50 protein-coding genes (2 of these 50 only partly in view) are annotated in these 57671 nt (G+C 50.5%); 21 read left to right on the forward strand and 29 right to left on the reverse strand.

The window, feature by feature from the left end; genetic code table 11:
• On the reverse strand, positions 1–38 hold the beginning of the coding sequence (uvrB, locus tag LVQ77_RS06600) for an excinuclease ABC subunit UvrB (protein WP_232904009.1). It extends 1978 nt beyond the left edge of the window; only the first 38 of its 2016 coding nucleotides appear in the window; its start codon is at positions 36–38; the stop codon falls past the left edge of the window.
• 814 nt (positions 39–852) lie between these two features.
• Between uvrB and LVQ77_RS06605 the strand changes: the two genes are divergently transcribed.
• The gene (locus LVQ77_RS06605) at positions 853–1563 is read left to right on the forward strand and encodes an ABC transporter ATP-binding protein (protein ID WP_232865097.1); all 711 of its coding nucleotides are present in this window, start codon (positions 853–855) and stop codon (positions 1561–1563) included.
• Positions 1564–1607: 44 nt separating this feature from the next.
• Here the strand turns inward: LVQ77_RS06605 and LVQ77_RS06610 are convergent, their stop codons facing one another.
• The 6 genes from LVQ77_RS06610 to bioB all read right to left on the reverse strand — a co-directional run bounded on the left by LVQ77_RS06610 (position 1608) and on the right by bioB (position 6186).
• A complete protein-coding gene (locus LVQ77_RS06610) occupies positions 1608–2126 on the reverse strand; it encodes a helix-turn-helix transcriptional regulator (RefSeq protein WP_232904010.1) in 519 nt (172 codons plus the stop codon).
• A 17-nt stretch (positions 2127–2143) separates the two neighbouring features.
• Positions 2144–2407 carry a hypothetical protein gene (locus LVQ77_RS06615; RefSeq protein ID WP_151992814.1) on the reverse strand — a complete coding sequence of 88 codons (264 nt, stop codon included), beginning with the start codon at positions 2405–2407 and terminating at the stop codon, positions 2144–2146.
• A gap of 172 nt (positions 2408–2579) precedes the next feature.
• On the reverse strand, positions 2580–3263 hold the full coding sequence (gene bioD / locus LVQ77_RS06620; RefSeq protein ID WP_232865099.1) for a dethiobiotin synthase: 684 nt from the start codon (positions 3261–3263) through the stop codon (positions 2580–2582).
• Positions 3256–4014 carry a malonyl-ACP O-methyltransferase BioC gene (gene bioC / locus LVQ77_RS06625; RefSeq protein ID WP_232904011.1) on the reverse strand — a complete coding sequence of 253 codons (759 nt, stop codon included), beginning with the start codon at positions 4012–4014 and terminating at the stop codon, positions 3256–3258. Before bioC ends, bioD begins: the two co-directional genes overlap by 8 nt.
• Positions 3998–5149 carry an 8-amino-7-oxononanoate synthase gene (gene bioF, locus LVQ77_RS06630; protein ID WP_232904012.1) on the reverse strand — a complete coding sequence of 384 codons (1152 nt, stop codon included), beginning with the start codon at positions 5147–5149 and terminating at the stop codon, positions 3998–4000. Before bioF ends, bioC begins: the two co-directional genes overlap by 17 nt.
• Positions 5146–6186, reverse strand: coding sequence for a biotin synthase BioB (gene bioB / locus LVQ77_RS06635; protein ID WP_232904013.1), 1041 nt, complete (start codon positions 6184–6186; stop codon positions 5146–5148). Before bioB ends, bioF begins: the two co-directional genes overlap by 4 nt.
• Positions 6187–6275: 89 nt before the next feature.
• Between bioB and bioA the strand changes: the two genes are divergently transcribed.
• The 4 genes from bioA (at position 6276) to LVQ77_RS06655 (ending at position 10344) form a co-directional block, all read left to right on the forward strand.
• Positions 6276–7565 (forward strand): adenosylmethionine--8-amino-7-oxononanoate transaminase, encoded by a 1290-nt coding sequence (bioA, locus tag LVQ77_RS06640; protein WP_232904014.1) that lies wholly within the window; start codon positions 6276–6278, stop codon positions 7563–7565.
• A 70-nt stretch (positions 7566–7635) separates the two neighbouring features.
• Positions 7636–8316: a type 1 glutamine amidotransferase domain-containing protein gene (locus LVQ77_RS06645; protein WP_232904015.1), complete on the forward strand. Its 681-nt coding sequence runs from the start codon at positions 7636–7638 to the stop codon at positions 8314–8316.
• 15 nt (positions 8317–8331) lie between these two features.
• Positions 8332–8808, forward strand: a complete 477-nt coding sequence (locus LVQ77_RS06650) for a kinase inhibitor (RefSeq protein ID WP_232904016.1) — start codon at positions 8332–8334, stop codon at positions 8806–8808.
• A gap of 237 nt (positions 8809–9045) precedes the next feature.
• Positions 9046–10344 (forward strand): putative acyl-CoA thioester hydrolase, encoded by a 1299-nt coding sequence (locus tag LVQ77_RS06655; protein WP_232904017.1) that lies wholly within the window; start codon positions 9046–9048, stop codon positions 10342–10344.
• A gap of 66 nt (positions 10345–10410) precedes the next feature.
• Here the strand turns inward: LVQ77_RS06655 and pgl are convergent, their stop codons facing one another.
• Positions 10411–11409 carry a 6-phosphogluconolactonase gene (gene pgl / locus LVQ77_RS06660; protein ID WP_232865106.1) on the reverse strand — a complete coding sequence of 333 codons (999 nt, stop codon included), beginning with the start codon at positions 11407–11409 and terminating at the stop codon, positions 10411–10413.
• A 129-nt stretch (positions 11410–11538) separates the two neighbouring features.
• Here pgl and LVQ77_RS06665 point away from each other — a divergent pair, with 129 nt between their 5' ends.
• Entirely contained in the window at positions 11539–12357 is an 819-nt protein-coding gene (locus tag LVQ77_RS06665; RefSeq protein WP_151992824.1) for a pyridoxal phosphatase, read from the forward strand.
• 48 nt (positions 12358–12405) lie between these two features.
• Here LVQ77_RS06665 and modC read toward each other — a convergent pair whose 3' ends face one another.
• The 9 genes from modC to LVQ77_RS06710 all read right to left on the reverse strand — a co-directional run bounded on the left by modC (position 12406) and on the right by LVQ77_RS06710 (position 22425).
• Positions 12406–13464: a molybdenum ABC transporter ATP-binding protein ModC gene (gene modC / locus LVQ77_RS06670; RefSeq protein ID WP_232904018.1), complete on the reverse strand. Its 1059-nt coding sequence runs from the start codon at positions 13462–13464 to the stop codon at positions 12406–12408.
• On the reverse strand, positions 13464–14156 hold the full coding sequence (gene modB, locus LVQ77_RS06675) for a molybdate ABC transporter permease subunit (protein WP_064517172.1): 693 nt from the start codon (positions 14154–14156) through the stop codon (positions 13464–13466). The genes modC and modB overlap by 1 nt, the downstream gene beginning before the upstream one ends.
• Positions 14153–14929: a molybdate ABC transporter substrate-binding protein gene (modA, locus tag LVQ77_RS06680; RefSeq protein ID WP_151992827.1), complete on the reverse strand. Its 777-nt coding sequence runs from the start codon at positions 14927–14929 to the stop codon at positions 14153–14155. Before modA ends, modB begins: the two co-directional genes overlap by 4 nt.
• A gap of 122 nt (positions 14930–15051) precedes the next feature.
• On the reverse strand, positions 15052–16479 hold the full coding sequence (gene mgtE / locus LVQ77_RS06685; protein ID WP_232904019.1) for a magnesium transporter: 1428 nt from the start codon (positions 16477–16479) through the stop codon (positions 15052–15054).
• A 150-nt stretch (positions 16480–16629) separates the two neighbouring features.
• Positions 16630–18276, reverse strand: coding sequence for a multidrug ABC transporter permease/ATP-binding protein (locus LVQ77_RS06690; RefSeq protein WP_232904020.1), 1647 nt, complete (start codon positions 18274–18276; stop codon positions 16630–16632).
• A gap of 83 nt (positions 18277–18359) precedes the next feature.
• Complete coding sequence (gene alkB / locus LVQ77_RS06695) at positions 18360–19001, reverse strand: DNA oxidative demethylase AlkB (RefSeq protein ID WP_232865111.1); 642 nt, start codon at positions 18999–19001, stop codon at positions 18360–18362.
• A complete protein-coding gene (gene ada, locus LVQ77_RS06700) occupies positions 19001–20071 on the reverse strand; it encodes a bifunctional DNA-binding transcriptional regulator/O6-methylguanine-DNA methyltransferase Ada (protein WP_232904021.1) in 1071 nt (356 codons plus the stop codon). The genes alkB and ada overlap by 1 nt, the downstream gene beginning before the upstream one ends.
• A gap of 82 nt (positions 20072–20153) precedes the next feature.
• Positions 20154–21194 (reverse strand): FAD:protein FMN transferase ApbE, encoded by a 1041-nt coding sequence (apbE, locus tag LVQ77_RS06705; protein ID WP_232904022.1) that lies wholly within the window; start codon positions 21192–21194, stop codon positions 20154–20156.
• A 139-nt stretch (positions 21195–21333) separates the two neighbouring features.
• Positions 21334–22425 carry a porin OmpC gene (locus tag LVQ77_RS06710; protein WP_232865114.1) on the reverse strand — a complete coding sequence of 364 codons (1092 nt, stop codon included), beginning with the start codon at positions 22423–22425 and terminating at the stop codon, positions 21334–21336.
• An 880-nt stretch (positions 22426–23305) separates the two neighbouring features.
• Between LVQ77_RS06710 and rcsD the strand changes: the two genes are divergently transcribed.
• Complete coding sequence (rcsD, locus tag LVQ77_RS06715; protein WP_370640053.1) at positions 23306–25945, forward strand: phosphotransferase RcsD; 2640 nt, start codon at positions 23306–23308, stop codon at positions 25943–25945.
• Between the two features lie 16 nt (positions 25946–25961).
• A complete protein-coding gene (gene rcsB, locus LVQ77_RS06720) occupies positions 25962–26612 on the forward strand; it encodes a response regulator transcription factor RcsB (protein ID WP_232865116.1) in 651 nt (216 codons plus the stop codon).
• Between the two features lie 85 nt (positions 26613–26697).
• On the opposite strand, the gene rcsC is transcribed toward rcsB, so the two are convergent.
• Positions 26698–29544 carry a two-component system sensor histidine kinase RcsC gene (gene rcsC, locus LVQ77_RS06725; protein ID WP_232865117.1) on the reverse strand — a complete coding sequence of 949 codons (2847 nt, stop codon included), beginning with the start codon at positions 29542–29544 and terminating at the stop codon, positions 26698–26700.
• A gap of 177 nt (positions 29545–29721) precedes the next feature.
• Here rcsC and atoS point away from each other — a divergent pair, with 177 nt between their 5' ends.
• From atoS to LVQ77_RS06755, 6 genes are all read left to right on the forward strand, one after another.
• Positions 29722–31581, forward strand: a complete 1860-nt coding sequence (atoS, locus tag LVQ77_RS06730; RefSeq protein ID WP_370639848.1) for a two-component system sensor histidine kinase AtoS — start codon at positions 29722–29724, stop codon at positions 31579–31581.
• On the forward strand, positions 31550–32929 hold the full coding sequence (gene atoC, locus LVQ77_RS06735; protein WP_232865119.1) for an acetoacetate metabolism transcriptional regulator AtoC: 1380 nt from the start codon (positions 31550–31552) through the stop codon (positions 32927–32929). Before atoS ends, atoC begins: the two co-directional genes overlap by 32 nt.
• A gap of 203 nt (positions 32930–33132) precedes the next feature.
• Positions 33133–33789 (forward strand): acetate CoA-transferase subunit alpha, encoded by a 657-nt coding sequence (atoD, locus tag LVQ77_RS06740; RefSeq protein ID WP_232904024.1) that lies wholly within the window; start codon positions 33133–33135, stop codon positions 33787–33789.
• A gap of 4 nt (positions 33790–33793) precedes the next feature.
• A complete protein-coding gene (locus LVQ77_RS06745) occupies positions 33794–34459 on the forward strand; it encodes a 3-oxoacid CoA-transferase subunit B (protein WP_232904025.1) in 666 nt (221 codons plus the stop codon).
• Positions 34456–35778, forward strand: coding sequence for a TIGR00366 family protein (locus LVQ77_RS06750; protein ID WP_232904026.1), 1323 nt, complete (start codon positions 34456–34458; stop codon positions 35776–35778). The genes LVQ77_RS06745 and LVQ77_RS06750 overlap by 4 nt, the downstream gene beginning before the upstream one ends.
• A 29-nt stretch (positions 35779–35807) precedes the next feature.
• Positions 35808–36992: an acetyl-CoA C-acetyltransferase gene (locus LVQ77_RS06755; protein WP_232904027.1), complete on the forward strand. Its 1185-nt coding sequence runs from the start codon at positions 35808–35810 to the stop codon at positions 36990–36992.
• 113 nt (positions 36993–37105) lie between these two features.
• Here the strand turns inward: LVQ77_RS06755 and LVQ77_RS06760 are convergent, their stop codons facing one another.
• Both LVQ77_RS06760 and gyrA read right to left on the reverse strand, forming a co-directional pair.
• The gene (locus tag LVQ77_RS06760; RefSeq protein WP_064517149.1) at positions 37106–37492 is read right to left on the reverse strand and encodes an ASCH domain-containing protein; all 387 of its coding nucleotides are present in this window, start codon (positions 37490–37492) and stop codon (positions 37106–37108) included.
• Between the two features lie 109 nt (positions 37493–37601).
• Positions 37602–40250, reverse strand: coding sequence for a DNA topoisomerase (ATP-hydrolyzing) subunit A (gyrA, locus tag LVQ77_RS06765; protein ID WP_151992844.1), 2649 nt, complete (start codon positions 40248–40250; stop codon positions 37602–37604).
• Positions 40251–40409: 159 nt separating this feature from the next.
• On the opposite strand from gyrA, the gene ubiG reads away from it, so the two are divergent.
• The 4 genes from ubiG to yfaE all read left to right on the forward strand — a co-directional run bounded on the left by ubiG (position 40410) and on the right by yfaE (position 45220).
• Positions 40410–41135 (forward strand): bifunctional 2-polyprenyl-6-hydroxyphenol methylase/3-demethylubiquinol 3-O-methyltransferase UbiG, encoded by a 726-nt coding sequence (gene ubiG / locus LVQ77_RS06770; protein WP_232865124.1) that lies wholly within the window; start codon positions 40410–40412, stop codon positions 41133–41135.
• Between the two features lie 351 nt (positions 41136–41486).
• Complete coding sequence (gene nrdA / locus LVQ77_RS06775) at positions 41487–43772, forward strand: class 1a ribonucleoside-diphosphate reductase subunit alpha (protein WP_151992846.1); 2286 nt, start codon at positions 41487–41489, stop codon at positions 43770–43772.
• Positions 43773–43831: 59 nt separating this feature from the next.
• The gene (gene nrdB / locus LVQ77_RS06780; RefSeq protein WP_064517141.1) at positions 43832–44962 is read left to right on the forward strand and encodes a class Ia ribonucleoside-diphosphate reductase subunit beta; all 1131 of its coding nucleotides are present in this window, start codon (positions 43832–43834) and stop codon (positions 44960–44962) included.
• Positions 44963–44965: 3 nt separating this feature from the next.
• Positions 44966–45220 carry a class I ribonucleotide reductase maintenance protein YfaE gene (yfaE, locus tag LVQ77_RS06785; protein WP_134183713.1) on the forward strand — a complete coding sequence of 85 codons (255 nt, stop codon included), beginning with the start codon at positions 44966–44968 and terminating at the stop codon, positions 45218–45220.
• A gap of 30 nt (positions 45221–45250) precedes the next feature.
• Here the strand turns inward: yfaE and glpT are convergent, their stop codons facing one another.
• Positions 45251–46609 (reverse strand): glycerol-3-phosphate transporter, encoded by a 1359-nt coding sequence (glpT, locus tag LVQ77_RS06790; protein WP_232865126.1) that lies wholly within the window; start codon positions 46607–46609, stop codon positions 45251–45253.
• Positions 46610–46848: 239 nt separating this feature from the next.
• On the opposite strand from glpT, the gene glpA reads away from it, so the two are divergent.
• Genes glpA through glpC form a run of 3 tightly spaced genes read left to right on the forward strand, consistent with a single transcriptional unit; the run spans position 46849 to position 50919 of the window.
• A complete protein-coding gene (glpA, locus tag LVQ77_RS06795) occupies positions 46849–48468 on the forward strand; it encodes an anaerobic glycerol-3-phosphate dehydrogenase subunit A (RefSeq protein ID WP_232904028.1) in 1620 nt (539 codons plus the stop codon).
• Complete coding sequence (gene glpB / locus LVQ77_RS06800; protein ID WP_232904029.1) at positions 48465–49733, forward strand: glycerol-3-phosphate dehydrogenase subunit GlpB; 1269 nt, start codon at positions 48465–48467, stop codon at positions 49731–49733. Before glpA ends, glpB begins: the two co-directional genes overlap by 4 nt.
• Positions 49720–50919 (forward strand): anaerobic glycerol-3-phosphate dehydrogenase subunit GlpC, encoded by a 1200-nt coding sequence (gene glpC / locus LVQ77_RS06805; protein ID WP_232904030.1) that lies wholly within the window; start codon positions 49720–49722, stop codon positions 50917–50919. Before glpB ends, glpC begins: the two co-directional genes overlap by 14 nt.
• Positions 50920–50922: 3 nt before the next feature.
• Here the strand turns inward: glpC and LVQ77_RS06810 are convergent, their stop codons facing one another.
• The 8 genes from LVQ77_RS06810 to menD form a co-directional block, all read right to left on the reverse strand.
• Positions 50923–52119 (reverse strand): nicotinamide mononucleotide deamidase-related protein YfaY, encoded by a 1197-nt coding sequence (locus tag LVQ77_RS06810; protein WP_232904031.1) that lies wholly within the window; start codon positions 52117–52119, stop codon positions 50923–50925.
• Between the two features lie 193 nt (positions 52120–52312).
• Positions 52313–52855: a YfaZ family outer membrane protein gene (locus LVQ77_RS06815; protein ID WP_232904032.1), complete on the reverse strand. Its 543-nt coding sequence runs from the start codon at positions 52853–52855 to the stop codon at positions 52313–52315.
• A 273-nt stretch (positions 52856–53128) separates the two neighbouring features.
• Complete coding sequence (locus tag LVQ77_RS06820) at positions 53129–53257, reverse strand: hypothetical protein (protein WP_232904033.1); 129 nt, start codon at positions 53255–53257, stop codon at positions 53129–53131.
• A gap of 364 nt (positions 53258–53621) precedes the next feature.
• Positions 53622–54986, reverse strand: coding sequence for an o-succinylbenzoate--CoA ligase (gene menE, locus LVQ77_RS06825; protein WP_232904034.1), 1365 nt, complete (start codon positions 54984–54986; stop codon positions 53622–53624).
• Positions 54983–55948, reverse strand: a complete 966-nt coding sequence (gene menC / locus LVQ77_RS06830; protein WP_232904035.1) for an o-succinylbenzoate synthase — start codon at positions 55946–55948, stop codon at positions 54983–54985. The genes menE and menC overlap by 4 nt, the downstream gene beginning before the upstream one ends.
• Entirely contained in the window at positions 55948–56805 is an 858-nt protein-coding gene (menB, locus tag LVQ77_RS06835; protein WP_034456650.1) for a 1,4-dihydroxy-2-naphthoyl-CoA synthase, read from the reverse strand. The genes menC and menB overlap by 1 nt, the downstream gene beginning before the upstream one ends.
• Positions 56802–57584, reverse strand: a complete 783-nt coding sequence (menH, locus tag LVQ77_RS06840; RefSeq protein ID WP_232904036.1) for a 2-succinyl-6-hydroxy-2,4-cyclohexadiene-1-carboxylate synthase — start codon at positions 57582–57584, stop codon at positions 56802–56804. Before menH ends, menB begins: the two co-directional genes overlap by 4 nt.
• Positions 57581–57671: the end of a 2-succinyl-5-enolpyruvyl-6-hydroxy-3-cyclohexene-1-carboxylic-acid synthase gene (menD, locus tag LVQ77_RS06845; protein ID WP_232904037.1), read on the reverse strand. 1580 nt of this gene lie beyond the right edge of the window; 91 of the gene's 1671 nt are visible here — the last part of the coding sequence; its start codon lies beyond the right edge, outside the window; the stop codon is at positions 57581–57583. Before menD ends, menH begins: the two co-directional genes overlap by 4 nt.

Consider the following 57671-nt stretch of genomic DNA (forward strand, 5'->3'; position numbering starts at 1 on the left):
GGTTTAAAAGCTGAATTTAATTTGAACGCTTTACTCATGAAGAGGCTACCTGATGAAGAAACGAGCGGGCCGGAGGGTAATTTTACTCGGCACAGAAAATTTTGCCAGAAAATAATACTGGATGAAAAACCAGTTACTCACTACCGCGTTTATGATACTTACCCCCTTTACCGTCTGGTTTGCCGGTAAAATACTCTACTCGCAGATATTTCAGCTGACCAAAATGGTTATCCCCAGATTTTTTTACCTTTTAACATTTGTCAAGCAGTGTCATAAAAGCGTAAGGAACATCTGTGGCACTTTTATTGCAACGATTGATTTTATTCAACTAATTGATTTAAAAAAGTTATTTAAGAAAGTCTGGTTTCGCGCCAATTCATGCGCAACCCGCGCCCGCTCTCGCTTACCGCAAGTTTTCTAACTCTAATGCACATGGTTATCCACAGGAATAGTGGATAACTGCTCTCAGCCCTTTTGCAGCGCACACCGCAAAAAACCATAAATTCTCTGTGCCGGGGCCCAAAAATATTTTTCATCATTATTTTTACCCTTTTTGGACTTACCTGAAGCCAGCCATTTCTTATGATCCTGCTCACGAATTGCGCATTTGTATGGAGCAGTGGTCTGATGTTGCACCAAACACACCAAAGACCAGGCACCGACAAAGTGCATTCTGATTTTCGAGTCGTAGAAGCCTAAGGTTTATTCAACCATTTTCATGAGGCTTTTCTCAAAGTTGCATTGTTCTGGTCTTTAAACGGGTTAATGGCAAGGTAATTGCAAAGTTTGTAACTCTTGCTTCGTGTTGCACAAGCAGCCTGGGTCGTTAACCCTGCCAGAAGGAAAATATCGATGTTGAGCCTGCGTGCTGTTAATCAGTTTTATGGTGAAAGCCATATCCTGTGGAATCTGGATCTTGAGCTGGTGCCTGGAGAGTGTACCTGTGTTCTTGGCGCACCAGGGATGGGGAAAACAACGCTGGTAAACTGTATTACGGGTTACTTGCCAGTACAAAGTGGCAGTATGACCTGGCTTGAAGCAGGCCATCCACCACAGGATCTTCTCACCCAACCTCTAGAAGGCCGAGTCGCTCTGGGAATGAGTTATGTCGCGCAGGACCGGCGAATATTCTCCCAACTAAGCGTTGAGGAAAACCTGCAAATCGCGCTATTGGCTGCCCGCGTGCGTTCCCGTAGCATTCCAGGCATGATCTATGAATTGTTCCCTGAACTGTACAGTTTAAGGCACATGCGCGGTGGTGAGCTATCAAACGATCTTCAGCAGCAACTGGCATTGGCAAGAGCGCTGGTGACAGAACCAAAACTGTTGATTCTTGATGAACCCACTTTTGGCAGCGGACAACGTTTTATCAATGAGCTGGGCAATATTATCCGCCGTCTGAGCCGTGATTTTGGCCTGACAATATTGCTGGTAGAGCAACGCTTATCGTTCATTCGCCGCGTGGCGGACCGTTTCTGCTTGCTACACCGGGGCCGGAATGTTGCTCAGGGAAATGTCGCACTTCTGGATGATAAGCTGGTAGCCAGTTGGATAGATCCATGATGGTGCGTCAAACGACGGCATGAACAGCCTCTCAGGTTCTGCCGTCACAACTTACCAAGTTGCTTCTGCATATTTCTATCGAGACTGGCGAGCTCCCGTTGTAAGTTGCATTGCCGGGTTACAGCAGATAATTCCACCAATGGTAAAGGTACTTTTGAAACACCAGCTTCGCGCATCCAACGCAGCACCGGTTCCAAATGCCAGATAGCGGTTTTACCGTCATGTACTGGTTGCGGAAAAGCCTCGCGGCTTACCATTACTTTGCGAATATACTGCCGGGAAAACCCAAGCAGCTCAGCAATATCTGTTAGCCCGACCAGATCTGGCATCACTTCAACCAACGCAGTACCTGGAATAATGCGTTTTACATCCTGAATCGCTGAAACAACGGCTAGTTTTGCATCCGATGCTTCGCGGATGAAATTCAGTGCAATTCGCCCTGTGACACCCACACCCACCAGCGCGTCATCGCAACCTTGCGCACCCAAAGCTTCAACCCATTGCTCCGGATTCTGGCCATTTTCTGGCAGGGTGAAAATCAACGTGAAGCTAAATTCTGACATATTCTGCTCCTTGAAAATTAATGTCTGATGGCAGGTGGCGAGCCTTGCTGGCTACAGTTATCGACGACACGACGTATCTGCCTTGCATGGTTATAAGCACTGCGCGGTGTGCTCCAGATGCAGCTAATGCAAAACTCACCGCAGCGGCAGGCTTTGTCGTTCCACGGACAATACATTTTCCCCCAACAATGTGCCCCACCCGGCCGCACTTGCCAGCCCTGACATTCGGCATAACTTAATGCTGCTTCAATGTCCTTATTGGGGTGTATACGCCGCTTCATAAAACCTCCTGTCCATACTCGCAAATAAGTTGTCATATGACAACTTGAAATTGAGAAACAATTTACCTGCGAGGTATTTTTCTTCAAGGAGAAGATTTGAAAATTAGCGGTATATCGAAGAGCGCCCGCAAGATTTATCGGGCGTTGCAACAATGAGCAGTGGATTTGCGAATTACTGCGAAAGAAGGGAGATATCCAGGTGACGGCCGAGCGAAGTTTCATCGTCGATATGCGGATAGAATGGGATCTCACCTAACATGGGGGCTTTTAAAACATCACGTAACGTTGCGAGATACTCAGCATGGCGCTTGCCGGTAGGTTGAACGTCATTAGCAATCCAGCCCGCAAGGCGCAGACCCGCATGTTGCACTGCATGCGCAGTTAGCATGGCATGGTTGATACAGCCGAGTTTTACCCCTACGACCAAAATTACAGGCAACTGCTCTTGTATTGCCCAGTCTGCAAAAGTGGTTGTTGCGGACAGTGGTGTAAACCAGCCCCCCGCCCCTTCAACCTGTAACCAGTCGGCCTGAGAAGCAAGTGCTTCAAGGCCTGCTGACATCTGCGAAAACTCGATAGGCTGCAATGCTTCCGCACTAACAATATGCGGCGATGTAGGCTCCAAAAACGCAAACGGGTTGACCTGTGCATAGCTTAATTTGACGTTACTGTAGCGCTGTAAGGCAAGCGCATCACCGTTACGAATACCCTGAGCAGTCATTTCACTACCAGAGGCCACAGGCTTATATCCTGCAGTACGGTAACCCGCATCTCCTGCGGCCTGAAGCAAAGCACAGCTGGCAATGGTTTTACCCACTTCCGTATCCGTTCCGGTTACAAACCATTTTTTAATCACGTTCAATCACTCCACAAACGAGTTGCCAGGTCAGAGGGAATTGCCCCTGTTTCTGTGGCCAGGCGAGACTTAATTTTTGTAATTGTTGGCGGGTCATCAGCGATGCTTTACGCCCATCATGAAGATGTGTCGCACCAATGCCTTTTAGCGATTGCATGGCACTTAATACGCTATCGTAAGACTGGCTGATTTCATGAATTTTTAGAGTGTAGCGCCATCCTTCGCACGCGCCCTGAATCTGCTCAAACGTCATAAATCGGTTGGCATGAGACCTTTCATCCACCACCTGCCAGGCGGTATGCAGTTCGCAAAGTGAATCTGCAGCAAGCGTGGTAAATGCCAGGCAACCGCCAGAGCGAGTGACACGGTAAAGCTCACTTAAGCCACTGCGTAAATCGCTGCACCACTGCACCGCGAGATTACTCCATGCGAGATCCACCTGCTGGTCAGCAAGGTTGATGGCTTCAATATCGCCTTCGAGATAGTTATCAGCTGAACCTTGAAGTGCAGCGTGGTTCAGCATCGCGGGTGAGAGATCCAGTGCCGTAACATGGCAGCCTTTTTCACGCCATGCGCGGCTATACCAACCCGTGCCGCATCCAGCATCCAACACGTTGCTGATTTGACGGCCCTCAAGCATTCCCTCCAGCAAGTCCCCGCTGGTGCGTTGCAATTCGGCGTGGCTGTCGTAGGTGCTTGCCGCACGACCAAATGCTGCGGCAATAGCCGCTTTATCAACGAGTCGCGTCATACAGCGCCTCCAAAAGCTTGTTGATATCTTCGCTGGTGTGGCTTGCAGTAAGCGTCACACGCAACCGCGCCGTACCTGGTGGCACCGTTGGTGGACGAATCGCTGTTAGCCAGAATCCGCGTTCGCGTAAGGTAGCGGCAAGGTTCACCGCAGGCTGATTTTCCCCCACGATCAACGGCTGGATGGCAGTTTGTGAGGCCATTAATTGCAGCGGTAGTTGTGCGGCTCCCGCGCGAAAATGGGCAATATTGGCGTGTAATTGGGCACGCCGGGAATCCTCACGGCGGATAACATTCAACGCTGCCGATAACGCACACGCCTGTGCAGGTGGCATAGAGGTGCTGTAAATAAGATGCCGGGCGGATTGCAGCAGATAATCAGCCATCGATTCACTACACAGAACTGCGGCCCCACTCGCACCAAATGCCTTGCCGAACGTTACGACCAGCAAGGCTGGTTTGACGTGTTGCTGATAGCAGCTACCCCGTCCTTCTTCACCTATCACGCCAATACCATGGGCATCGTCAACCATCAACAATCCCTGTGCTTCCCGGGTAGCCTGCGCAATTTCAGCCAATGGAGCGGCATCTCCGTCCATACTGAAAATACCTTCGGTAATAACCAGTTGTTGACCATCAGTATGCGAGGCCAACAGCGTTTTCAACGATGCGATATTGTTATGGGCAAAACGCCGTAACTGCGCTGGACTGTGCATTGCGGCTTCCAGAAGTGAAGCATGGCTAAGTTTATCGGCAACAATGCGGTCTGATTTTTCAGTCAGTGCAGCGATAAGCGCCTGGTTAGCCGCGAAACCTGAAATAAACAGTAATGCGCGCGGATAACCCAGCCAGTCAGCTAACTGCTGTTCAAATCGCTGATGGGCTTCGTGATACCCGGTGACATGCCCGGAACCACCACTCCCAATACCGTAAATCTCAGCACCCTGCTGCCAGGCATTAACCACTTCAGCATGGTGACTGATTCCCAGATAATCGTTACTGGAAAAATTTAGATAGCGGGTATTGTTTTGAACAAGGTAGCGCCCGCTACCTTGTTGGTTGGCCTGCCTGGTGCGAAAACTGTCGCTTTCCCGCCGCCTGGCAAGCGCGCTATCAATGCGTTGCTGCCAGGTCATACAGCCGCCGCGTTGTAGTAATTCTCCGTATCCGCATTGAGCAATTGATCGGTTAGTTGTTGTTGCTGCTCGTTGTCGCCTGCATGAGTGGTTGTTTGCTGCGGATTAAGCCCAAGCTTGCGGAACAATTGCAGGTCTTTGTCTTCTTCCGGGTTTGGCGTAGTCAGTAGTTTGCAGCCATAGAAAATCGAGTTTGCGCCAGCCATGAAGCACATGGCCTGAGTTTGCTCGCTCATCTGTTCGCGCCCGGCAGAAAGCCGTACGAAAGAGGTCGGCATCATGATACGCGCAACAGCAATAGTGCGAATAAAATCAAACGCATCGACGTCTTCGTTATCTGCCATCGGGGTGCCTTTCACTTTCACCAACATGTTGATTGGCACGCTTTCTGGCGGGGTTGGTAAATTGGCCAGTTGCAGCAATAATCCCGCTCGGTCAGTGACAGTTTCGCCTAAACCAACAATGCCGCCAGAGCAGACTTTAATCCCGGCATCACGCACTTTATCGAGCGTATCAAGACGTTCCTGATAAGTACGCGTAGTGATAATATTGCCGTAGAATTCTGGCGAGGTGTCGAGGTTATGGTTGTAGTAATCAAGCCCTGCTGCCGCCAGGCGATGTGCCTGCGTATCGGTTAAGGTGCCGAGCGTCATACAGGTTTCAAGCCCCATTTCGCACACGCCTTGCACCATTTGTTCAAGGTACGGCATATCGCGATCATTCGGGTTTTTCCAGGCAGCGCCCATGCAGAAACGAGTAGAACCCGCATTTAACGCTTTACGTGCGGAGTCCAACACTTGCTCAACTTCCATCAAGCGCTCGGAAGCCAGCCCGGTTTTGTAGCGCGCACTTTGCGGGCAATATTTGCAGTCTTCCGGGCACGCCCCAGTTTTAATCGACAGCAGCGTACTGACCTGAACGTGGCGGGGATCGAAGTGCTGACGATGCACCGTTTGTGCTTCAAACATCAGTTCGAGGAAAGGTTTTTCAAATAAAGCAGTGACCTGCGACAAAGACCAGCGTGCGTGGTGAGCCATGGGGCATCTCCAAAAAGGGTGTTGTTAGCCATTGATTGACGTTATACTTGTAAACCTAAATCTTTTTCAAATGGTTTACAAGTCACCCTATGACCCCTGCTGATTTAGCGTTCGACCAACAACATATCTGGCACCCTTACACCTCCATGACTAAACCGTTACCGGTTTATCCGGTTGTGGCGGCAACAGGCTGCGAAATACAACTTGCTGATGGTAAAGCCCTTGTTGACGGGATGTCGTCCTGGTGGGCGGCAATTCATGGCTACAATCACCCGCGCTTAAATCAGGCAATGAAAGACCAGATTGACCAGATGTCGCACGTCATGTTTGGCGGGATCACGCACCCACCCGCAGTGGCGCTGTGTCGTAAACTGGTCGCCATGACGCCGGAAAATCTAGAATGCGTATTTCTTGCAGACTCCGGTTCTGTCGCCGTAGAAGTCGCAATGAAAATGGCATTGCAGTACTGGCACGCCAAAGGCGAACCTCGCCAGCGCTTCCTCACTTTCCGCAACGGTTATCACGGCGATACTTTTGGTGCCATGTCGGTGTGCGATCCGGATAATTCAATGCATAGCCTGTGGCAAGGTTACCTGCCTGAACACCTGTTTGCTCCCGCGCCAAATTGCCGTTTTGACGATGAATGGGATGAGATGGACATCGTGCCATTCGCACGTTTAATGGCTGCTCATCGCCAGGAAATTGCAGCAGTGATCCTTGAGCCGATTGTTCAGGGGGCTGGCGGTATGCGGTTCTATCACCCGGAATGGCTAAAGCGTATTCGCCGCATGTGCGACCGCGAAGGGATTTTGCTGATTGCCGATGAGATTGCGACCGGCTTTGGTCGTACAGGCAAGCTGTTTGCCTGTGAACACGCTGAAATTTCACCGGATATTATGTGCCTCGGCAAAGCGCTGACGGGCGGCACAATGACACTTTCTGCAACTCTCACCACTCGCCTGGTCGCAGAAACCATCAGCGATGGTGAGGCCGGATGCTTTATGCATGGCCCAACGTTTATGGGCAACCCGCTGGCGTGTGCTGTTGCGACCGAAAGCCTTGCGTTGCTCGAAGAAGGCCACTGGCAGCAGCAAGTACAGGCGCTGGAGGAGCAGTTGTCGGCAGGACTGAAACCGTTATTGGAATGTGAGCTAGTGGCCGATGTACGCGTGCTTGGCGCAATTGGCGTTGTCGAAACGCACAAGCCGGTGGATATGGCAGCACTTCAGGCGTTCTTTGTCGGGCAAGGTGTCTGGATTCGCCCGTTTGGCCGGCTGATTTACCTGATGCCGCCGTACGTTATCAGCCCTGAGCAACTGGATAAATTGATTCAAGCCGTGGCGTATGCGGTACAAAATCCGGCATTTTTCAGAAGCTGAGAGCCAGCAAGCCTTACGGGTATGCACTACACTTCGAGGATCTTTTCACGTCCCACACAGGGAGATTCAGATGAAAATCCTCATGGTTTTAACCTCGCACAATCAGCTCGGCAACACCGGCAAACCCACAGGCTTTTGGCTTGAGGAGTTTGCCGCGCCGTATTATGTCTTTCACGATGCCGGGTTGAAAATCACGCTCGCGTCACCGAAAGGCGGGCAGCCGCCGCTCGATCCCGTAAGCGACGAGCCGGACGCGCAAACCGACGATACCCGTCGTTTCCGTGGCGATGCTACCGCGCAAAAGTTATTAGCCAATACCGAAAAACTCGAGGGCATCAAGGCCGATGATTTTGACGCGGTGTTTTACCCAGGCGGCCACGGGCCGTTGTGGGATCTCGCGGAAGACACATACTCCATCAAACTGATTGAGCAATTTTGGGCCGCTGGCAAACCAGTTGCTGCGGTGTGCCATGCCCCCGGTGTTTTGCGCAAAGTGACAAAACCCGACGGCTCACCGTTGGTCAAAGGCAAAAGGGTCACCGGCTTTACCAATAGCGAAGAAGAAGGTGTGGGTTTAACCGCAGTGGTGCCCTTCCTGGTAGAAGATGAGCTGAAAAAAGCAGGTGGCTTGTTTGAGCGCACCGATGACTGGGGCGAGTATGCTGTAGTCGACGGGCACTTAGTTACCGGGCAAAACCCGGCATCTTCAGCGATTGCGGCTGAAGAACTGCTGAAGTTACTGAATCTCTAAGCGCGAGGAGTTGAGATGAAACTGGTCAGTCAGGATTTCAAAGATGGGGATAAACTCCCCTGGCGTCAGGTACTTAATGGAATGGGTTACGATGGCGATAATATTTCGCCTCATCTAGCGTGGGATGATGTTCCTACGGGAACCAAAAGCTTTGTCGTGACCAGCTACGATCCTGACGCACCAACTGGTTCTGGTTGGTGGCATTGGGTGGTAATCAATCTGCCAGCCAATACACGCGTCCTGCCGCAAGGTGCAGGTTCAGGCCTGGCTGAACTGCCAGAACCTGCCGTGGAGACACTCACCGACTTTGGTAAACCGGGTTATGGTGGTGCAGCGCCACCGAAAGGTGAAGTACACCGCTATATTTTCACAGTTCACGCGCTTGATGTTGATAAGCTAGATGTGACGGAAAATGCATCCGGGGCAATGGTGGGCTACAACGTCCATTTCCATTCATTAGGCAGCGCTTCAATCACCGCGAAGTTTAATTAACCCTATCTTTTTATACCCAAATAATTCGAGTTGCAGGTGAGCGGCAAGAGAAAGAGTCCCGATGAGCTTACTTGAGTAAGTGATTCGGGCGATTGAGCGTAGCCAACAACCCTGCAACTCGAAGAATGACGGGTATATGAAGCCGATTTGCACAATCGGCTTCCAGTTTCCCCCAACTTAGTATAAAAAAGCAGGCTTTCAGATCCCCTTTTAAATTTGCACTGCAAGGAGCAACCCTTGAACACCTTCTCTGTTTCTCGTCGGGCAGCTGTGCTCGCTTTTGCTGTGGCGCTATCGGCTTGTAGCTCAACACCGCCAGAAGATAAACCGTCCACGCAAGTGGCACCAGGCACCCAATCTCGTCCAGTTTTATCGTCCGATGAAGCCCAGAACTTTGTTCAGGCACGTTACTTCTCATCTAAAAATAAAAATGAAGCCCCTTGGGTGCCATCATCTATTCGTATTCCGCAGCAGCCTGACTTTGTTGTTGGTGCAGCCGGTGGCGAAGGTGTGACCCACACGTCTGTCCAGGCTGCCGTTGATGCAGCCATCATGAAACATAGCAACACCCGTCAATACATCGCTATTCAGCCAGGTGAGTATGTCGGCACCGTTTATATTCCGGCCGCTTCTGGCAGCGTAACGCTGTACGGCACCACTGATAATGCAAGTGATGTGAAAATCACTATGCCATTGGATTCTGAAATCGATGCGAATACCTGGCGTCGTGCAGTTAACCCAGGTGGTAAATATATGCCGGGTAAACCAGCCTGGTACATGTTTGATAGCTGCCAGAACAAGCGTAATGCCACCGTAGGTATTATGTGTTCTGCTGCTGTCTGGTCGCAGAACAGTGGCTTGCAGATGCAAAACCTGACTATCGCTAACACTCTGGGTGACAGCGTAGATGCCGGCAATCATCAGGCTGTAGCACTGCGCACTGATGGCGATAAAGTACAGTTGAACAATGTTCACCTGCTGGGCCGCCAGAATACCTTCTTCGTCACTAACAGCGATGTGCAAAACCGCCTGTTAAATGACCGCCAGACACGCACATTAGTGACTAACAGCTACATTGAAGGTGATGTGGATGTGGTTGCAGGTCGTGGTGCTGTGGTGTTCGAAAATACCGACTTCCGTCTGGTTAACAGCCGCACAAAAGAAGGCACCGTGTTTGCGCCAGCTACACTGCCGAATATTTATTACGGTTTCCTGGCCATCAACAGCCGCTTCACTGCAGCAGGCGATAACGTCGCGCAACTGGGCCGCGCCTGGGATGTTGAAGCAAGTGAAAATGGTTATACCGCAGGCCAGACCTCTAACGGTCAGGTTGTTATCCGTGACAGCGTGATTAACGAAGGTTTTAACAGTGCAAAACCTTGGGGCGATGCCGCTGGTTCTAAGCGTCCATTCGCTGGCAATATCGGTACTAAAGGCGAGAAAGGCGAAATCCAACGCGATTTGAATGATGCGAATGCTAACCGTCTATGGGAGTTCAACAACCGTGGCGTGGGTAGCCCGGTAGTTGCTGAGTAAAATTAAGTATCCGCATAAAACTAAAAACCTCGCCACGGCGAGGTTTTTTTATCACTAAATCAGAAATTACTTAGCGTTTATTACAACCCACATAGGCCCTTGCCCTACTGCATAACGGCCTTTCTCTTCCAGTAAACCTTGTTCACCGGTAATTTGATAAACCGCGATGTGATGCGATTTCTGGCCTGCTGCAATCAGATATTTACCACTGTGATCAACATTGAAGCCACGCGGTTGCGTTTCCGTCGGCTGATAGCCTTCCACTGCAAGAACGCTACCATCTTCAGACACGCTAAATACCGTGATGATGCTGGCAGTACGGTCGCAGGTGTAGAGATGGCGACCATCAGGTGTAATGTGGATATCGGCGCCCCAGCGGGTATCTGAGAAGCCCGGAGGCATCATGTCGAGCGTCTGCACGCATTCAATTTTGCCGTTAGCATTTTTCAGCTCCCAGACATCAACAGAACCATTGAGCTCGTTGACGCAGTAACCGTATTGTTGATTCGGGTGGAACGCCATGTGGCGCGGACCTGCGCCCTCAACGGTGGTGACTTCTGCCGGGGTCTGCGCCACCAGATGGCCATCGTCAGACAGGGTAAACTGACAAATGCGATCTTGCTTCAGTGCCGGAACCCAAAGTGTGCGGTTATCCGGGGTGATATTGGCTGAGTGGCAGCCTTCCAGCCCTTCCACCACATCAACAACCTCACCAGGCAGGCCATCATTGGCAAGACTAACAACGCTTACGCTGCCTGAATTATAAGAAGCGCTGAACAGGTAGCGGCCCTGGTGGTCGGTAGAAATGTGCGTTGGGCTGCCAGGAATGGCAGTGACACCCGCCTCGGTGAGCGAGCCGTCATCTGGCGTAATACGATAGGCGATAACGCGAAACTCAGGGCGCACACCCACATACAGGTAACGTTTGTCAGGGCTGATAACCATTGGCTGAACCTGGCCTGGGACATCAACGACCTGCACAAGCGTAAGCTCACCACCAGGGTTAAGCTGCCAGACGTGAATTTGCTGGCTTTCCGGGCTGGCGGTATAGACTGTTTGTTTCATGAAATCTCTCTCCTCCCAACATATTGAGTTATTGTCACAAGGGTAGTGCGTGTTGCCATTTTGAACAACGCGGCAAGCGGTGTAACATCAACACAGGCCTTATGATTCTGAATTTGACTGGAACCCTAAATGACTTATCGCGTAATCGCCCTTGATCTTGACGGTACATTGCTGACACCGCAAAAAACCATTCTTCCTGAATCACTGACAGCTTTACAACGCGCACGTGACGCTGGCGTGAAAGTTGTCATCGTGACGGGCCGTCATCACGTTGCCATCCATCCTTTTTATCAGGCACTGACCCTGGATACACCTGCAATTTGCTGTAATGGCACTTATTTGTATGATTATCATGCGAAAAAGGTTCTTGAGTCCGATCCTTTACAACCGCAGCAGGCCAATCAGTTAATTGACTTACTGGATGCCCACAACGTTCATGGGCTGATGTATGTTGATGATGCCATGCTGTATCAAGAGCCTACCGGCCACGTTTTACGTGCTGAAAACTGGGCAAAATCTTTACCTGAATCGCAACGTCCTGTGTTCCGCCATGTGAATTCACTGCGTGAAGCGGCTTATGACGTTGATGCAATCTGGAAATTTGCTCTTACCGATGAAGACACGGTGAAACTGCAAAACTTTACCCAGGTTGTTGAGCAACAACTTGGACTGACATGCGAATGGTCATGGCATGATCAAGTCGATGTGGCGCAAAACGGTAACAGTAAAGGCAATCGCCTGGCAAAATGGGTTGAATCACAAGGTTTATCAATGAGTCAGGTGATGGCGTTTGGTGACAACTTTAACGACCTGAGCATGCTGGAAAGCGCAGGTCTGGGTGTGGCGATGGGTAATGCTGATGACGCGATTAAAGCACGCGCGGATTTGGTGATTGGTACTAACCTGGAAACAGGCATTGCCGAGACGATTTATAAGCATTTGATTTAGTTTTATGAAAATGGTGGATGACGCTTTCGCTTATCCACCCGACAAAAATCACGCGGTTATCGAAACACTCTTAATTTGCGCGTACAACCACTGGCCCGGCTTAATCATTAACTCATCCCGCGCCCACGGGCTAATTCGCGCCCAAAGTGTTCTTGAACCCACTTCCAACTGCACTTCAACCTGCCCTTCATCGTCGTAGCACTGTGCAACCCTGGCACGTAACACGTTACGAATACTGCTGTTGACCGGCGGCTGGAGAATCAATGAAACATCTGATGCCTGAATGCGAATACGCAATGTTGACTGCAATGGGCTTTCCAGTTTATTCACCCATAAATGCTGGTCTCCCAGCGCCAGCGCGGTCATCGCGTAATGCGGATGATGTTCTAACACCGTCACTTTCAGCACGCTGCTTTGCTGCTCTTTTGGCAACCATGGGTGCATAACGCTGCTACCCCATACCTCCTCCAGATTGCCAAACGCTTTCACTTCACCGCCATCGAGCACCAGCACTTTATCCGCCAGATGTAGGATCTCTTCCAGCGAGTGGCTGACATATAGCATCGGAATGTTAATTTCACGCGCCAGGCGTTGCAGATACGGCAGCAATTCGCGCTTACGGGGGATATCCAGCGAGGCGAGCGGTTCATCCAACAGCAGCAACTCTGGCGACGTCAGCAGAGCGCGGCCAATAGCTACACGCTGTTTTTCCCCACCAGACAAACTCCAGGGAAAGCGCTCCAGTAAAGGTTCAATACCCAGTAAGGCGACTAACTTATCAAACTGCCCGGCGGCTGATCGCGGCATACCGTATTTTAGATTGCCGCGCACGCGGTAGTGCGGGAACAGGCGTGCATCCTGAAACACATAACCGATACGGCGTTTTTCAGGAGCCAGGAAACGCTTGTTTTCAGCATCGCTCAATACGCGATCGTTCAGTACAATTCGCCCTTGCTGCGGATGCGTCAGGCCACTTATCGCGTTAATTAGCGAGGTTTTCCCCGCGCCTGAAACGCCAAATACCGCAGTAATCCCCTGCCCCGGCAAGGTTTCGTTGATCGCCAGGCGATGGTCGCCCAACGTCTGAACAAAATTTAGCTCCAGCATTAAAGTGCCCCTATCCGTTTACGGCTCTGGCGCGCTAACCATTCGGCCACCAGCAAAGACACTAGCGCCAGCACGATAGAAATCACGCACAATCGCGCGGCTGCATTTTCGCCACCAGGCGTTTGAATCAGGGTATACATCGCAGAAGGAATGGTACGGGTTTCACCTGGAATATTGGAAACGAAGGTAATAGTGGCACCGAATTCACCGAGCGAACGCGCAAAAGCCAGCACCGTTCCGGCAATAATGCCAGGTAAAGTCAGAGGGAGCGTAATGGTGCAGAACACTCGCCAGCGCCCGGCACCTAATGTGCGGGCCGCCTGCTCAAGTTTCATATCGACACCTTCGAGCGCAAGGCGAATCGCTCGCACCATCAGCGGGAACGACATTACCGCCGCGGCAAGCACCGCGCCGCGCCAACTAAACGCGAAGGTGATACCGAAAACATCGTAAATCCAGGCACCAATCACGCCACGTCGACCCATCGCAATCAGTAATAAGTAACCAACGACTACGGGGGGGAGAACTAATGGGAGATGGATAATACTGTCGAGCAAAGCTTTACCCGGGAACCGGCATCGCACCAGCACCCAGGCAAAGAAGATCCCAAAAGGAAGGCTAAATAGCACCGCAAGGGTGGAGACTTTCAGGCTCAGCAGTACCGCCTGCCATTCGGGATCGGTCAATATCATTTGATAGTCGTAAATCCGTAACGTTGGAAGATAGCGCCCGCTTCCGGTCCTTTCAGATAGGTGTAAAACGCGCTAACTGTTGGGTTGTCGTGGCCTTTCACAATGGCAATTGGGTATTCCACTTTCTTGTGGGAATCTTCCGGGAAGGTGCCCACTACTTTCACGCCTTTGCTGGCAACCGCATCGGAACCGTAAACGATACCAAGTGGTGCTTCATCACGTTCAACCAGAGCCAGTGCGCCACGAACATCTTCTGCCGGAGCTAATTTTGGCGATAGGGTATCCCACGCGCCTAACTTTTGCAGCGCTTCTTTAGCGTAAATGCCAGCAGGAACATGGTCAGGATCGCCAACAGCAAGACGGCCACCGTTGAGTAATGAAGCCCAATCGGTTTTCGCATTAATGGCCACATCACCAATTTTACTGGCTTTCGGTGCAACGACCACAAGGCTGTTGCCGAGCAGCGTTTCGCGGGTGTCAGTTTTGATAGCATCTTTGCTTACTGCGTAATCCATCCATTTCTGGTCAGCAGAAATGAATAAATCAGCAGGAGCACCCGCTTCAATCTGGCGCGCAAGCGTTGAAGATGAAGCGAAAGAAGAAGCGATTTCAACAGTCTTGCCTTTCTGGTATTGCGTAGCAATATCCTGCATCGCGTTGGTTAAGGATGCCGCGGCGAAAACGGTAATTTTGCTGTTATCGGCAAATGCCTGCCCTGCCATTGTGACGCTCAATGCGGCACCTAATGCCAGACGTACCCATTGCTTAGCCATTTGTTACTCCACTTGGTTTCGTTATGTAGCGCATAATATAACGATGCTAAGGCGGAATTTACAGATCTTATCGGCAATACGGGCGGAAAGTTTACCCACAGGAGAAGTTCAAGTGGCTGTGGCTACAACAAAAATATGGTCGCCAGCCCCAGGAATATAAAGAAACCACCGGTGTCGGTGATAGCGGTAATCAACACGCTTGAACCGACAGCCGGATCTTTGCCCAGACGCATCATGATCATCGGGATCAGCACGCCCATTAGCGATGCCACCAGCAGATTGAGTACCATCGCAAGCGTCATCACGCCGCCCAACGCCATGTCGTCGTAGAGCAGCCATGTCACGCACCCCATTACACCGCCCCAGATAATCCCGTTAAACAAGGCAACGCCCAGTTCACGCAACACTAAAAAGGAGAAGTTCCCCGGCTGGATATGTTGCAGCGCCAGTGCCCGTACAATCATGGTGATGGTTTGGTTACCGGTATTACCGCCGATACCTGCAACAATCGGCATCAGAGAAGCCAGTGCCACCAGTTGAGAAATAGTGTGTTCAAACAGGCCGATAACGCGTGAGGCGACAAACGCGGTACACAAATTTATTGCCAGCCACGCCCAACGCGCTTTTACCGCTTTACTCACCGGGGCAAACACATCTTCTTCCGCGCTCAGGCCACCCATACGGCGCAAATCGTTGTCGGTTTCTTCGTAAACCACATCAACGATCTCATCAATCGTCAGGCGGCCAATCAGTTTGCCGCTGCTATCGATAACCGCCGCACTGACTAAGTCATCACGTTCAAAGGTACGCGCGGCAACTTCGTCGTTGTCTTCGGGAGCAAAGCAGGTTGGATTGTCATCCATCACGCTCATGACCAACGTCTGCGGAGCATGCAGTAAAATGGTGGTTAACCCCAGCTCTCCAAGCAGCGTTTTATCTCGCGTGGTGACAAAAACTTTATCAGTGTTTTGCGGCACTTTGCCGCGTAAACGCAGGAATCGTTGTACCACTGCAAGCGTGACATCCGCCCGTACGGTGATGACTTCGAAATCCATAATCGCGCCAACACTGTGCTTTTCGTAGTGCAGCACTTGCCTGACACGGGCGCGTTGTTCCTGCGGCATGCTCGCCAGCAAACGCCCCATCAAGTCACGAGGAAGATATTGCGCAAGGTAAATTTGGTCGTCTATATCCAACGGACGAATGATATTGAGCAGCGCTTTATCGCTCATCCCTTCAATCAGGTCATCCCAAACAGTTTCCGAGGCTTCAATTAATATCTTGCCGCGCTGATCGTCTTTGATCAGTCGCCATAACGCATGGCGCTCTTCCGTCGGTAGAGCTTCCAGTACGTCAGCAAGATCCGCCGCGGGCAGTCTTGCCACAAGCGTGGCTACCTCTGAAATATCCTGTTCGGGAGTATGAGCATCAGGTTGTGGCAACCTGCCCAGAATGCCTGTGGCAACAGCTTTATTGGTTAATAGAATTTGGAGGATGCGGGCTCGGTCTTGCGCACGTTGTTTAGTACTGTACTTTGGAGTGACAGACATCTGGCAGTTTTCCCTGAGAACGACGAGCTAAGTTATAGCCTGTCGGGCCGAAGATAACCAGATTTTGTAGGGTGGATAAGCGGCTAGCCTCATCCACCATTGTGGTCGGTAATGTCGGGGGCGCTGCGCTTGCCCGACCTACGAAGAAGATTAGCTTCCGGTTCTGGCGACCGCATCTCTTGAGGCATGCTCACGCTCATGGCCGGTTAACTCACCGAGTTGCCCGTGACGCATTTCCAGTAACCGGTCGGCATGAATAAAGTAGTGATCGTCATGACTGATGGCAAAAATGGTTTTGCCCATTTGCTGCATTAGCGGCAACAAGGTCTGGTAAAACTCGCGGCGGAAATGCGGGTCCTGGTCGGCGGCCCATTCATCTAATAAGATAATGTCGCGCTCTTCCGCTAACGCCAGTAGTAAGGCCACGCGTTTTTTCTGCCCTTTCGACAGTTTCAGATTGAGAATAGTGCCGTTTTCCAACTCCAGCTTGTCGCTCATTTTCAGGCGTTCAAGCCATTGAGCAACCAACTCTGGGTTAGCCTGTTCACCCTGCGGCCCGAGCAGGCGGTCAAACAACCAGACATCGGTAAACACCGCAGAAAACAGCTTGCGATAATCGTCCTGATTACTGGCATCAATCTTTTTACCATCCAGATAAATTGCGCCAGATACCGGCTGGTAAAGCCCGGTCAGCAGCATCGCCATGGTGGATTTTCCGCTACCGTTGCCGCCAATAAGGAACAGCAATTCGCCACGTTCAATTTTGAGATTCAGCGGCCCAACGGAGAAGCTGTTGTCACCGTACTGGAACATCACATCGCGCATTTCGAGGGTTTGCCAATGGGCCGGTTCAAGGCTTCGCGGGAATTCGGCATCGTACGGTGCAAGATGGAATTTGTTCAGCTTGTTGAATGCCACCTGAGCGGTAAGCAACGTCGGTAATGCGCCAATCGCCGACAACATCGGCGTGCGTAAGAACAATAATGTCAGAGAAAACGTGGCGGCAACGTTGGTATCAGACCAACCGAGGCTATTCGCCATCCAGAACACCAGGCCAATCACGCCGAGCATCATAATATTCGACCAGTTCACCGCACTCAGATGGTAGGTATCCGCGCGAATAATATGGCTGCGATAATCGTTAGCATGAGGAATATAAGTGTCTTCATAGACGCGTTCAGCACGTTCGCGGTTTAACGCCAGTTCTTTGCGCCCTTCAATCACGGTCTGGTAATCGTTGTAAAGCTGGTCTTCAATTTCACGCAACTGCGCCAGATGCTTGTAAACTCGCGCCACCAGCACGTAGCCGCCATAGATGGTTATCGCGACCCAAATCGCCGTCACACCGAGCATTTTTGGCGACAACCACGCCAGATATGCCGCTGAACCAAAGGTCAGAATAATGCCCTGCACCAATTCCGGCAGGCGCACAAAGGCAATGGTAATGTTGCGCACGTCACTGGTTAAACCCGCCAGCAGTGCCGCATTGCCCAGTTGTTCAACCCGTTCAACGTGCGTATCCATCAGGCGTTTAATAAATTCACTGCGCAGACGGAATACAAAGTGGTGGCCAAGTGTGGTCAACGCCAGCTGTGAACCTAATGTCACTGCCATTAATAGCAGTAATAAGCCAAGAAATTCTGGTAGCACCGATAGGGAGAGATCGGGCGTTTCAATCAGCCGCAAATTAATAAAGGCAATTAAGCCGATACCTAACGCCGCACTGAGCAGGCTTAATGCCATTACTGTCAAGAAAGGCCAGCGATACTGCCGGTAAACCACACGTAAAAGTTCCATCACTCACTACCCAAAATCGAAAACAGCGAGCAGTTTAAACGGCAATTACTGTACAGCAAGAATAATTCTTATTTATATTCGTGTTAACGGGTGTGCCGGAAAGTGAGATTGTAGCGAAACTCGTCAGTAGCAGGATGATGGCCCGGTTTAAGCGGTAAAATACCATGATAAAACAGCCTTGACGGCCCGCCCCAAACCACGATATCACCATGTTCAAGCATCACTCTTTTCAGCGGGTCATTGCGCTTAAGCCCACCAAACTGAAACACGGCGGGTAACCCAAGCGACACCGAAACAATTGGCTGTTGTAGATTTAGCTCATCTTTGTCCTGATGGAGTGAAAGCTTAGCGCCCGGTGCATAGCGGTTAATCAGACAGGCATCAGGATTAAAATCAGGATACCCCGCAGCCTTTGAGGCGGCATCGGATAACTGGCGAAAAACAGTCGGTATCGCGGGCCAGTGTTGTGAGGTCAGCGGGTCAATCGGGGAATAGAGGTAGCCGTGAGCGTTAGTGGTCCAGCCGACTTCGCCGCAGTTGGTCATCGCCACCGACATCGTGTAACCGCCTGGCGTGACCATCTGGCGAAATGGGGAAAGTGCGGCAACCTCCTCAATTTGCGCGATAAGCAGCCGTGCATCAGCACAGGCAAAGCGACGCAAAATAACTGCGCCATCAGCCAACGGCTCTAGCCACGGTGCTTCATCGGCAAATAAATCGAGCATCACTCCCCCTGCTGTTGGGCTTCAATCTTAAGAAGTAGGCGCTTACGCTCAACACCCCAACGGTAGCCAGAAAGCGCACCGTCATTACGCACAACACGGTGGCATGGAATAATGACCGCCAGTTTATTTGCGGCGCATGCTCCGGCCACTGCACGTACTGCCTGCGGCTTGCCGATACGTTCAGCAATGTCACGATAGCTTGCAGTCTGCCCGGTAGGAATCTCACGCAATGCCTGCCAGACTTGCTGCTGAAATGCGGTGCCCTGAATATCCAACGGCAAATCAAACTGCTGGCCCGGTCTCTCCAGTAAACTCACCACCTGGGCGACATTTTGCACAAAGAGTTCGTCACCGGCCATTAATGCAGAGTGCGGGAACAGCGTTTCCAATTCGGCAATCAGCGTTTTGGCATCGTTACCTAACAGTATGGCGCAAATACCTCGCTCACTCTGCGCGACCAGAAACATCCCCAAACGACAGGACCCCACCACAAATTGAATCACGGTGCGTTCCCCTCCCTGCCGGTATTGCTTCGCCGTCATCCCTAAGACTTTATCCGCCTGCTGGTAGTAGTTGCTTCCTGACTGAAAACCGGCGTCGAAAACAGCCCGTGTGACAGGCTCACCCTGAGCCAACTGCGCACGTAACCGTTTCGCCCGCAACGCCTTTTGCCACGCGTGAGGCGTTAGCCCAGTGACTTGTTTAAACAGACGATGAAAATGGAACGGGCTCATTGCCACTTGCGAAGCCAGGTCGGCAAGAACGATTGACTCGTTGCTGGCTTCAAGAATTCGGCAGGCCAGCGTGATGCGGTCAATACGTTGTTGCTCAGGCGCTTGTTTGTCTGGCTGGCAACGTTTGCACGGGCGAAAACCAGCATCAACGGCGGCGCCAACGCTTTCAAAGAACAGCACATTTTTACGTAACGGATGGCGCGCGCTGCAAGAAGGACGGCAGCAGATCCCGGTAGTGTTCACCGCAAAGACAAACTGCCCATCAGCGCGACTATCACGGGTTTCCACAGCCTGCCAGCGGCTTTCATCGTTGGCTTTATCAAAAAAATGATTCATGACTGGCTCCTGTATTTTGCTGTCATGATATGACTGTGACAGTTTTAGGACGCTGGGAAACCCGCAATCTTGCTTTCTAATTTTACTCGCTAAGTAAGAAGGTTTTAAACTGAGGCGACATCCAGGTGGTAAAACTATCGCCCTCTTTAGTGATTAAATAAACCGCCAGCCCCTCTTTTTCTGCCACCTGTTTGGCTTTTTCAGTTCCAAGCACCATCAAACCGGTATCCCAGCCATCGGCTTCCATTGCCGTTGGTGAAATCACTGTCGCGGAAACTAATTTATGCTGAATCGGTTGGCCTGTTTGTGGGTCAATCACATGGGACAAACGCTTGCCATCCAGTTCGTAATAATTGCGATAGCTGCCGGAGGTGCTTATCCCGTGCCCATTGAGATCAACCACCGCCTGTACAGCATTTTCACGATCGGTAGGTTTCTGAATCGCCACTCGCCAGGCTTTACCATCAGGATTAGTCCCTCGCGTTACCACTGCTCCACCCACGGAAACCAAATAGCGGCTGATGCCATTTTGTTCCATTAAACGCGCCAGATGATCGGCAGCATAACCCTCACCCATCGTGGAGAGATCAACATACAAACCCACAAGATCTTTCTGTAACCACTGTTTCCCGGCCTGGTTTATCACCGTGAGATGATGCAACCCGGTCAGCGCTTTCGCAGCATCAATTTGTGCCTGATCAGGCGTTTTTATCGGTTGTTTATCTGGGCCAAATCCCCACAGATTCACCAGCGGCCCGACGGTAATATCCATCGCGCCATCGGTCTTCGCGCCAATGCGCAAAGCCATAGTCACAATATCGCTCATTGCTTCAGCGACGGGATAAGGTTCCGTCGTAGAGGACTGGTTAAAGCGCGATAAGGCAGAATCTTTTTTGTAGGTCGACAACAGGCGGTCGTCACCATCTAGCTGCCCCTGAATTTTTTCCCGCAGCTCAGTCTGTCTTGCATTGTCCACACCCGCGAGACTTGCACGCCAGTATGTCCCCATGGTTTTGCCTTCCAGCACCATGCCAGTATTACTTTTTGCTGCTGGGTTATCACAGCCTGCCAAAGCACCCAAAACTATGGCAAACAGGCCATAGCGTAATAATCGTAAGTCCATTGTTTCTCTCTCCTGTTTGAGCGCAAAAGGGTACACCAACTGGCAAAGAATTGGATTAAAAGTGAAGGATTGTTGAGAGTCCAGACGTAAAAAAGGCGCCCTAAGGCGCCTTTTACAACGAACACTGCAAAAGCAGGAATTAGAACTGGTAAACCAGACCAACACCTACGATGTCATCGGTACCGACGCCAGCGTTACGAGTGAATTCGTTTTCGTCCAGCAGGTTGATTTTGTAATCAACGTAGGTGGACATGTTTTTGTTGAAGTAGTAAGTCGCGCCAACATCAACATATTTAACCAGATCCTGGTCGCCGTAACCTTCGATGTCTTTACCTTTGGACTGCAGGTAAGCAACGGAAGGACGCAGACCGAAGTCGAACTGGTACTGAGCGACAACTTCGAAGTTCTGTGCTTTGTTAGCAAAGCCCAGGTCACCCGCGCGAGTTGCGTTGTAAGTCTGGGTGTACTGAGTTGCCAGATAGATGTTGTTAGCGTCATATTTCAGACCGCCGGTGTAAGTTTCAGCGCGATCGCCTTCACCTACAGCCATGTTGTTCTGGTCAGTAGTACGCTTGGAGCTAGAGATAGCTGAACCCAGGCTGAAACCTTCACCCAGATCGTAAGTTAAGGAACCGCCGAAGCCGTCACCGTTCTGTTTCAGAGCGCCACGACCGTTCTGAGTAGAACCTTCGCCAGAAACGCTGCCGTTTTTACCCTGGTATTGCAGAGCAAAGTTCAGGCCGTCAACCAGACCGAAGAAGTCGGTGTTACGGTAAGTTGCAACACCGTTTGCACGTGATTGCAGGAAGTTATCAGAACCGTAAGTGTCGCCGCCAAATTCTGGCAGAACGTCGGTCCATGAAGTTACGTCGTAGACAACGCCGTAGTTACGACCGTAGTCGAATGAACCGTAGTCAGCAAAACGCAAACCTGCGAATGCCAGACGAGTCCACGCCTGATCGCTGCTGCCTTCAACGTTGTTAGCCTGAACGTTGTATTCCCACTGGCCATAACCGGTCAGTTGGTCGTTAATCTGAGTTTCGCCTTTAATGCCAAGACGGAAGTAAGTCTGGTCACCGTCAACGCCTTTGTCGTCGGAGAAGTAATGTAAACCATCTACTTTACCGTACAGATCTAATTTGTTGCCGTCTTTGTTATAAATTTCGGCCGCATGAGCGGTGCCTGCTACCAGCAATGCTGGAACCAGGAGGGACAGTACTTTAACTTTCATGTTATTAACCCTCTGTTATATGCCTTTTTATATGCCACTGCTTACTGATTAATTCTCTAATCAGTCGGCTAACCCATTGTCCAAAACAAATACAGATTAATCCAATCCGAATATGATACTAAAACCATAGAGATGTTTCATTTATCCACATACGTGTTTCAAAATGTAAATTCAATGGAACTTTTTTCCGCACAAAAAGATAATAATATAAGCACTAATCGTCAAAACAAATAAAATAACAATTAAAATCAATAACTAAAATTATATCGCCCTCTGTAGCACTGAATGATAAAACACGCTCATTATTTATATATAAAATAACTCCCGCTATCATCATTAACTTTATTTATTACCGTCATTCAGCTTTGAATGTCTGTTTACCCCAATTTGGACCGGATGCTTGCATCCGGTTTTTTTTACGTTTCTTTACGTAACTTTAATCATTTTGTGCTATCCCCTTCAAAAAATAACGTCTATTAACAAATTACCGCTTCGCTTACAGATAAATCTCACCTCTCATGCGGGAACTTTCTAAAAAAAGAAAACCTAAATAGACAATCATTTCATATTAAATAATTGTACAAGTGAAACTATTTTGTACAAAAATACCGCGGAAAGTTGATTAAAATACAATCCGTTCAATGGCGCTATTTCGGCTAATTATCAACAGCCTGGAAATGTCACGATTTCGAATTATACTCGTTGAGTTTTAAGACACAGACGATGACGCCAACGCCTGTTGCAGGTATTCTTGATCTGGATATGTTGGTTTACTTACTAACAGCTATAACGCCTGCTGGCTTGCCTTGCAGAGCAGTGGATTTTTTTAAGTGGCGAATGCTCGCCGGGTTGCGCGCTAACAATGAGTCAGTCAGACCGTATGATCCCTAATAAATTTTCGCTTATTCCCGGTAATATCACTCGCTTCTTCCTGCTATTGATAGTCGTGCTACTGGTTGCCATGGGTGTCATGGTGCAAAGTGCCGTCAACACCTGGCTCAAGGATAAAAGCTATCAGATTGTCGACATCACCCATGCACTTCACAAAAGGGTTGAGACCTATCGTTACGCAACCTGGCAGATATATGACAACATCGCCGTCTCAACGGCGCCAGCAAGCGACGGCCTGCAAGAAACGCGTCTACGCCAGGATGTGTATTATTTAGAAAAGCCACGTCGTAAAACCGAAGCCCTGATTTTTGGCTCACACGACAGCTCAACACTGGATATGACACAACGTATCTCTACTTATCTTGATACGTTGTGGGGCGCTGAAAACAACCCATGGTCGATGTACTATTTAAATGGCCAGGATAACAGCATGATCCTGGTTTCCACCCTTCCACTTAAAGATCTTTCTTCCGGTCTTAAAGAAAGCGGCGTCAGTTCAATAGTCGATTCACGCCGAGCTGAAATGCTTCAGCAAGCAAACGCACTTGATGAGCGTGAAAGCTTCTCTCAACTACGCCACCTGGCATGGCAAAACGGTTATTACTTTACCCTGCGAACAACCTTTAACCAGCCAGGCCACCTGGCAACGGTCGTAGCGTTTGATTTACCCATCAACGATTTGATCCCACCGGGGATGTCACTTGACAACTTCCGTCTGGAAAATAACGACGCTCCAATGGCGGCTAACGGCATAGAAAAAGAAGATCCGGATAGCATCTCCATTAATTTTAATGGCGCGAAAATTGAAATAGCGTCCCCGCTTGCTACAACCCATATGCGGCTGGTCTGGCAGGTTCCGCTCGGCACTCTGCTGATGGACACCTTGCAGAATATTATCTTACCTCTGCTACTCAATATTGGCCTGCTGGCACTGGCGCTCTTCGGCTTCACCACTTTCCGCCAACAGGCAGCACGTCCTGCAGAAGTACAAAACGGCAACGGCGAATTGCAAATTTTACGTGCACTTAACGAAGAGATTGTCTCGCAATTGCCGCTGGGCCTGTTGGTACATGACCTGGATTCAAATCGCACAGTCATCAGCAATAAAATTGCCGATCATTTGTTGCCACACCTTAATCTGCAAAACATCATTGCGATGGCCGATCAGCATCAAGGTGTTATTCAGGCAACTATCAATAATGAATTGTATGAGATTCGCCAGTTTCGCAGCCAGATTGCACCACGCACGCAGATATTTGTGATTCGCGACCAGGACCGCGAAATTCTGGTTAACAAAAAGCTCAAGCAAGCTCAGCGTTTATACGAAAAAAACCAGCAGGGACGAATTACGTTCATGCAGCACATTGGGGAAGCGCTACAGCAACCGGTGAAAAATATCGCCGAACACGCCAGCGCACTAGATACTCCAGAGGCGCATGCAGTTGCCAATGAAGCCCAAAGCATTGTACGCCTGGTGGATGAGATTCAGTTGCTGAACATGCTGGAAACCGATACATGGAAAACGAATGCAACGCTGTTCGCAATCCAGCCATTGATTGATGAAGTTGCACTTGAGATGTTGCCGATCATCAAACGTAAAGGCTTGCAACTGCTAATCAACAACCATTTGGCGGCAGATGAAGAGCGTCATGGCGACCGGGAAGCGCTTCGCAAAGTGCTCCAGTTATTGCTGCATTATTCAGTAACGACTACCCAAATTGGCAAAATCACCCTGGATATTACTGAAGAAGAGTCCGGGCCGGACCGTCTACTATTCCGTATTTTGGATACCGGTGAAGGCATCAGTAGTGGTGAAGTCGATAATCTCCACTTCCCTTTCCTCAACGAAACCAGTGAAGATCGTTACGGGCGTGCTAATGGATTAACATTCTATTTATGCGATCAGCTTTCACGCAAACTCGGCGGGCATCTGAATATCAAGACCCGTGAGGAAATTGGTACACGTTACAATTTGCACATCAGAATGACAGCCGAACCGCAGCAGGAAGAGCAAGAAGAGAAACTGCTCGATGATGTGGTGGCGATGATTGATATCACCTCCAATGAAGTCCGAAATATTGTCACCCGCCTGCTGGAAAACTGGGGCGCGCAATGCATCACTCCGGATGAAAGACTGGCAAGTCAAGAGTTTGATATCTTCCTGACAGATAATCCGTCTAATCTTACATCTTCGGGTTTGCTTTTAAGCGATGATGAGAACGGAATGCGGAAGCTAGGCCCAGGCCAGTTCCGAGTTAACTTTAATATCAGTAATGCCATGCAGGATGCGGTGCTGCAGCTGATAGAAGAGCAACTGGCGCAAGAAGGTATTTCGGAATCACCATTGGGTGGCGATGAAAATGCACAACTTCATGCCAGCGGCTATTACGCGCTGTTTGTCGACACAGTACCGGAAGATGTTAGGAGATTGTATACTGAATCAGCGGCGCACGATTTCGCAGCATTAGCGCAAACAGCTCACCGTTTGAAGGGAGTGTTTGCAATGCTCAATCTGGTACCCGGCAAGCAGTTATGTGAAACGTTAGAGCATCACATTCGTGAAAGTGATGCTACCAACATACAAAAATATACCAGCGATATTGACGCTTACGTCAAGAGTTTGCTGTAGCAAGGTAGCCTATTACATGAACACTATGAACGTAATTATTGCCGACGACCATCCGATTGTCCTGTTCGGCATTCGTAAATCACTCGAGCAGATCGAGTGGGTGAATGTTGTCGGTGAATTTGAAGATTCCACAGCGCTTATCAATAACCTGCCAAAACTTGATGCTCATGTTTTGATAACCGATCTCTCAATGCCTGGCGACAAATACGGCGACGGCATTACGCTTATCAAATACATCAAGCGTCACTTCCCTAGCATTTCTATCATCGTGCTGACGATGAATAACAACCCAGCTATTTTGAGCGCGGTGTTAGAACTGGATATCGAAGGAATTGTGCTCAAGCAAGGCGCGCCAACTGATTTACCAAAAGCGCTGGCAGCACTGCAGAAAGGCAAAAAATTCACACCGGAAAGCGTATCTCGCCTGCTGGAAAAAATCAGCGCGGGTGGTTACGGTGACAAGCGTTTGTCTCCAAAAGAGAGCGAAGTTTTACGTCTGTTCGCCGAAGGTTTCCTGGTGACTGAGATTGCCCGCAAACTGAACCGCAGCATCAAAACCATCAGTAGCCAGAAGAAATCAGCAATGATGAAACTGGGTGTGGAAAATGACATTGCGTTGTTGAACTATCTTTCGTCGGTAAGTCTGTCCCCGGCCGACAAAGAATAAATCAATGTCGGATGACGCTGCGCTTATCCGACCTACAAGAAAGCAATCGTAGGGTGGATTAGCGTAAGCGACATCCACCATTTTTTTATCTGCCGCTACGCACCCTTGCGGCATAAAGATCGACCGTCGTTTTCAGGATATCCAGCGTTACTGGCTTAGACAGGCAGCTATCCATTCCCGACTCAATACACCGTTGTTTCTCTTCTGCCAGCGCATTTGCCGTCACACCCACCACAGGCAAAGTCAAACCGAGCTGACGAATCCGTTGTGTCAGGCGATAACCATCCATATTCGGCATGTTCACGTCGCTCAGCACAATATCAATGTGATTTTTACTCAACACATTCAGTGCATCGACACCGTCGTTCGCCGTTTTACATTGATAGCCCAACGATCCCAACTGATCGGCCAGCAAACGTCGGTTGATAGGGTGATCGTCAACGACGAGGATCATCATGTCATCGTTTCGTTCGTTGTTGTCGGAAGGTGCAGGCGATGCAGAATCAGCCCCCGGCACATTCACCGTAACGCTGTAAATACGGCCCAGCAGCAGCATGAGATCATGAGGTGCCGCAAGGCTATGCAACCAGCAACCAGGTGATGTTTCGATTGGAATACCGATATGACGACGGCAGAAAATAATCGCTGCACGTCCTTCCCAGTCTTTTTCCAGTTCATCATCAGTTATCAATATATCGTCGTTATCAGGCCGTTGGCCCTGATACTGCCGAACTTCGATTTGGTTACGAGCAAGCACGGACTCGAGATATTTACTCAGCGAAGCATTACGCACTGCCAGCCAGCAGCGTTTATTAACCAACCCTTCAACATGGGATTGCTCGGCGTATTTTGCAGCGTATAAAGGAATACGGATCGTAAACTGGCTGCCCATCCCCACTTCGGTATCTACGGCAATATCGCCATCCATCATGCTAATGAGCTTCTCGCAGATAGCCAGCCCGAGCCCTGTACCCTGGAAGTTGTGCTGTACGCCTGTGCCCACCTGGAAGAATGGGTCAAATAAGCGCGTAACTTCTTTAGCCGGGATGCCCACGCCGGTATCACGCACGCGCCAGGAGAGGTAGTCCCCTTCGACACTGACATGCAAAACAATGCAGCCAATATCGGTAAATTTGATGGCGTTACTGAGCAAGTTAGAAATGACCTGCTGCAAACGCATCGGGTCACCTTGCAACGTCAGCGGCACATCCGGTTCGATAAAACAGTACAGTCCGAGTTGTTTACGCACCACCAGCGGCAGGTAGTTTGCGGTGATATGGCTCATCACTTCGCGTGGTGAGAACTCATGCGGCTCTATTTTTAACTGCTCGGATTCAATTTTTGAGAAGTCGAGAATATCGCTGATGATTTTCAGCAACAGGCTCGATGAGTTGTTCATCGCCGTCACCAGGCGATCTACCCCTTTCGGTAGTTCTTTAGTCTGCAATAAATCCAGGTTACCAATGATGCCATATAGCGGTGTGCGCAGTTCGTGGCTCACGGTGGCTAAGAACATAGATTTTGACTGGCTCGCCTGCTCTGAGGCTTGTGCCATTTCCTGGAGCGACTCTTCCATCTTGACGCGCGCGCTGACATCCACCAGCACACAAATCGCCACGTTTTCATTTCGGTAACGCGAATGGACAAAGCTAATCTGCAAGTTGGTATGGCTACTGGTCAGCACATCGACAAAGTTAACCTGCTGGCCACAGATAATTTGCGTTAACCGCTGTCGGTCTTCATGGGTGAGCATGTTGAGATAATTGTGCGCCAACTCGTTACTCAGAATATTGGTGCCATCCTGAGTGCGCAAAATACAGATACCGACCGGCGCTGAGGCGACAATTTTACGGTTGAACTGCTCGTGCTCTTCGAGGCGCAGGGCATCATTTTCTGCTGGAATAAAGATCCGTTTTTCATACATACGCGCCAGAGTAAACAGCACGACCCCAACCAGGATATTCAGCAGAACCGCATTGAGAATCAGCATGCGAATACGTTCCAGCACCATATCCACAGGTACGGAGTACACCACGCTCATCGATGATGGCGGCAGGTTTTTCTTGAGAATAAATTGCTTAAATCCGGAGGTATAGCCAAACCACGAACGCTCCTGAAGCCATTTTTCATCAGGCTGAAAATTTGCTCCTGGGCCAGTCAGTGAAATCAACGGACGGCTATTTTCATCGAGAATCGTCACGCCAACTGGCATTGAACCTGGTGAAAGGAAGTTCTCCATACGAATGGTTTGCTCAACACCTAACAGAGCCTGCAAGCGGTTAGCCAGATACACCGGCGTAAGAGTATAGAAATACCCGACTCCTGGACGTGACCCCTGACCAATCCAGTAAATACTATTACTGCGCTCATCTTGTGGTGCATTGCGGTATTTCATGATGCGTTCATGCAGCGTTTTTAACGCTTTTTCACGCTCAAGGGGCATTTCACGCAGGCCGAAGTCCGCCATGCACAGATTGTCACCGCCAATCAAAAAGACGCGATTGAGATCGTAGGCCGCCGAGAAATTGTCTCGCCAATAGCGTAAAAACCACGCCAGGGATTGCAAAGAAGAACGCCAGGTTGAGCTGACAGCTGAACAGTCAGAGTCCGGGAACAACGGCATGAAACTCGGTGGGTCGACTCTGTTGTCATCATTTTCCACGGACGGCAACACGCCATTAGCGGCGGTCAGACGATTTTCCGCAATGTACTTGAGCTCTTTCACCACATCAGACGTACGCTGGATATAACGCTGCGCCTGGTCGAAGCTGATATTAAATTCCTGGCGAATTTCTGACTCTTTTTCGTGTAGGGCATTCATGATGTAGAACACCGAAAAGAGCGCAATCAGCAGCCAAAGCAATAAAGCCAGTGCCCGAAACAGGTAGCGGGAGACTTTTAGTGTGGTGCGAAAGGAGACAAGATATTTCAAATTGAGCCTGGTCGTGGAAATAGCAAAACTTTAGATGCCGTTAAGGTAGCCGCAAAAATGGCAGCCCGCAACGGCAAAGGGAACGATCACTGTGTGATAGTTTGACAGCCGATCCGGACTTACTCATAACATCACTTCATAATTCATCAACAACTCGCCATCGGAAGGCTAATGTTAATGTTACGGTCCCTTTACCAACAATGCACCCCACGACGACTACGCAGTAAGCTCATTCTCATAGTAGTATTGATGGTAACTATTCCCATCCTGACAATTGGCTACTTTGTTGAAAGCGAAGGCAGAGCGGCATTACTTCAGGAAAAACAAAATAAGTTATTCGCGGTAACGCATCTGTTAGATAAGCAACTTGGCGATGACTTTGCTCTGTACGCAAACCTACCCCGGGCGGCAAGAATTCAAGCCTTGAATCAGCACCTTTCATCACGAACCGAGCAGATAGCAACTTCCTTCCCTGGCGTGGGGGCGGGTTACTATCACCGCCAACTTGATGCCATTATTACCTACGCCCCCAAAAATGATTATCAAAGTAATGTGGGTCTGAGCATTTCCGTAGATCACCCTGGTCGACATGTCATGACCAGCCGACAAAACCAAGTCGTATGGGGTAAGCAAGTACGCGGCAACATTATGAATGTGATGCTGCCAATCAGACGCAACGGGGAAATAATTGGCTATATCTGGGCTAATGAATTGTCCGAAGATATTAGCCAGCAAGCGCTGGCGATGGATTTGCGAGTCATTATCGTACTCGCTGTCGGTTTGCTTATCAGCATTTGCCTGATCATTGTGTTCTCACGCCGTCTGAGTTCAGATATTGAAGTCATTAAACATGGGCTTGCGGCATTGCCGCAAAACCTGGACACCCAACTGCCAACGTTAACGGGCGAAATGGGTGATATAACTTCCAGTGTCAATGCTCTGGCGCGAGCATTGCGTGAAACCAGAACACTTAATGACCTGATTATTGAAAACGCAGCAGATGGTGTGATTGCTGTCGATACTCAAGGGCTTGTTACCCTGATGAACCCTACTGCCGAAACGACGACGGGATACCGCCAGGACGAACTCCTCGGCAAACCCTACTCTACAATGTTTTCTACCTCGCTCTTCCATAGCCCCATTCTGGAAACTCTGGAAAAAGGCATCAGTTTTGTTGCCAGGGAAATCACCTTCCCAGCACGGCATCGCACCATTGAACTGAGTGTCACCACCAGCCAGATTTTCAATGCTAACAACGAACTAATTGGCGCACTGGTGATTTTGTCTGATCTCACCGCCCGCAAAGAAATACAACGCAGAATGGCACAGGCAGAGCGATTAGCCGCCCTCGGCGAACTCATGGCTGGTGTTGCGCATGAAGTCCGAAACCCTCTCACCGCAATTAAAGGATATGCCCAAATTCTCAGAGAGCTGGAGACAGATCCGCAACGTCAGGAGTACCTGCGCATTATCCTTAAAGAGATCCAGTCTATTAATGCTGTCATTCAACAGTTACTGGATTTTGCCCGTCCTCAAACGGGAAAATGGCAGGCCGTAAATCTCAATCAAATCCTCAATGATTGCCTGGTGTTAATTAAAACCAAAGGTGTTGAGGCGCGAATTGATTTTCTTACCCGAGTCGATCAATCGCTCACAGATATTGAGGCCGATGGAGAAATGCTAAAACAGGTCATTCTTAATATTCTGATCAATGCCGTACAAGCGATTCCCGCCAGAGGAAAAATCTTCATCCGCACCCGACGACTGGGCGATACCCATCAAATACTGCGTATTAAAGACAATGGTTGCGGTATTAGCGAACAGATAAAAAGCAAAATATTCGATCCTTTTTACACTACAAAATCATCAGGAACAGGGCTTGGTCTGGCAATCAGTCAGCGCATTATCAATTCTCATCAGGGTGATATCCGCTTCTCCAGCCATCCAAATAAGGGAACCACTTTCACGCTGTTATTACCCGTGAATCAAACTCAAGGAAGCGATCATGAAACAAAGCTGGCAAATACTGATTGTTGATGATGAAGCAAACGTTCGTCGGATGCTCACCACCGCTTTCACGCTTGATGGGCATCGTCCACTTTGCGCGGCAAACGGCTGCGAGGCGCTCAAGTTGTTCCATTCACATCAACCCGATGTGGTGTTAATGGATATACGCATGCCTGTGCTTAATGGTATTGAAGCACTGGAAAAAATGCGTGCTGTTCGCCCGGCAACGCCAGTCATTCTGATGACAGCTTATGCCGCCGTGGAAACCGCTGTAGAAGCGCTTCGTTTTGGTGCCTTTGATTACGTTATTAAACCTTTCGATTTAAGTGAGGTTAAGCTCGTCATCCTGCGTGCTATGCAAATGCAGGACATGAAGCAACAAATTAACCAACTGCATCAGCAATTGTCGAAAAGCTATCAATGGGGTCATATCCTCACCCAAAGCCCATCCATGATGGAAATATGTCGCGATACCGCCAAAATTGCGCTTAGCCACGCCAGCGTATTGATATCAGGAGAAAGCGGCACGGGTAAGGAACTAATCGCGCGAGCCATTCATTATAATAGTGGCCGTAGCCATGGGCCGTTTATCAAAATCAATTGTGCGGCATTGCCGGAATCACTGCTGGAAAGTGAGCTTTTTGGTCATGAAAAAGGAGCTTTCACCGGCGCACAATTGCAACGACGTGGTTTGTTTGAACGAGCCCACGGAGGCACATTGCTGCTGGATGAAGTCGGTGAAATGCCGCTAAACCTGCAAGTAAAGCTTTTGCGCGTTCTCCAGGAAAGAGAATTTGAACGCATTGGCGGTAGCCAGACTGTACGTGTTGATATTCGAATTATCGCTGCAACTAACCGGGATATTCCCGCCATGGTTGAAGCTGGTACATTCCGTAATGACCTTTGGTATCGCCTGAACGTTATCCATTTAACACTTCCACCGCTACGAGAGCGTCTGGAGGATATTTCACTGCTGGCAAACCACTTTTTGCAAAAGTTTAACCTGGAAAATCAAAGAGAAATTATTGAAATCGACACCTCCGCCATGGCGTTATTGGAGTCTCACACCTGGCCTGGCAACATTCGTGAGCTTTCCAATATTATCGAGCGTGCCGTCATCATGAGCACTGGTATGGTGATTTTCCCGGAAGATTTACCTCCCCTCTTACAAGCCTCTAAACCCATAAACGACAAAGAGCCTGGTACGACGGGCTCTCTGAAAGAAAACGTTAAGCGCTATGAAAAAACGCTGATCGTCACTGCGCTTAACGATAGCTATGGCAATCGAACTCGGGCAGCAATGCTGTTAGGGATCAGCCGTCGGGCATTAATGTATAAATTACAAGAATACAATATTGAGCAAATCTCCGAAGGCTAATCTTTCCCTGACAAGAATTGCGCAACTGTGCAATTCTTGTCAGGTTCACTCCATCTATACCCTCCAGTACCATTCGTTCAAAAATGAAAAATATTTCATTAAATTCAATTAGTTGAATTCATTTTTTTGTGTTTCCCACGAACTGGCATTCCCCTTGCTATGTCATGGACATCTCCATAAGGAGAGTGACTAAGGGAAATAGCATGAAAAACAAAATAATCACTATTGGTAACGCCGCTGAGCACTTCCGCGATGGCATGACCATTATGGTCGGTGGCTTTATGGGCGTAGGAACCCCACCCCGCCTAATTGAAGCGTTACTGGCTTCGGGTGTTAAAAACCTTACGATAATTGCCAACGATACCGCCTTCGTTGATACAGGTATCGGCCCGTTAATTGGTAACCGACGTGTTAAGAAAGTCATTGCTTCGCACATTGGCACCAACCCAGAAACTGGGCGGCAAATGATTGATGGTGAACTTGAAGTTGAACTTGTTCCACAAGGAACACTGATTGAACAAATCCGCTGTGGCGGTGCTGGGCTTGGCGGAATATTAACTGCTACAGGCGTTGGCACCGTAGTGGAGGAAGGTAAACAGAAGATTGTACTTGAAGGAAAAACCTGGTTGCTGGAGCGCCCTCTACGAGCTGATATTGCATTGATTCGCGCACATCAGGCTGATACCTCTGGAAATTTGACCTACCAACTTAGCGCCCGAAATTTCAATCCATTAATTGCGCTAGCCGCTGACATAACTCTTGCTGAGCCAGATGAACTTCTGCCCGTCGGTGATATTGCACCAGACAACGTCATCACCCCCGCCGCCGTCATTGATTTCATTGTTAATCCCCAGGAGTAATGCCATGAATGCTAAAGAAAAAATTGCCCGACGCGTCGCCTTAGAATTACACGACGGCGCAATAGTCAACCTGGGGATTGGGTTACCGACCAAAGTGGCTGATTACCTGCCAGAAGGAATTCACATCACTCTCCAATCAGAAAATGGTTTTCTCGGCCTTGGTCCCATCAATGATCCCCATCCGGATCTGGTTAACGCCGGAGGGCAACTTTGCGGAATCTTACCGGGTGCAGCAATGTTTGACAGCGGCATGTCGTTCGCACTGATTCGCGGTGGTCATGTTGATGCCTGCGTACTTGGCGGGCTGCAAGTTGATCAACACGCTAATCTGGCTAACTGGGTGATCCCTGGGAAGATGGTACCAGGCATGGGTGGCGCAATGGACCTGGTGACAGGAGCTCGTCACGTCATCATTGCTATGGAGCACTGTGCAAAAGATGGTTCGTCCAAAATCCTGCCTAACTGCACGCTCCCTCTGACCGCGCTTAACGCCGTTCATATGCTGGTGACCGAGTTAGCCGTGTTCCGTTTCAAAGAGGGAAAAATGTGGCTAACCGAACATGCCGAAGGAGTCAGCATTGAGGAGATAGTGCAAAAAACTGCAGCCGAATTTACCGTGGATCCTGAATTGCACCTCATGCCATTAGGCGCTGAGAGAGGTTTAGTATGATCGGTAAAATCTCCCGCCTGATGACGCGTTTCGTGAGTCGTTATCTCCCGGACCCGCTCATCTTTGCCATGTTACTGACGCTACTGACATTTATCATTGCGTTGGGGTTAACGCCACATTCGCCGGTAAGCATCGTAAAAATGTGGGGCGATGGTTTCTGGAATCTGCTCGCATTTGGCATGCAGATGGCACTCATTATTGTTACCGGGCATGCACTTGCCAGCTCCACTCCCGTTAAACGTATCCTGCAATTTACCGCTTCTGCAGCAAAAACGCCGACTCAGGGCGTCATGCTGGTGACCTTCTTTGGTTCAGTTGCCTGCGTGATTAACTGGGGTTTTGGGCTGGTGGTAGGCGCCATGTTTGCCCGTGAGGTGGCTCGCCGGGTGAAGGGTTCCGATTATCCACTGCTGATCGCCTGCGCTTACATCGGTTTTCTTACATGGGGCGGTGGTTTTTCTGGCTCAATGCCGCTGCTTGCAGCAACTCCAGGCAACCCGGTTGAACATATTGCGGGGCTTATTCCGGTATCAGATACCTTGTTCCGCGGCTTCAATCTTTTCATCACCCTTGGGCTTATCGTGATGATGCCTTTCGTCACACGCATGATGATGCCAAAACCAGGTGATGTGATTACGATTGACCCTGTTTTATTGCAAGAAGAGGCCGATTTCCAGAAAACCCTGGCAAAGGATGCTCCACCTTCTGAGCGCCTGGAAGAAAGCCGCCTGTTGGCGCTTATTGTCAGTGCATTGGGCATTGCCTACCTGGGTTTCCAGTTTTATGAAAAAGGTTTCAACATCACCATCAACACCGTGAACATGATGTTTATGGTTGCCGGTCTTCTGCTTCACAAGACACCAATGGCATACATGCGTGCGATTAGCGCTGCTGCCCGTAGTACCGCAGGGATTCTGGTGCAATTTCCCTTTTACGCAGGCATTCAATTAATGATGGAACACTCAGGCCTCGGTGGCATGATTACCGAGTTTTTCATCAATGTTGCCAATAAAGAAACCTTCCCCCTTATGACATTCTTCAGCTCCGCACTGATCAACTTCGCCGTGCCATCAGGAGGTGGGCATTGGGTAATTCAGGGGCCGTTCGTTATTCCTGCCGCACAAGCTCTGGGCGCCGATTTGGGTAAATCAGTGATGGCAATTGCGTATGGCGAACAGTGGATGAATATGGCGCAACCCTTCTGGGCATTGCCTGCACTGGCTATAGCAGGATTGGGCGTACGCGACATCATGGGTTATTGCGTTACCGCACTACTGTTCTCAGGCGTGATATTCGTTATTGGCCTGACGCTATTTTGATATCTCTCGACTAAGGAAGGAGTGTGACTATGAATAACGTTGTTATTGTCAGTGCTGCCCGAACCGCTATAGGAAACTTCAATGGGGCATTATCCAGTATTAATGCCACCGATCTGGGTGCGATTGTTATCAAAGAAGTGCTGGAACGTGCCCGCTATACAGGAAACGACATAGATGAAGTCATCATGGGTAATGTGCTGCAAGCAGGGCTCGGGCAAAACCCGGCCCGCCAGGCATTACTAAAAGCAGGCCTCGACCAAACCGTTTGCGGATTTACCATTAACAAAGTCTGTGGCTCCGGATTGAAAAGCGTGGCCCTTGCTGCACAAGCGATTCAGGCAGGTAACGCGACGTCCATAGTGGCCGGTGGCATGGAAAACATGAGCCAGGCACCCTACTTGCTTGATACCAAAGCGCGCTGGGGCTATCGACTGGGAGACGGTACGCTAACCGACACCATATTGCGCGATGGTTTACTGTGTGCAACCTATGGCTACCATATGGGGATCACCGCTGAAAATGTCGCCCGCCAATACGGTATTAGTCGCGAAATGCAGGATGCTCTGGCGCTGGAATCACAGCGTAAAGCTGTCAACGCGATAGAGCAGAACGTCTTTAGCAAAGAAATTGTTCCTGTAACGGTAAAGCAACGCAAAGGTGAAACACTGTTTTCTCAGGATGAGTTTCCTAAAATCGACTGCACTGCGGAAGGGTTAGCCCGTCTACGCCCGGCATTTGATCCATCAGGAAGCATCACTGCGGGGAACTCCTCCGGTATAAATGACGGCGCTGCCGCGTTGCTGGTCATGAGTGAACAACGCGCTCATGAGCTAAACCTTGTGCCACTCGCCCGTATTCGTGCTTATGCAAATGGGGGCGTCGACCCTTCTATTATGGGTATGGGCCCCGTACCTGCGACCAGAAATGTGCTTAAGCGAGCCGGGCTTTCACTGAGTGATATTGACCTAATCGAAGCCAATGAAGCCTTTGCCGCCCAGTATTTGGCTGTTGGTCAGGAGCTAGGGTTTGATGCGGGGAAAATCAACGTGAATGGTGGAGCTATCGCACTTGGACACCCTATTGGTGCCAGCGGTGCACGTATTTTGGTGACGCTTCTCCATGCACTGGCAGCCCGCGATAAAACGCTGGGGCTTGCAACATTGTGCATTGGGGGTGGGCAAGGGACCGCGATGATTGTTGAAAGGCTGAACTAAACCAACGATGTAAAAATGGCCTGAAATTAAACTGCCTTCATTAAATTTGGACAGTGAAAATCAGACCACCAAAAGTGTCTGGGTTCGGTACTTAACCGAGCTCAGACCAATTTTCAGAACTTTTCGATAACTTTGAAGTGCATCAATACTAAAGTCATATCCGGAGAGAACAGATCGTACTCTTCGAAAAAGCGTTTATGCTCGTTGCGCCAGTAGGCCAACGTCCGGTCACCTTCACCTTCAGCCAGAGCATGGGCTTCACCCACCTGTTCAAAAGTCGTCATTTCCGTGGTGGTCAGTTCAATCGCGCAAACCGGCTTATTCTTGCCATCTACCACCACAAAGATATCGCCTGGCTGGGCAATGCCCTCGCCATCCAGGTTAGCGCAGGTGGCTGTTTTAACACCATCGAGCACTAATTTAACCAGTTCGTCCGCCTGTTTTTCTGTATCACCAAACGCCCAGCGCTCTACATCTTCATACTTCTCAGGAATAGCCATTGAGTTACCTTATGAGTTAAACCAAGCCTAACTTGATATTAAAATAAAAAACGCCCGATGCAATAAATGCATCGGGCGTTATGAGTCATATCAAACAACAAAATTCAGATTATTCGTCTGCTTCGTCGTCTGCTTCATCAGAAGCGTTGTCATCTACGTCTGCTTCAGGTGCGATTTCGTCATCACCTTCCGCAACGGTACCGTCGATAGCATCCAGTTCTTCTTCATCAACCGGTTCTGCAACACGTTGCAGGCCCACCACGTTTTCATCATCCGCAGTACGGATAAGGATAACGCCCTGGGTGTTACGGCCAACGACACTCACTTCAGAAACGCGAGTACGAACCAGAGTACCAGCATCGGTAATCATCATAATCTGGTCGGTATCTTCAACTTGAACCGCGCCAACGACGCTGCCATTACGCTCGGTCACTTTGATGGAGATAACGCCCTGAGTTGCACGTGACTTGGTCGGATACTCATCAGCCGCGGTACGTTTACCATAACCATTCTGCGTCACAGTCAGGATCGAACCTTCGCCGCGTGGAATGATCAGGGAAACGACTTTGTCTTCACCTGCAAGCTTAATACCACGAACACCTGTTGCAGTACGGCCCATGGTACGAACGGCGTCTTCTTTGAAGCGCACCACTTTACCCGCAGCCGAGAACAACATGGCTTCGTTGCTACCGTCCGTCAAATCAACACCAATCAGCTCGTCACCCTCGTTGAGGTTGACGGCGATGATGCCCGCTGAACGTGGGCGGCTGAAGTCGGTCAACGCAGTTTTCTTCACGGTACCGCTTGCGGTCGCCATGAACACGTTAACGCCTTCGGCATACTCACGTACCGGCAGGATCGCGGTAATACGTTCGTTCGCTTCCAGTGGCAGCAGGTTCACAATTGGACGGCCACGCGCACCACGGCTCGCTTCCGGCAACTGATAAACCTTCATCCAATACAGACGGCCACGGCTGGAGAACAGCAGAATGGTGTCATGGGTATTGGCAACCAACAGACGGTCGATGAAATCTTCTTCTTTAATACGTGCTGCGGACTTACCTTTACCACCACGACGTTGTGCTTCGTAGTCGGTCAGCGGTTGATATTTCACATAGCCCTGGTGGGACAGAGTCACAACCACATCTTCGCGGTTGATCAGATCTTCAATGTTGATATCAGAGGTATTTGCAGTGATCTCAGTACGACGTTTGTCGCCGAACTGATCGCGCATCGCAACCAGCTCTTCAGTGATCACTTCCATCAGACGTTCAGCGCTGCCCAGAATGTGCAGCAACTCAGCAATCTGCTCCAGCAGCTCTTTGTATTCGTCGAGCAGTTTTTCGTGCTCAAGGCCGGTCAGTTTCTGCAAACGCAGATCAAGAATTGCCTGTGCTTGTTGCTCGGTCAGGAAATATTGACCATCACGAATACCGAATTCTGGTTCCAGCCACTCCGGACGCGCAGCATCATCACCCGCACGTTCCAGCATGGCAGAAACGTTGCCCAGAGCCCATGAACGGGCAATCAGGCCAGCTTTCGCTTCTGCGGCATTTGGAGAATGACGAATCAGCTCGATAATCGGGTCGATGTTCGCAAGCGCAATCGCCAGACCTTCGAGGATGTGTGCACGGTCGCGTGCTTTACGCAGTTCAAAAATAGTACGACGAGTCACAACTTCACGACGGTGACGCACAAACGCAGAAAGAATGTCTTTCAGGTTCATGATCTTAGGTTGGCCCTGGTGCAGCGCAACCATGTTGATACCAAAGGAAGTTTGCAGCTGAGTCTGAGAATAAAGATTATTCAGAACCACTTCGCCCACTGCATCGCGTTTGATTTCGATAACAATGCGCATGCCGTCTTTATCAGACTCGTCACGCAGAGCGCTAATGCCCTCAACGCGTTTGTCTTTCACCAGTTCAGCGATTTTCTCAATCAGGCGAGCTTTGTTCACCTGGTATGGAATTTCATGAACGATGATGGTCTCACGACCTGTTTTCGCATCTGCTTCAACTTCTGCACGGGCGCGAATGTAAATCTTGCCACGACCAGTGCGATACGCTTCTTCGATGCCACGACGGCCATTGATGATAGCGGCAGTTGGGAAGTCTGGGCCTGGGATGTGTTCCATTAACCCTTCAACGGTGATGTCTTCGTCTTCAATAAACGCCAGACAGCCGTTGATAACTTCAGTGATGTTATGAGGCGGGATGTTAGTTGCCATGCCTACTGCGATACCGGATGAACCGTTAACCAGCAAGTTAGGAATTTTGGTCGGCATAACATCAGGAATGCGCTCGGTTCCGTCGTAGTTATCGACGAAATCTACCGTGTCTTTTTCGAGATCGGCCATCAGTTCGTGAGCGATTTTCGACATACGGATTTCCGTATAACGCATCGCCGCGGCGGAGTCACCGTCCACAGAACCAAAGTTACCCTGGCCATCTACCAACATGTAACGCAATGAGAATGGCTGCGCCATACGCACGATAGTGTCATAGACAGCGGTATCACCATGAGGGTGATATTTACCGATTACGTCACCAACAACACGGGCGGATTTTTTGTACGCTTTATTCCAGTCATTGCCCAATACGTTCATGGCGTAAAGTACGCGACGGTGTACCGGCTTGAGTCCATCGCGGACATCTGGCAGTGCGCGGCCGACAATAACCGACATCGCGTAATCCAGATATGAGCTCTTTAGCTCTTCCTCAATGTTGACCGGTGTAATTTCTCTGGCAAGGTCGCTCATGTATCCGCTATCCCTCTACTGTGTCCCGGATTCAAAGGTCGCAAATTATAACACAATCGCCCTACTTTGGGGAAACCACAACATGGTTGCCGAATGGTTTATTCACAGACATTGACTGATATACTCCCGCCACGAAACGAACAAGGAGTGAGTAGCCCCATGAATGCCGAAAACCAGCCGGTTATCCAGAACGTCGACCATGATGAAATCGCCAAATTCGAAGCCGTAGCCTCACGCTGGTGGGATCTTGAAGGCGAATTTAAGCCTCTGCACCGCATCAACCCGCTGCGTTTGGGATATATCAGCCAACGCGCTGATGGGTTATTTGGTAAAACGGTGCTTGATGTCGGCTGTGGCGGTGGGATTCTGGCAGAGAGCATGGCGCGCGAAGGCGCTAATGTGACCGGGCTGGATATGGGTTTCGAGCCATTACAGGTTGCTAAGCTGCATGCACTGGAAAGCGGTATTAAAGTTGACTACGTTCAGGAAACCGTTGAGCAGCACGCGGAAAAATTTGCCGGGAAGTATGACGTGGTGACCTGTATGGAAATGCTCGAGCATGTACCGGATCCGAAATCTGTCGTTACTGCCTGCGCAAAACTGGTAAAGCCGGGTGGCCACGTCTTTTTCTCCACTCTTAACCGTAATGGCAAATCCTGGTTGATGGCGGTGGTGGGTGCGGAATACATCCTGCGCATGGTGCCAAAAGGCACGCACGACATTAAGAAATTCATCAAGCCTGCGGAGTTACTGTCCTGGGTTGACGATACCCCACTGCGCGAACGCCACATCACCGGGTTACATTTCAACCCGCTGACCAATACGTTCAAACTCGCACCAGGTGTTGATGTTAATTACATGCTGCATACAAAAGCTGAAAATTGATTTTTATCCATAAGCTAGTTTGATGAAAATTGCGCGGTATCAAACCGCGCACTTATCAATGAAGTTTAAGAAATCAGCACTCGATCAAAAATATCATTTTTTTTGCATCCCATTGACAATTGTCACAGGCCTTATGTGACGTGGACTTAGCGAAATTCCGCTTGTCACAACCTGAAATCCGTCTCGAAATCAATACTTGTTCTCAGCCGATTAGTTACTAGAATACTCACCATATAGTGATCAAGTAATCCACAACCCCCTACATATAGTATTTATCCACAAGGTTAGCCACTAGAGGCCAACTGTGGATAAACGGGGCATTTTTCATTTCACGGACAGGTACAAACGCACATGAATCAGAGTCTGCTGGTTACAAAACGTGACGGTCGCACTGAGCGTATCGATCTGGATAAAATCCATCGAGTTCTGGATTGGGCCGCCGAAGGCTTAAATAACGTATCCGTATCACAGGTTGAACTGCGCTCGCACATCCAGTTTTATGACGGCATCAAAACCTCTGACATTCATGAAACCATCATCAAAGCAGCAGCCGATTTAATCTCTCGCGAAGCGCCTGATTACCAGTATCTGGCTGCGCGTCTGGCTGTGTTCCATCTGCGCAAAAAAGCTTACGGTGAGTTCGAGCCGCCTAAACTCTATAACCATGTAGTGAAAATGGTTGAGATGGGCAAATACGATCAACATCTGCTGGAAGACTACACGGAAGAAGAGTTCAAGCAGATGGACGATTACATCGACCACGAGCGCGACATGAGCTTCTCCTACGCGGCTGTAAAACAGCTCGAAGGTAAGTATCTGGTTCAGAACCGTGTCACCGGCGAAATCTACGAAAGCGCACAGTTCCTTTATATTCTGGTTGCCGCGTGCCTGTTCTCCGGCTACCCGCGTGAAACCCGTCTGAGCTATGTGAAGCGTTTTTACGATGCGGTTTCTACCTTCAAAATTTCTCTGCCTACGCCGATTATGTCTGGCGTGCGTACCCCAACTCGCCAGTTCAGCTCTTGCGTTCTAATCGAGTGCGGCGACAGCCTGGATTCCATCAACGCGACTTCCAGCGCAATTGTGAAGTATGTTTCCCAACGTGCAGGCATCGGCATCAACGCCGGTCGTATCCGTGCGCTGGGTAGCCCAATTCGCGGCGGTGAAGCGTTCCACACAGGTTGTATCCCGTTCTACAAACACTTCCAGACCGCAGTGAAATCCTGCTCTCAGGGCGGCGTGCGTGGCGGCGCTGCGACACTGTTCTACCCAATGTGGCACCTTGAAGTTGAAAGCCTGCTGGTACTGAAAAACAACCGTGGTGTTGAAGGCAACCGCGTACGCCACATGGATTACGGCGTGCAAATCAACAAACTGATGTACACCCGTTTGTTGAAAGGCGAAGACATTACGCTGTTCAGCCCGTCTGACGTTCCAGGTCTGTATGACGCATTCTTTGCCGACCAGGAAAAATTCGAGCAGCTGTATACCAAATACGAAAAAGACGACAGCATCCGTAAGCAACGTGTGAAAGCGGTTGAGCTGTTCTCACTGATGATGCAAGAACGTGCCTCAACTGGCCGTATCTACATTCAGAACGTTGACCATTGCAACACCCATAGCCCGTTTGACCCGGCTATCGCGCCAGTTCGCCAGTCTAACCTGTGCCTGGAAATCGCGCTGCCGACCAAACCACTGAATGACATCAACGACGAAGACGGTGAAATTGCACTGTGTACGCTGTCTGCATTCAACCTGGGTGCTATCGAAAGCCTTGATGAGTTGGAAGAATTAGCGATCCTGGCTGTGCGTGCGCTGGATGCGCTCCTGGATTACCAAGACTACCCAATCATTGCCGCGAAACGCGGTGCGATGGGCCGTCGTACTCTGGGTGTTGGTGTAATTAACTTCGCTTACTATCTGGCGAAGAATGGCGTTCGTTACTCCGACGGCAGCGCCAACAACCTGACGCACAAAACCTTCGAAGCGATTCAGTACTATTTGTTGAAAGCATCGAACGAGTTGGCGAAAGAGCAAGGCCCTTGCCTGTGGTTCAACGAAACCACTTACGCAAAAGGCATTTTGCCAATCGACACCTACAAGAAAGATTTGGATGTGATCAGCAATGAGCCGCTGCATCTGGACTGGGAAGCGCTTCGTGAGTCGATTAAAACTCACGGCCTGCGTAACTCCACGCTTTCTGCTTTGATGCCGTCTGAAACCTCTTCGCAGATTTCTAACGCCACCAATGGTATCGAACCACCGCGCGGCCATATCAGCATTAAAGCGTCAAAAGACGGTATCCTGCGCCAGGTTGTGCCAGATTACGAAACGCTGAAAGACAAATATGAGCTGCTGTGGGACCTGCCGAATAATGATGGTTACCTGCAATTAGTCGGTCTGATGCAGAAGTTTATCGATCAGTCGATCTCTGCAAACACCAACTATGACCCAACGCGCTTTGCGTCTGGTAAAGTGCCGATGCAGCAGTTGCTCAAAGATTTGCTCACCGCCTATAAATTCGGTGTTAAAACGCTTTATTATCAGAACACCCGCGACGGCGCGGAAGATGCGCAAGACGACCTGGCGCCTTCAATCCAGGACGATGGCTGCGAAAGCGGCGCATGTAAAATCTAACTTAAAATCCCCTCACCTTGCTGAGGGGATTTTTTCGACGCATTACAGGATTTAACCTCATGGCTTACACCACTTTTTCACAGACGAAAAACGATCAGCTTGCAGAACCGATGTTCTTTGGCCAGTCGGTTAACGTGGCTCGCTACGATCAGCAAAAATATGACATCTTCGAAAAGCTGATTGAAAAGCAACTCTCCTTCTTCTGGCGTCCGGAAGAGGTGGACGTTTCCCGTGACCGTATCGACTATCAGGCGCTGCCCGATCACGAAAAACACATCTTCATCAGCAACCTGAAATACCAGACGCTGCTGGACTCCATTCAGGGCCGCAGCCCAAACGTTGCTCTGCTGCCGCTGATTTCCATCCCTGAGTTGGAAACCTGGGTTGAAACGTGGGCGTTTTCCGAAACCATCCACTCACGCTCTTACACCCATATCATCCGTAATATCGTTAACGATCCGGCGATTGTGTTTGACGATATCGTCACTAACCAGGAGATCTTAAAGCGCGCAAAAGATATCTCCGGTTACTACGACCGACTGATTGAGATGACCAGCTACTGGCATCTGCTGGGTGAAGGTACGCATAACGTGAACGGCAAAACCGTGACCGTGAACCTGCGTGCACTCAAGCGCCAACTCTATTTATGCCTGATGAGCGTTAACGCACTGGAAGCAATTCGCTTCTACGTCAGCTTCGCTTGTTCCTTCGCATTCGCCGAGCGCGAATTGATGGAAGGCAACGCTAAAATCATCAAGCTGATTGCCCGTGACGAAGCCCTGCACCTGACCGGCACTCAGCACATGCTGAACCTGATGCGCTCCGGTGAAGACGATCCTGAAATGGCGGAAATCGCCCAGGAATGCCGCCAGGAATGCTACGACCTGTTCGTACTGGCTGCCGAGCAAGAAAAAGAGTGGGCAAGCTATCTGTTCCGCGACGGTTCGATGATCGGTCTGAACAAAGATATTCTCTGCCAGTATGTTGATTACATTACCAATATCCGTATGCAGGCTGTCGGTCTGGACTTGCCATTTAAAACGCGTTCTAACCCAATCCCATGGATTAACGCCTGGCTTGTGTCTGACAACGTGCAGGTTGCACCGCAAGAAGTGGAAGTGAGCTCTTATCTGGTCGGTCAGATTGATTCGAACGTTAACACCGATGATTTAAGTGATTTCCAGCTGTAATTTATGAGCCGCATCACGCTACGAATCACCGGAGCGCAGCTCCTGTGTGAAGAAGAACATCCTTCCCTGCTGGCGACGCTGGAATCTCACCAGGTCGCCGTGGAATATCAGTGTCGCGAAGGTTATTGCGGCTCCTGCCGCATCCGGCTGACGGCAGGCGAAGTGAAGTGGCTTACCGAACCGCTGGCGTTTATCCAGCCCGGTGAAATACTACCCTGCTGCTGCCAGGCGCAGGGCGATATTGAAATCGAGATGTAATACAACCTCCCGCGGGAGGTTGTATATTTTCTAGCTTCGACTTTCCCGCGCTTTCATTTCCTGGTGATGTTTATTCTCACCCACCATTACCACCAGCAGCAGGATCACGGCCATAATACTGCCGCCAATCATCACCATAAAACCGCCATCCCAGCCAAAGAAATCAACGGTATAACCGACAATCGCACTCGCCGCAACCGAACCACCAAGATAGCCAAACAGGCCAGTGAAGCCCGCTGCCGTTCCCGCGGCTTTTTTCGGTGCCAGTTCCAGCGCGTGCAGGCCAATCAGCATCACCGGTCCGTAGATCAGGAAGCCAATCACAATCATACACGCCATATCCACACCCGGATTTCCCGGTGGGTTTAGCCAGTACACAATGGTCGCAATCGTCACCAGAATCATAAAGAACACGCCGGTTGCACCACGATTGCCACGGAAAACTTTATCCGACATCCAGCCGCACAGCAGCGTGCCCGGGATCCCGGCGTATTCGTAAAGGAAGTAAGCCCAGGAGGATTTATCTAATGCGAAGTGCTTCACCTCTTTGAGATAAGTAGGTGACCAGTCAAGAATCCCATAGCGCAGCAAATAGACAAAAACGTTAGCAATGGCGATGTACCAAAGCAGGCGGTTCGGGAACACATACTGCATAAAAATCTGCTTAGCTGTCAGTTCCTCTTCCGTTTTTTCGTTGTAGTCGTCCGGGTAATCATTTTTGTACTCTTCGATTGGCGGCAACCCGCAGGATTGCGGTGTATCGCGCATCAATGCAAAAGCAATGAGCGCCACCAGAATCGCCGCAAAGGCTGGCATATAAAGAGCCGCATGCCAGTCGTTAAACCACGCCATCCCGAGTAAGAACAGCAGTGGCGGCAAGCCACCGCCTACGTTATGCGCGCAGTTCCAGATAGAAACAATTCCGCCACGCTCTTTCTTGGACCACCAGTGAACCATGGTGCGCCCACACGGCGGCCAGCCCATGCCCTGGAACCAGCCACATAAGAACAGCAGCACAAACATCACCGCAATGCTGGATGTCGCCCATGGCACAAATCCCATGAATAGCATGACTAACGACGCCAGAATTAAACCGGCAGGTAAGAAAACACGCGGATTAGAGCGGTCAGAAACCGATCCCATGATGAATTTTGAAAAGCCGTAGGCGATAGAAATACCGGAAAGCGCGAATCCTAAATCCCCTCGCGAGAAACCTTGCTCAATTAAGTACGGCATTGCCAGGGTGAAGTTTTTACGCACCAGATAGTAGGCCGCGTAACCGAAGAAGATCCCCATAAAGATTTGCCAGCGCAGGCGTTTATAAGTTGGGTCAATGTGCTCGCTCTCACGCCGGGGTTGGTGCGCGCTTGGTTTGAAAATGCTCAGCATAAATGCCTCCGTGGCAGGTTTTATCAGGCAATGTTCTTTTGCGAGCGCATGGTAAGAATTATCCCGTCTGGTTAGTGTGAAACACCCCGCAAATTATTACATTTTTATTACAAACTATCGAAATAGTGCATGACATCACACTTCACTTTCGATTTATGCTCGAATTTGCTCGATATCAAACATTGATGGTCTTTTCTGTGGCTGAATAGCGTTCAAGAGGTTCTTTCCAGGAGAAGCGCATGAACGCGGATAGCAAAGAAAGGGATGTCATTATTATTGGTGGAGGTGCAACGGGGGCAGGGATTGCCCGCGACTGTGCGCGACGCGGTTTACGCACGCTACTACTGGAAAGGCATGATATCGCCACCGGTGCGACAGGCCGAAATCATGGATTACTCCATAGCGGCGCGCGGTACGCCATGACGGACAGCGAATCGGCCCGCGAATGCATTGAAGAAAACCGCATTCTGAAACATATCGCTCGCCATTGCATCGAACGCACCGACGGCTTGTTTATCACCCTTCCCGAAGACGATTTATCGCAACAGAATATCTTTATCGCCTCTTGCCAGGACGCAGGAATTGACGCTCAACGCATCGACCCCAAAGAAGCTTTGCGTCTGGAACCTGCGGCAAACCCTGAATTGATCGGCGCGGTGCGCGTGCCGGATGGAACTGTCGACCCCTTCCGCCTGACCGCCGCCAATATGCTCGATGCCAGAGAACATGGCGCAGAAATTCTTACCGGGCAGGAAGTTACCGGGTTGATTCGCCAGGCAGACCGGGTTTGCGGGGTTCGCGTATACAACCACCAGACACACCAGCATCACGATTTGTATGCGCATGTTGTTGTTAATGCTGCGGGGATCTGGGGGCAGCACATTGCAGAATATGCTGATTTGAGTGTGCGCATGTTGCCAGCAAAAGGTTCGCTGCTGATCCTGGGTCACCGCATCAACAACATGGTGATCAACCGCTGCCGCAAACCTGCTGATGCCGATATTCTGGTGCCAGGCGATACCATTTCTCTTATTGGCACAACCTCAACCCCCATCGAATACGACCAAATCGACAATATGCGCGTCACGCCGCAAGAGGTCGATATTCTGATTCGTGAAGGTTCGAAGCTTGCCCCTAAACTCGCCGCCACCCGCATCCTACGCGCTTATGCTGGCGTTCGCCCACTCGTTGCCTGCGATAACGATCCCACCGGGCGAAATGTTAGCCGTGGAATTGTTCTACTGGATCATGCAAAGCGCGACGGTATGGAGGGTTTTATTACCATCACCGGCGGCAAACTCATGACCTACCGCCTGATGGCCGAGTGGGCGACTAACGCCGTGTGTGAAAAACTCGGTAATACCCAGCCTTGTACTACAGCGACAACTCCACTTCCCGGCTCGGGAAGCTCGCAAGAAGAGACGCTCAGTAAAGTCATATCATTGCCGCCCACGATCCGCCGTTCGGCAGTCTGGCGTCATGGCGATCGCGCCGAGCAACTTCTTGCGGGCGATCGTCTGAGCAATAGCCTGGTATGTGAATGTGAAGCGGTAACGGCCGGTGAAGTTCGCTACGCGGTCAACAAACTTGCCGTTCGCAATCTTGGCGATTTACGCCGCCGTACTCGCGTGGGTATGGGCACCTGCCAGGGGGAGTTGTGTGCCTGCCGTGCAGCCGGGCTTTTACAGCGCTTTGGCACATCAACACCTGCGCAATCGCTCGATCAGCTGTCACTTTTTCTTAATGAGCGCTGGAAAGGCATTCGCCCCATCGCATGGGATGATGCGCTGCGAGAAAGCGAATTTACCGCCTGGGTGTACCAGGGGTTGTGCGGGCTAAAAAAAGGAACACCACAATGAGATTCGACAGCCTGATTATTGGCGGTGGGCTCGCCGGACTGGTGTGCGGTATCCGTCTTGCGGAAGCGGGGCTGCGTTGCGCTATCGTCAGCCGGGGTCAAAGCGCACTGCATTTTTCGTCCGGATCGCTGGATTTACTGGCCGAGTTGCCCGATGGCACTCCGGTCGACTTTCCTTTGAAGGCGCTGGATGCCTTAAATCAACAAGCACCGGAACACCCATACAGTCTGATGGGGGCGCAAAACGTACAGCGTTTCGCGATGGAGAGTGAAGCGCTGCTGGCCCGCTGCAATATCATGCTCACAGGGAGTTATCAGCAAAATCATCTGCGTATTACCCCGCTGGGTACACAACGCGCAACGTGGTTAAGTCCTGTGGAAATTCCCGTAGCTCCCCTTCCCTGGCAGCGCATAACCGTAGTGGGAATTGCAGGATTTCTCGATTTTCAGCCTGAACTGGTCGCAGGTTCACTGGCAGAGAACAACATCAATGTGAAAACCGCGGAACTGACACTTCCCGCACTGGACACGTTACGCAATAACCCCAGCGAGTTCCGCGCCGCCAATATCGCCCGCGTACTGGATAAGCCTGAGCAACAACTCCTGCTTATTGATGAGCTTAAAACCCTGGCGCATGACACTGACGCCCTGTTCCTTCCGGCATGCCTCGGGGGTGAAGATGATAAAGCCTGGCAGGCGATAAGCCGTGAATTACCCTGCCCGCTTCGCCTGTTACCCACACTTCCCCCTTCGGTGCTCGGTATGCGGTTGTATCACCAGTTGCGCCGCCGTTTTCAGCAACTCAACGGGATAATGATGCCCGGCGATGCCGTGGTGAGGACGGAAACACACAAGCAAAATATCAGTGCGATTTTCACCCGCAACCACGCAGAAGTCCCGCTGCGGGCAAACCATTATGTTCTCGCCAGCGGCAGCTTTTTCAGCAATGGCCTGGAAGCAAAATTCAGTGGGATACGGGAACCGATTTTCGGGCTGGATATTCGCGCTCCGGCGCTGCGTGAAGAGTGGTGTCACGAAGATTTTTTCAGCCCGCAGCCATATTTACAGGCAGGCGTTGCCGTTGATAAACATTTTCAGCCTACTATCGGCGGGCAACGCATTGAAAACCTTTACGCCATCGGTTCGGTACTGGCCGGGTTCGACCCGCTGCAACAAGGTTGTGGCGCGGGTGTGTCAATGACTGGCGCACTGCACGTCGCACAACGCATTCTTGAATCGCAGGGGGCGGCCGATGAATCTGCTTGATGAAACCAGTTTTGAAAACTGCATTAAATGCACCGTCTGCACTACTGTCTGCCCGGTCAGCCGGGTTAACCCGGACTACCCCGGTCCTAAGCAGTCCGGTCCTGACGGAGAGCGCCTGCGCCTGAAAGATGCAGCACTTTATGACGACGCCCTTAAATTTTGCACCAACTGCAAACGCTGCGAAGTCGCCTGCCCGTCTGATGTGAAAATTGGCGATATCATCCAGCGTGCCAAAGCCCGCTATGGCAAAACACCGTTTAAATTAAGGGATGCCATTCTCAGCCATACCGATTTAATGGGCACACTGTCGACACCGTTCGCACCGCTGGTGAATACAGCAACGTCATTGATACCGGTGAGAAATTTGCTCGATAAAACTCTCGGCATCGACAGCCACTGCGCATTACCGAAATACTCGTCAGGAACATTTCGTCAGTGGTATCGCAAACAGGCAACGACGCAAAAATCCTTTGCTGAGCAAGTGGCGTTTATCCATGGCTGTTACGTTAACTACAACCACTCCCAACTCGGCAAAGATTTAGTGCGCGTGATGAACGCGATGGGATTTGGCGTGCAATTGTTGGAGCGGGAAAAGTGCTGTGGCGTGCCGTTGATTGCCAACGGTTTTATCGACAAAGCGAAAAAGCAGGCCGCTATTAACGCAGCTTCACTGAGCAAAGCAGTGCTTGAGCAAGGGCTGCCGGTGGTCGCCACCTCGTCAACCTGCACCTTCACTTTACGCGATGAATATCCACACGTGCTGGATGTCGACACTCGGCCGATGCGTGACCACATTGAACTGGCGACTCGTTTTATCTGGAAGCAACTAGAAAACGGGAGAAAGTTGAAACTTAAAGCGTTACCGCTGCGTATTGCTTACCACACGCCATGTCATATGGAGAAAATGGGCTGGTCGCTTTACACGCTGGATCTTTTGCAGCGTTTGCCTGGCGTGGAGTTGGTTATGCTGGAATCCCAGTGCTGCGGAATTGCGGGGACGTACGGGTTTAAAAAGGAAAACTATCAATTTTCACAAAGCATTGGCGCACCGTTATTCCAGCAGATTGAGGAGAGCGGCGTCGATTTGGTGGTCACAGATTGCGAAACCTGCAAATGGCAGATTGAGATGTCCACCAGTAAGAAATGCGAGCACCCGATTACGCTTTTGGCTCGGGCACTCGCATAGTTATTAGATTTCTAGTGAGTCGACAACATTCACCCAGCCATGCTCAGCGGCGACATCCCAGCCGTTGAGCCAGCGGCGCAGCATGTTGAGGGCCATCATCGCGCAGACTTCCTGGCGTGTACGCAGGGCGTAGCGGGTTACGTTGAATTTCACTTGCAGTCCATAAGTCCCTTTTGGCGTGTGCAGTGCAAAATGAAGATGCTCGTCATCAAGGCTCCCCACCACCAGTGCCAGAGCACTTCCCGCTTGCAGCGCGAAGTTTTTTGCACGCTCCGTTATCTGCACCAGTGTTTCAGGGCGTGCGGAAAGCACTTCGCTATTACCTAATGGCGCTTGTGCACTGGCAAGTTGCAGGCACAGCAGCCCGGCGGTGAATTGTTCGCTGACGGCAATATTGAGTGACTGCGCTCTTAGGCGTTCTGCAAGTTGCGCAGGTAAACCTTCTGTTCCTTCAAAAATGGCGCTTTCACCGGCGACACGCTGCACTTGTGGCCATACGGCTTCCATCGCCTGACGCTGGCTTGCTGGGCCAGTCAATTTTAACTCGATAATCGGCATTGATGAGCGATACCCCATCACCGCGCCTTCCGGTAAAGGAATCGGCTCAAGACTTTGGGCTAACTCGCTTTCGGAACGCCCGAAAGTGGTAAGACGCAAGCAAACTGGCGGCTCAGGTAACACAAAACGCTCACGCAGGCGCGGCATGATTTGTTGATCAACCATCACTTTAAATTCGGAAGGAACGCCTGGGGTGAAGAACATCAGGCAGCGGTTGAGTTGTAGAGCAAACCCGCATGCAGTACCGACCGGGTTATCAACCATTTCACTGGTGGCAGGGATTAATGCCTGCTTACGATTGCTCGGTGCCATTTCACGCCCGCGTTCGGCAAAGAAACGTTCCATATGCGCAAGCCATTCCTGATGCATCACCAGTTCCACGCCTGCGGCAGTAGCGGCAGCCAGCGCACTGAGGTCATCACTGGTTGGCCCAAGGCCACCATTCACAATTAGAACATCGGCATGTTCGCTGCGCTCTTTAAGCACCGCGATTAAATCTTCAAGACTGTCGCCCACCGTATTACGGCGCGACATTGATAAACCCTGGTTAAAGAAATAATCAGCAAGCCAGGCTGCGTTGGTATCAATAATTTGACCATGCAGCACTTCGTCGCCGGTAGACAGCATTTCCACTTTTATCATTGTTGTGCTCCGCGGGAAGAAAACGGTTCACAATATCGCAAATTAATTTGAGGATTACCAAAAAGATAATCCTCAAAGGATTTCGTGTTGCAGGAAGGCGGCAAAGCCGTAAGTCTCTGGAAGCATAGATAACTATGCGACCAGGGCGCGCGGCAGCAGCCAACGCCCCTGCAACGCGAAAGACGAAGAGGATTTAGAAACCTGCGGAAACGCCGACGTATGGACCGTCTGCAATAGCGTTATCTCGGTTGCCATCTTTACCGTTAACACCGATATAGCGATAACCGGCTTCAACAGTGATTGGGCGAATAACAGTCCAACGAGCACCCGCACTGGCTTCCTGGTAATCTTTCACGCCACTGGAAAGAGAATCTGGGGAGTAATAGTAATCACCGAATACGGAGATGCTATCGAATACCTGCCAGCTCAAACCACCACCCACTGCCAATGCATAACCTTCATCACCATCTTTCGGATTCAGATAAACCGCACGGCCGCCAACTGTACCCATAAATGGACCCAATGGCACATTCAGACCGAGCCCCAGACCTGCGGTATCACCATCGTCATCGTTATGGGCGTAGTTACCGTTCATGGTCAGACCGGCAGAGTCCTGGCCGAAGCCTACTGCGATATTTGTATAATTTTCGCCCGCCTGGCCGCTAACGCTGATAGCGCTTGCAGATGCAGATACGAGAGCTAAACCGGCAACGCCAGCCAAAAGTAATTTGTTCATGCTTTCATTCCTGAGCAGTAAAAAGGGATGTCCCTGAAAAAACGCCGATTTTACAGCCAGGGGTGAGGTAATCAATGCGTTAGAAATGCTTTTCTTCATTCGTTTGTAAGAAAATGAAAAAACGCCCTGTTAAACAGCCGCCAGCTTCACTCTCACTAATCCCCGCCATAAGTGGCAGCAGCGGGAAAACACGAGAGTTTAGGTGTAGGCGAAACAGCATTTATGGAAGTTAAGGCAACAAAAAACCGCCCGTAGGCGGTTTCGTTTCACTCTTCATCTTGCCGGGTCCAAGGGTAAGTCAGGATCAAGCGGCTCAATGGGGTCTGGAACACCTGGTATTGTATCTCCGGGCAGCGGTTCATCGACAGGTACCGGGTCGACCAGGTTTGGATGGTTAGACATAAGAACCTCCAACGCAAGAGCAGTTAAAACCTACAAATGGAACAAAGCTTATTTTTGATTCTGCTTTGGCTTTTTCTCATCGTTCTTAGGGGCTTTATCTGGATTTTTAGGCTGCTCTTTGGAAACGTTCATGTTTAGTGTTTTCATAACTCATTCCTCAGTGATTGCAGAACTTTACTGCAAACCAAGTATAGTTTTAGGTTCATAAACTTGCTAGCGAAGCGGTTTGCAATATTTATATCTAGACCATATGCATCGCCAATAAAAAAGCCGCTCGAACAGAGCGGCATAAATCGGCCTTAGAATCGGGTATGTAGGTCGGATTAGCGTTAGCAACATCCGACATTAAAACGGGCGGGTGGCATTAAATTGTAGCCACCCGTTTTACCCATAACGTTAACTGTAATCGCGAAATCTTAATCCCGCCCTGCTTGAATTCATCAGGCAAGCGCAACCAACGCACCGGCTGCTGAAAACGGGCTACTTTTCCCGGCAACCACTCTGACAATAGCGACAGGTCAAAATCCTCGTCGGCCTCCACCACCGCAACCGGGCGTTGGCCAAATTCGGCATCATCTATTGGCACGACAAAAACTTGTTTCACCGCGGGATGAGTGGTAATCACGCGCTCAACTTCTTCCGGCTGGATCCCTTCCCCACCACTGAAAAACAGATTATCGAGGCGGCCAATAAGCGTTAGACGCGGCCCATTCAGAACCCCTCGATCGCGTGTTGCAAACCAGCCCTGTGAATTAACCAGCGGCACGACAACACCCGCTTTCCAGTAGCCTGATGCCAGGCTATCGGCACGAATCCACACTTCCTGATCAACGATTTTCACTTCCCGGCCTGGCAGAGCTTTGCCCACATCCGGCAACCCATCAGCACGTTTGGCGCAGACCGTTGAGGCCAGTTCCGTTAATCCATAACCACACCAGCAATTGATGCCTTTTTCCTGCGCCGCTTGCGTGAGCTCAACGGGAATTGCCGCGCCACCCAATAACACTTCACGCAAGGTTTCCGGAGGGGATTGATCAAGCAGTCGCCAGAGCTGGGTCGGCACCAGTGACGCATGCGTACAGCCTTGCAATGCATCGCTCAAAGGATGTAAATCGCGCACTACCATGCAACCACCCGCCAACAGCCAGCGCCACAAAATGCCCTGGCCGGAGACATGAAACAGAGGCAGTGATAACAACCAACTGTCATTCGCACCGTAGCTCATCACCGCCAGCACACCTGCGGCACTGGCAAGATGAGCATCACTGGTATGAACCGCCGCTTTGGGTAAGCCCGTTGAGCCGGAGGTCAGCGTCATCGATGCAAACCTTGCAGGCTGCCACTCAACCTTGAAACGTTCGCCTTCTAGCAGAGTTAACGGGTTGATCTCGGCAACGGTAAGCGGCGTATCAGAAGCCAATGCATGGTTGATAGTCAGCGTGGGGAGTAACTGTTGGAGCAAAGATTCAGGCAACTGTGGATTAAGCGGCAATACACGCGCCCCACATTGCAACAACGCAAGCAGAGCGAAAACCATTTCCGGGCTGTTTTTCGCACGCAACACAACGCCTTGCCCTTCAAGCACACCCTGCTGGCGAAAGCCTCCTGCCAGCGCATCAACGCGCTGGCATAGCTCACGCCAGTTCAGGCTTTCATGACCTAAAGTAAGTGCCGGTTGGTCACCACGAATTTGTGACCAATACTGCCAGGGGAAATCTTGAAAACTCATAACACTCGCTCAAGAGATTCCAGTGACCAGCACGGCAGTGGGCTGCCTGGCCATTCGCGCACCAACTGTGCCTGCATCAACGACAGCGTATCGAGACCTGGTAGCGTTTGCGGCGTCAGCCACGCGGCAATTCGCGCCAATTGTGTTAAGCCGAGGCTCGACTCAATCGAAGAACTGATAACCGCCGTCAATCCCAGGGCATGGGCCTGCTCAACCTGTTGACGGACTTTCTCAAGACTCCCGGTTAAGGTCGGCTTGATAACCACCGCACTTAAGCCAGGCTCGGCGGCAAACTCAAAATCAGGCTCACGCAGGCTTTCATCCCAGGCGATCGCAATTCCCGTTTCACGGGCAAACTCACGGGATTGCTCACGGGTTTTGCACGGCTCTTCGATAAACGCAATGCGCGGTCGGAAATCAGGATTGACGTATTTGGCGAACTGCTGCGCTTTGAGCGGTGTCCAGCCACGGTTGGCATCAAGACGCAGACGCAAATCAGGCATCGCTTCCAGCAGAAGATTGACCACCATGCCGTCGCGCACGGCTTCATACAAACCCACTTTCACCTTGGCGATTTTCTCACCGGGAATAGCAGCCAGCATGGCAAACAGTTCGTCCGGATCACCGGTGCACAATGGCGCCGCACGGTAATCCGCCGCCTGAGGCAATTCACCACTGATTTCGGCCAGCGCGCAACTCAGGCCAAACGCCACCGATGGCATTTCAGGCAGGTCGATTTCCGCGCCAGTTTGCCAGACTTGCAGCCAGCTTTGTGCCACGCTCAATGCGTCATCGACAGTTTCTACGCTAAAACCAGGCAACGGCGAGATCTCACCGAAGCCCTGTTTTTCGCCATCTGTCAGGCGCACTAAGAGTCCGTCGCGTGTTTTCAGGCGCCGCTCACGCAGCACTACACCCGCATCCATCGGCACCTGAAAGCGCCACAGTTCGACGCTACGCATTACGGGTTCCGTTTAAATTTGCTGAAGTCCGGCTGGCGTTTTTGGTTGAACGCGTTGCGACCTTCCTGACCCTCTTCAGTCATGTAGAACAGCATGGTGGCGTTGCCGGCCAGTTCTTGTAAACCGGCCTGACCATCACAGTCAGCATTCAGCGCAGCCTTCAGGCAACGCAGCGCCATTGGGCTGTTTTGCAGCATTTCACGGCACCAGCGCACAGTCTCTTTTTCAAGGTCGGCATTTGGCACAACGGTGTTCACCAGGCCCATATCCAATGCTTCTTTTGCGTCGTACTGGCGGCACAGGAACCAGATTTCCCGCGCTTTTTTCTGGCCGACGATACGCGCCATATAAGAAGCACCCCAGCCACCGTCGAACGAGCCCACTTTCGGGCCAGTCTGGCCGAATACCGCGTTTTCAGCAGCAATTGTCAGGTCGCACATCATATGCAGTACATGACCACCGCCGATGGAATAACCCGCAACCATTGCCACAACTGGTTTTGGACAGGTGCGAATCTGGCGCTGGAAATCCAGCACATTCAGGTGATGGGTGCCGCTTGCGTCCTGGTAGCCGCCGTAATCGCCGCGTACTTTTTGATCGCCGCCTGCACAGAAGGCTTTTTCGCCTTCGCCGGTCAGGATAATGGTGCCAATGTTGTCGTCGTAACGGGCATCAGCCAGCGCATTAATCATCTCTTTTACGGTCAACGGGCGGAATGCATTACGCACTTCAGGGCGGTTGATGGTGATTTTAGCAATACCGTCAGCTGATTTGTGATAGCGAATATCGGTGTAACCTTCCGAGCAATCCTGCCATTCAACTGGCGCGTAAAGCATTTCTTCATCTGGATAAATCATGGTGTTTCCTCGATAGGTTTTCGCAATAAATTGAGCAGGCAGGCCGTGAAAGCAATCGGGTTTTCCCGATGTGCGTTATGGCCTGCGGCAGTAATAAGGTGCGGTGACAATTCCAGGCTGGTTGCCACGGCGCGGAATTTTTCATCCCGCTCACCGCAAAGATAGTAAAAAGGCAACGGCAATTGCTTGAGCGTAGCCTTTAAATCTGGTTGGTTGCCAAGAGAAGTCGCCTCAAGCATTGCGGCAAGGCTTTGGGCATTATTCTGGCTGCGTTGTGCGATAAGCAAAGCGCGTTGCTGTTTATTGAGCGACTGGAAAACAGCCTGATGATACCAGTCGTTCAGCACCTCATTTAGCGGTTGTGTCCTTAACCGCTGCGCCCATTGCTGGTCGCTGTTTTTTCTTTCTCGGCGAGCATTCTCATCCGTAAGTCCAGGATGGCTCCCCTCAACAATCAAGCCGCACAAAGCGGAATTCTCAAGCTGACAAGCATGATACATCGCCACGCGCCCGCCAAGAGAGTAGCCAATTAGCCAGTATTTTAGAATGTTGTAACTTAGGAGCGTATTTCGCAGTAAATTATCGACTTGTGCAAAGCCTTCAGCCGTAATATCGGCTGATTTACCATGACCGGGCAAGTCGATGAAGAGTTGCGGCCAATCGGTGAAATGTTCGCTGAAGGTTTCCCACTCCTGCCGGTTGCCTAAAAAGCCGTGCAGCCAAACCAGACACGGCAAGTTGGCATCGCGGCCTTCATGAAAAACAGCGTGCAGAATCATGCCTGACTGACCTGTGCGAGCAAATGCTGCAAGGTTTGCGCACCGTCAGTTTCACTAACGGTGAGCTCAATGATGGTCGCATGAGGA

The sequence above is a fragment of the Buttiauxella cochleicola genome (genome assembly GCF_021282435.1).
Classification (GTDB): Bacteria; Pseudomonadota; Gammaproteobacteria; order Enterobacterales; family Enterobacteriaceae; genus Buttiauxella; species Buttiauxella massiliensis.

What these genes read in the sequence shown, in the direction of transcription:
- bioC (WP_232904011.1), bottom strand. Translation starts at nt 4,014, where the DNA reads ATGACGCGACTCGTTGATAAAGCGGCTATTGCCGCAGCATTTGGTCGT.
- glpC (WP_232904030.1), top strand. Translation starts at nt 49,720, where the DNA reads ATGAATCTGCTTGATGAAACCAGTTTTGAAAACTGCATTAAATGCACC.
- LVQ77_RS06605 (WP_232865097.1), top strand. Translation starts at nt 853, where the DNA reads ATGTTGAGCCTGCGTGCTGTTAATCAGTTTTATGGTGAAAGCCATATC.
- menH (WP_232904036.1), bottom strand. Translation starts at nt 57,584, where the DNA reads ATGATTCTGCACGCTGTTTTTCATGAAGGCCGCGATGCCAACTTGCCG.
- LVQ77_RS06755 (WP_232904027.1), top strand. Translation starts at nt 35,808, where the DNA reads ATGAATAACGTTGTTATTGTCAGTGCTGCCCGAACCGCTATAGGAAAC.
- gyrA (WP_151992844.1), bottom strand. Translation starts at nt 40,250, where the DNA reads ATGAGCGACCTTGCCAGAGAAATTACACCGGTCAACATTGAGGAAGAG.
- ada (WP_232904021.1), bottom strand. Translation starts at nt 20,071, where the DNA reads ATGAATCATTTTTTTGATAAAGCCAACGATGAAAGCCGCTGGCAGGCT.
- rcsB (WP_232865116.1), top strand. Translation starts at nt 25,962, where the DNA reads ATGAACACTATGAACGTAATTATTGCCGACGACCATCCGATTGTCCTG.
- glpA (WP_232904028.1), top strand. Translation starts at nt 46,849, where the DNA reads ATGAACGCGGATAGCAAAGAAAGGGATGTCATTATTATTGGTGGAGGT.
- modB (WP_064517172.1), bottom strand. Translation starts at nt 14,156, where the DNA reads ATGATATTGACCGATCCCGAATGGCAGGCGGTACTGCTGAGCCTGAAA.
- LVQ77_RS06690 (WP_232904020.1), bottom strand. Translation starts at nt 18,276, where the DNA reads ATGGAACTTTTACGTGTGGTTTACCGGCAGTATCGCTGGCCTTTCTTG.
- menB (WP_034456650.1), bottom strand. Translation starts at nt 56,805, where the DNA reads ATGATTTATCCAGATGAAGAAATGCTTTACGCGCCAGTTGAATGGCAG.
- LVQ77_RS06760 (WP_064517149.1), bottom strand. Translation starts at nt 37,492, where the DNA reads ATGGCTATTCCTGAGAAGTATGAAGATGTAGAGCGCTGGGCGTTTGGT.
- ubiG (WP_232865124.1), top strand. Translation starts at nt 40,410, where the DNA reads ATGAATGCCGAAAACCAGCCGGTTATCCAGAACGTCGACCATGATGAA.
- LVQ77_RS06645 (WP_232904015.1), top strand. Translation starts at nt 7,636, where the DNA reads ATGAAAATCCTCATGGTTTTAACCTCGCACAATCAGCTCGGCAACACC.
- LVQ77_RS06820 (WP_232904033.1), bottom strand. Translation starts at nt 53,257, where the DNA reads ATGTCTAACCATCCAAACCTGGTCGACCCGGTACCTGTCGATGAACCG.
- apbE (WP_232904022.1), bottom strand. Translation starts at nt 21,194, where the DNA reads ATGGACTTACGATTATTACGCTATGGCCTGTTTGCCATAGTTTTGGGT.
- LVQ77_RS06815 (WP_232904032.1), bottom strand. Translation starts at nt 52,855, where the DNA reads ATGAACAAATTACTTTTGGCTGGCGTTGCCGGTTTAGCTCTCGTATCT.
- glpB (WP_232904029.1), top strand. Translation starts at nt 48,465, where the DNA reads ATGAGATTCGACAGCCTGATTATTGGCGGTGGGCTCGCCGGACTGGTG.
- rcsD (WP_370640053.1), top strand. Translation starts at nt 23,306, where the DNA reads ATGATCCCTAATAAATTTTCGCTTATTCCCGGTAATATCACTCGCTTC.
- nrdB (WP_064517141.1), top strand. Translation starts at nt 43,832, where the DNA reads ATGGCTTACACCACTTTTTCACAGACGAAAAACGATCAGCTTGCAGAA.
- bioA (WP_232904014.1), top strand. Translation starts at nt 6,276, where the DNA reads ATGACCCCTGCTGATTTAGCGTTCGACCAACAACATATCTGGCACCCT.
- modA (WP_151992827.1), bottom strand. Translation starts at nt 14,929, where the DNA reads ATGGCTAAGCAATGGGTACGTCTGGCATTAGGTGCCGCATTGAGCGTC.
- glpT (WP_232865126.1), bottom strand. Translation starts at nt 46,609, where the DNA reads ATGCTGAGCATTTTCAAACCAAGCGCGCACCAACCCCGGCGTGAGAGC.
- LVQ77_RS06665 (WP_151992824.1), top strand. Translation starts at nt 11,539, where the DNA reads ATGACTTATCGCGTAATCGCCCTTGATCTTGACGGTACATTGCTGACA.
- LVQ77_RS06710 (WP_232865114.1), bottom strand. Translation starts at nt 22,425, where the DNA reads ATGAAAGTTAAAGTACTGTCCCTCCTGGTTCCAGCATTGCTGGTAGCA.
- LVQ77_RS06615 (WP_151992814.1), bottom strand. Translation starts at nt 2,407, where the DNA reads ATGAAGCGGCGTATACACCCCAATAAGGACATTGAAGCAGCATTAAGT.
- bioF (WP_232904012.1), bottom strand. Translation starts at nt 5,149, where the DNA reads ATGACCTGGCAGCAACGCATTGATAGCGCGCTTGCCAGGCGGCGGGAA.
- LVQ77_RS06750 (WP_232904026.1), top strand. Translation starts at nt 34,456, where the DNA reads ATGATCGGTAAAATCTCCCGCCTGATGACGCGTTTCGTGAGTCGTTAT.
- bioB (WP_232904013.1), bottom strand. Translation starts at nt 6,186, where the DNA reads ATGGCTCACCACGCACGCTGGTCTTTGTCGCAGGTCACTGCTTTATTT.
- alkB (WP_232865111.1), bottom strand. Translation starts at nt 19,001, where the DNA reads ATGCTCGATTTATTTGCCGATGAAGCACCGTGGCTAGAGCCGTTGGCT.
- LVQ77_RS06810 (WP_232904031.1), bottom strand. Translation starts at nt 52,119, where the DNA reads ATGATAAAAGTGGAAATGCTGTCTACCGGCGACGAAGTGCTGCATGGT.
- nrdA (WP_151992846.1), top strand. Translation starts at nt 41,487, where the DNA reads ATGAATCAGAGTCTGCTGGTTACAAAACGTGACGGTCGCACTGAGCGT.
- LVQ77_RS06650 (WP_232904016.1), top strand. Translation starts at nt 8,332, where the DNA reads ATGAAACTGGTCAGTCAGGATTTCAAAGATGGGGATAAACTCCCCTGG.
- LVQ77_RS06610 (WP_232904010.1), bottom strand. Translation starts at nt 2,126, where the DNA reads ATGTCAGAATTTAGCTTCACGTTGATTTTCACCCTGCCAGAAAATGGC.
- atoC (WP_232865119.1), top strand. Translation starts at nt 31,550, where the DNA reads ATGAAACAAAGCTGGCAAATACTGATTGTTGATGATGAAGCAAACGTT.
- yfaE (WP_134183713.1), top strand. Translation starts at nt 44,966, where the DNA reads ATGAGCCGCATCACGCTACGAATCACCGGAGCGCAGCTCCTGTGTGAA.
- atoS (WP_370639848.1), top strand. Translation starts at nt 29,722, where the DNA reads ATGTTACGGTCCCTTTACCAACAATGCACCCCACGACGACTACGCAGT.
- menE (WP_232904034.1), bottom strand. Translation starts at nt 54,986, where the DNA reads ATGAGTTTTCAAGATTTCCCCTGGCAGTATTGGTCACAAATTCGTGGT.
- mgtE (WP_232904019.1), bottom strand. Translation starts at nt 16,479, where the DNA reads ATGTCTGTCACTCCAAAGTACAGTACTAAACAACGTGCGCAAGACCGA.
- atoD (WP_232904024.1), top strand. Translation starts at nt 33,133, where the DNA reads ATGAAAAACAAAATAATCACTATTGGTAACGCCGCTGAGCACTTCCGC.
- modC (WP_232904018.1), bottom strand. Translation starts at nt 13,464, where the DNA reads ATGCTGGAGCTAAATTTTGTTCAGACGTTGGGCGACCATCGCCTGGCG.
- LVQ77_RS06745 (WP_232904025.1), top strand. Translation starts at nt 33,794, where the DNA reads ATGAATGCTAAAGAAAAAATTGCCCGACGCGTCGCCTTAGAATTACAC.
- menC (WP_232904035.1), bottom strand. Translation starts at nt 55,948, where the DNA reads ATGCGTAGCGTCGAACTGTGGCGCTTTCAGGTGCCGATGGATGCGGGT.
- pgl (WP_232865106.1), bottom strand. Translation starts at nt 11,409, where the DNA reads ATGAAACAAACAGTCTATACCGCCAGCCCGGAAAGCCAGCAAATTCAC.